52 protein-coding genes and 6 pseudogenes (2 of these 58 only partly in view) are annotated in these 56,077 nt (G+C 59.7%); 33 read left to right on the top strand and 25 right to left on the bottom strand.

Annotation, left to right across the window (positions count from 1 at the left end):
- On the bottom strand, positions 1–358 hold the start of the coding sequence (locus ACSQ87_RS22735; RefSeq protein ID WP_436274426.1) for a LysR substrate-binding domain-containing protein. It extends 551 nt beyond the left edge of the window; only the first 358 of its 909 coding nucleotides appear in the window; it begins with the start codon at positions 356–358; its stop codon lies off the left edge, out of view.
- A gap of 104 nt (positions 359–462) precedes the next feature.
- Here ACSQ87_RS22735 and ACSQ87_RS22730 point away from each other — a divergent pair, with 104 nt between their 5' ends.
- From ACSQ87_RS22730 to ACSQ87_RS22715, 4 genes are all read left to right on the top strand, one after another.
- Complete coding sequence (locus ACSQ87_RS22730; RefSeq protein WP_223432500.1) at positions 463–1,329, top strand: pirin family protein; 867 nt, start codon at positions 463–465, stop codon at positions 1,327–1,329.
- A 93-nt stretch (positions 1,330–1,422) separates the two neighbouring features.
- Positions 1,423–2,106: an isochorismatase family protein gene (locus ACSQ87_RS22725; protein WP_046048436.1), complete on the top strand. Its 684-nt coding sequence runs from the start codon at positions 1,423–1,425 to the stop codon at positions 2,104–2,106.
- Between the two features lie 56 nt (positions 2,107–2,162).
- On the top strand, positions 2,163–2,789 hold the full coding sequence (ycaC, locus tag ACSQ87_RS22720) for an isochorismate family cysteine hydrolase YcaC (protein WP_033061120.1): 627 nt from the start codon (positions 2,163–2,165) through the stop codon (positions 2,787–2,789).
- Between the two features lie 155 nt (positions 2,790–2,944).
- Positions 2,945–4,387 carry a mechanosensitive ion channel domain-containing protein gene (locus tag ACSQ87_RS22715; protein ID WP_436274425.1) on the top strand — a complete coding sequence of 481 codons (1,443 nt, stop codon included), beginning with the start codon at positions 2,945–2,947 and terminating at the stop codon, positions 4,385–4,387.
- On the opposite strand, the gene ACSQ87_RS22710 is transcribed toward ACSQ87_RS22715, so the two are convergent.
- Positions 4,335–4,760: a hypothetical protein gene (locus ACSQ87_RS22710; RefSeq protein ID WP_436274424.1), complete on the bottom strand. Its 426-nt coding sequence runs from the start codon at positions 4,758–4,760 to the stop codon at positions 4,335–4,337. The two genes, ACSQ87_RS22715 and ACSQ87_RS22710, sit on opposite strands and share 53 nt — an antisense overlap.
- A gap of 207 nt (positions 4,761–4,967) precedes the next feature.
- Here ACSQ87_RS22710 and ACSQ87_RS22705 point away from each other — a divergent pair, with 207 nt between their 5' ends.
- Positions 4,968–5,408, top strand: a complete 441-nt coding sequence (locus ACSQ87_RS22705) for a carboxymuconolactone decarboxylase family protein (RefSeq protein ID WP_223432503.1) — start codon at positions 4,968–4,970, stop codon at positions 5,406–5,408.
- On the opposite strand, the gene ACSQ87_RS22700 is transcribed toward ACSQ87_RS22705, so the two are convergent.
- From ACSQ87_RS22700 to ACSQ87_RS22690, 3 genes and pseudogenes are all read right to left on the bottom strand, one after another.
- Positions 5,409–7,001, bottom strand: a complete 1,593-nt coding sequence (locus tag ACSQ87_RS22700) for a DHA2 family efflux MFS transporter permease subunit (protein ID WP_436274423.1) — start codon at positions 6,999–7,001, stop codon at positions 5,409–5,411.
- On the bottom strand, positions 6,998–8,119 hold the full coding sequence (locus ACSQ87_RS22695) for an HlyD family secretion protein (protein WP_436274422.1): 1,122 nt from the start codon (positions 8,117–8,119) through the stop codon (positions 6,998–7,000). Before ACSQ87_RS22695 ends, ACSQ87_RS22700 begins: the two co-directional genes overlap by 4 nt.
- A 99-nt stretch (positions 8,120–8,218) precedes the next feature.
- Positions 8,219–8,409: pseudogene (locus tag ACSQ87_RS22690) on the bottom strand (AraC family transcriptional regulator); the annotation flags it as partial.
- Positions 8,410–9,227: 818 nt separating this feature from the next.
- On the opposite strand from ACSQ87_RS22690, the gene srmL reads away from it, so the two are divergent.
- The 6 genes from srmL to ACSQ87_RS22660 all read left to right on the top strand — a co-directional run bounded on the left by srmL (position 9,228) and on the right by ACSQ87_RS22660 (position 15,454).
- On the top strand, positions 9,228–10,265 hold the full coding sequence (srmL, locus tag ACSQ87_RS22685) for a PheS-related mystery ligase SrmL (protein WP_438826958.1): 1,038 nt from the start codon (positions 9,228–9,230) through the stop codon (positions 10,263–10,265).
- Between the two features lie 133 nt (positions 10,266–10,398).
- On the top strand, positions 10,399–11,088 hold the full coding sequence (gene queC, locus ACSQ87_RS22680; protein WP_436274421.1) for a 7-cyano-7-deazaguanine synthase QueC: 690 nt from the start codon (positions 10,399–10,401) through the stop codon (positions 11,086–11,088).
- A gap of 320 nt (positions 11,089–11,408) precedes the next feature.
- Positions 11,409–11,909 carry a sigma-70 family RNA polymerase sigma factor gene (locus tag ACSQ87_RS22675; protein WP_223432506.1) on the top strand — a complete coding sequence of 167 codons (501 nt, stop codon included), beginning with the start codon at positions 11,409–11,411 and terminating at the stop codon, positions 11,907–11,909.
- Positions 11,910–11,949: 40 nt separating this feature from the next.
- Positions 11,950–12,933, top strand: a complete 984-nt coding sequence (locus ACSQ87_RS22670) for a FecR family protein (protein ID WP_436274420.1) — start codon at positions 11,950–11,952, stop codon at positions 12,931–12,933.
- 97 nt (positions 12,934–13,030) lie between these two features.
- Positions 13,031–13,186 (top strand): hypothetical protein, encoded by a 156-nt coding sequence (locus ACSQ87_RS22665; protein WP_436274419.1) that lies wholly within the window; start codon positions 13,031–13,033, stop codon positions 13,184–13,186.
- 12 nt (positions 13,187–13,198) lie between these two features.
- Positions 13,199–15,454, top strand: coding sequence for a TonB-dependent siderophore receptor (locus tag ACSQ87_RS22660; protein WP_436274418.1), 2,256 nt, complete (start codon positions 13,199–13,201; stop codon positions 15,452–15,454).
- A 151-nt stretch (positions 15,455–15,605) separates the two neighbouring features.
- Here the strand turns inward: ACSQ87_RS22660 and ACSQ87_RS22655 are convergent, their stop codons facing one another.
- Positions 15,606–16,757, bottom strand: coding sequence for an MFS transporter (locus tag ACSQ87_RS22655; protein ID WP_223432509.1), 1,152 nt, complete (start codon positions 16,755–16,757; stop codon positions 15,606–15,608).
- Between the two features lie 170 nt (positions 16,758–16,927).
- Between ACSQ87_RS22655 and ACSQ87_RS22650 the strand changes: the two genes are divergently transcribed.
- Positions 16,928–17,920 (top strand): diaminopimelate epimerase, encoded by a 993-nt coding sequence (locus ACSQ87_RS22650; RefSeq protein WP_436274417.1) that lies wholly within the window; start codon positions 16,928–16,930, stop codon positions 17,918–17,920.
- Between the two features lie 112 nt (positions 17,921–18,032).
- On the opposite strand, the gene codA is transcribed toward ACSQ87_RS22650, so the two are convergent.
- From codA to ACSQ87_RS22625, 5 genes are all read right to left on the bottom strand, one after another.
- Positions 18,033–19,277, bottom strand: a complete 1,245-nt coding sequence (gene codA / locus ACSQ87_RS22645) for a cytosine deaminase (RefSeq protein WP_436274416.1) — start codon at positions 19,275–19,277, stop codon at positions 18,033–18,035.
- A 13-nt stretch (positions 19,278–19,290) separates the two neighbouring features.
- A complete protein-coding gene (gene codB, locus ACSQ87_RS22640; RefSeq protein WP_436274415.1) occupies positions 19,291–20,562 on the bottom strand; it encodes a cytosine permease in 1,272 nt (423 codons plus the stop codon).
- A gap of 265 nt (positions 20,563–20,827) precedes the next feature.
- Positions 20,828–21,658, bottom strand: coding sequence for an alpha/beta fold hydrolase (locus ACSQ87_RS22635; RefSeq protein WP_436274414.1), 831 nt, complete (start codon positions 21,656–21,658; stop codon positions 20,828–20,830).
- Between the two features lie 131 nt (positions 21,659–21,789).
- On the bottom strand, positions 21,790–22,146 hold the full coding sequence (queD, locus tag ACSQ87_RS22630; RefSeq protein WP_081744008.1) for a 6-carboxytetrahydropterin synthase QueD: 357 nt from the start codon (positions 22,144–22,146) through the stop codon (positions 21,790–21,792).
- Between the two features lie 94 nt (positions 22,147–22,240).
- Complete coding sequence (locus ACSQ87_RS22625; protein WP_436274413.1) at positions 22,241–23,320, bottom strand: patatin-like phospholipase family protein; 1,080 nt, start codon at positions 23,318–23,320, stop codon at positions 22,241–22,243.
- Positions 23,321–23,549: 229 nt separating this feature from the next.
- Between ACSQ87_RS22625 and ACSQ87_RS22620 the strand changes: the two genes are divergently transcribed.
- From ACSQ87_RS22620 to ACSQ87_RS22605, 4 genes are read left to right on the top strand one after another with little or no spacing between them, the layout of a single operon-like run.
- On the top strand, positions 23,550–23,858 hold the full coding sequence (locus ACSQ87_RS22620) for a PepSY domain-containing protein (protein ID WP_436274412.1): 309 nt from the start codon (positions 23,550–23,552) through the stop codon (positions 23,856–23,858).
- Positions 23,858–24,181: a PepSY domain-containing protein gene (locus tag ACSQ87_RS22615; protein WP_223433639.1), complete on the top strand. Its 324-nt coding sequence runs from the start codon at positions 23,858–23,860 to the stop codon at positions 24,179–24,181. Before ACSQ87_RS22620 ends, ACSQ87_RS22615 begins: the two co-directional genes overlap by 1 nt.
- Positions 24,182–24,184: 3 nt before the next feature.
- Complete coding sequence (locus ACSQ87_RS22610) at positions 24,185–24,853, top strand: response regulator transcription factor (RefSeq protein ID WP_149631781.1); 669 nt, start codon at positions 24,185–24,187, stop codon at positions 24,851–24,853.
- Positions 24,850–26,163 (top strand): sensor histidine kinase, encoded by a 1,314-nt coding sequence (locus tag ACSQ87_RS22605; protein WP_223433638.1) that lies wholly within the window; start codon positions 24,850–24,852, stop codon positions 26,161–26,163. Before ACSQ87_RS22610 ends, ACSQ87_RS22605 begins: the two co-directional genes overlap by 4 nt.
- Positions 26,164–26,337: 174 nt before the next feature.
- On the opposite strand, the pseudogene ACSQ87_RS22600 reads toward ACSQ87_RS22605, so the two are convergent.
- A pseudogene (locus tag ACSQ87_RS22600) lies at positions 26,338–26,850 on the bottom strand (methyl-accepting chemotaxis protein); the annotation flags it as partial.
- A gap of 345 nt (positions 26,851–27,195) precedes the next feature.
- A pseudogene (locus ACSQ87_RS22595) lies at positions 27,196–28,266 on the bottom strand (HAMP domain-containing protein); the annotation flags it as partial.
- Positions 28,267–28,858: 592 nt separating this feature from the next.
- On the opposite strand from ACSQ87_RS22595, the gene ACSQ87_RS22590 reads away from it, so the two are divergent.
- The 4 genes and pseudogenes from ACSQ87_RS22590 to ACSQ87_RS22575 all read left to right on the top strand — a co-directional run bounded on the left by ACSQ87_RS22590 (position 28,859) and on the right by ACSQ87_RS22575 (position 32,483).
- Positions 28,859–30,175, top strand: coding sequence for a Na+/H+ antiporter family protein (locus ACSQ87_RS22590; RefSeq protein ID WP_436275113.1), 1,317 nt, complete (start codon positions 28,859–28,861; stop codon positions 30,173–30,175).
- 94 nt (positions 30,176–30,269) lie between these two features.
- Positions 30,270–31,046, top strand: a pseudogene (locus tag ACSQ87_RS22585) (cache domain-containing protein); the annotation flags it as partial.
- Between the two features lie 84 nt (positions 31,047–31,130).
- Positions 31,131–31,952: a methyl-accepting chemotaxis protein gene (locus tag ACSQ87_RS22580; protein WP_371922184.1), complete on the top strand. Its 822-nt coding sequence runs from the start codon at positions 31,131–31,133 to the stop codon at positions 31,950–31,952.
- Between the two features lie 366 nt (positions 31,953–32,318).
- Positions 32,319–32,483 carry a metallothionein gene (locus ACSQ87_RS22575; RefSeq protein WP_046049906.1) on the top strand — a complete coding sequence of 55 codons (165 nt, stop codon included), beginning with the start codon at positions 32,319–32,321 and terminating at the stop codon, positions 32,481–32,483.
- 47 nt (positions 32,484–32,530) lie between these two features.
- On the opposite strand, the gene ACSQ87_RS22570 is transcribed toward ACSQ87_RS22575, so the two are convergent.
- Complete coding sequence (locus ACSQ87_RS22570; RefSeq protein ID WP_150656427.1) at positions 32,531–32,758, bottom strand: DUF6555 family protein; 228 nt, start codon at positions 32,756–32,758, stop codon at positions 32,531–32,533.
- Between the two features lie 145 nt (positions 32,759–32,903).
- Here ACSQ87_RS22570 and ACSQ87_RS22565 point away from each other — a divergent pair, with 145 nt between their 5' ends.
- From ACSQ87_RS22565 to ACSQ87_RS22555, 3 genes are all read left to right on the top strand, one after another.
- On the top strand, positions 32,904–33,683 hold the full coding sequence (locus ACSQ87_RS22565) for an AraC family transcriptional regulator (protein ID WP_134099418.1): 780 nt from the start codon (positions 32,904–32,906) through the stop codon (positions 33,681–33,683).
- A 95-nt stretch (positions 33,684–33,778) separates the two neighbouring features.
- Entirely contained in the window at positions 33,779–33,952 is a 174-nt protein-coding gene (locus ACSQ87_RS22560; RefSeq protein WP_436274411.1) for a DUF1427 family protein, read from the top strand.
- A 28-nt stretch (positions 33,953–33,980) separates the two neighbouring features.
- A complete protein-coding gene (locus ACSQ87_RS22555) occupies positions 33,981–34,937 on the top strand; it encodes a quinone oxidoreductase family protein (RefSeq protein ID WP_436274410.1) in 957 nt (318 codons plus the stop codon).
- A 77-nt stretch (positions 34,938–35,014) separates the two neighbouring features.
- Here the strand turns inward: ACSQ87_RS22555 and ACSQ87_RS22550 are convergent, their stop codons facing one another.
- Entirely contained in the window at positions 35,015–35,971 is a 957-nt protein-coding gene (locus ACSQ87_RS22550; protein WP_436274409.1) for a nucleoside-specific channel-forming protein Tsx, read from the bottom strand.
- A 242-nt stretch (positions 35,972–36,213) separates the two neighbouring features.
- On the opposite strand from ACSQ87_RS22550, the gene selD reads away from it, so the two are divergent.
- Together selD and mnmH are read left to right on the top strand one after the other, a co-directional pair.
- The gene (gene selD, locus ACSQ87_RS22545) at positions 36,214–37,248 is read left to right on the top strand and encodes a selenide, water dikinase SelD (RefSeq protein ID WP_436274408.1); all 1,035 of its coding nucleotides are present in this window, start codon (positions 36,214–36,216) and stop codon (positions 37,246–37,248) included.
- Entirely contained in the window at positions 37,248–38,351 is a 1,104-nt protein-coding gene (gene mnmH / locus ACSQ87_RS22540; RefSeq protein ID WP_436274407.1) for a tRNA 2-selenouridine(34) synthase MnmH, read from the top strand. The genes selD and mnmH overlap by 1 nt, the downstream gene beginning before the upstream one ends.
- Positions 38,352–38,488: 137 nt before the next feature.
- On the opposite strand, the gene ACSQ87_RS22535 is transcribed toward mnmH, so the two are convergent.
- Positions 38,489–39,163 (bottom strand): histidine phosphatase family protein, encoded by a 675-nt coding sequence (locus tag ACSQ87_RS22535; RefSeq protein WP_436274406.1) that lies wholly within the window; start codon positions 39,161–39,163, stop codon positions 38,489–38,491.
- A gap of 370 nt (positions 39,164–39,533) precedes the next feature.
- On the opposite strand from ACSQ87_RS22535, the gene ACSQ87_RS22530 reads away from it, so the two are divergent.
- On the top strand, positions 39,534–40,247 hold the full coding sequence (locus ACSQ87_RS22530; protein WP_436274405.1) for a glutathione binding-like protein: 714 nt from the start codon (positions 39,534–39,536) through the stop codon (positions 40,245–40,247).
- 18 nt (positions 40,248–40,265) lie between these two features.
- On the top strand, positions 40,266–41,108 hold the full coding sequence (locus ACSQ87_RS22525; protein WP_436274404.1) for a PhzF family phenazine biosynthesis protein: 843 nt from the start codon (positions 40,266–40,268) through the stop codon (positions 41,106–41,108).
- 16 nt (positions 41,109–41,124) lie between these two features.
- Here ACSQ87_RS22525 and ACSQ87_RS22520 read toward each other — a convergent pair whose 3' ends face one another.
- Positions 41,125–41,745, bottom strand: a complete 621-nt coding sequence (locus tag ACSQ87_RS22520; RefSeq protein WP_436274403.1) for a LysE family translocator — start codon at positions 41,743–41,745, stop codon at positions 41,125–41,127.
- A gap of 188 nt (positions 41,746–41,933) precedes the next feature.
- Here ACSQ87_RS22520 and hemB point away from each other — a divergent pair.
- A pseudogene (gene hemB / locus ACSQ87_RS22515) lies at positions 41,934–42,908 on the top strand (porphobilinogen synthase).
- Between the two features lie 62 nt (positions 42,909–42,970).
- On the opposite strand, the gene ACSQ87_RS22510 reads toward hemB, so the two are convergent.
- Complete coding sequence (locus tag ACSQ87_RS22510) at positions 42,971–44,506, bottom strand: FAD-dependent oxidoreductase (RefSeq protein ID WP_436274402.1); 1,536 nt, start codon at positions 44,504–44,506, stop codon at positions 42,971–42,973.
- A 183-nt stretch (positions 44,507–44,689) separates the two neighbouring features.
- On the opposite strand from ACSQ87_RS22510, the gene ACSQ87_RS22505 reads away from it, so the two are divergent.
- Positions 44,690–45,784, top strand: coding sequence for a DUF1615 domain-containing protein (locus ACSQ87_RS22505; protein WP_436274401.1), 1,095 nt, complete (start codon positions 44,690–44,692; stop codon positions 45,782–45,784).
- Between the two features lie 89 nt (positions 45,785–45,873).
- Here ACSQ87_RS22505 and ACSQ87_RS22500 read toward each other — a convergent pair.
- Positions 45,874–46,149, bottom strand: a pseudogene (locus ACSQ87_RS22500) (phage infection protein); the annotation flags it as partial.
- A gap of 153 nt (positions 46,150–46,302) precedes the next feature.
- Positions 46,303–47,097 carry a DUF4349 domain-containing protein gene (locus tag ACSQ87_RS22495; RefSeq protein WP_436274400.1) on the bottom strand — a complete coding sequence of 265 codons (795 nt, stop codon included), beginning with the start codon at positions 47,095–47,097 and terminating at the stop codon, positions 46,303–46,305.
- Positions 47,098–47,260: 163 nt separating this feature from the next.
- Between ACSQ87_RS22495 and ACSQ87_RS22490 the strand changes: the two genes are divergently transcribed.
- Positions 47,261–47,884, top strand: coding sequence for a glutathione S-transferase family protein (locus ACSQ87_RS22490; protein WP_436274399.1), 624 nt, complete (start codon positions 47,261–47,263; stop codon positions 47,882–47,884).
- Between the two features lie 33 nt (positions 47,885–47,917).
- On the opposite strand, the gene ACSQ87_RS22485 is transcribed toward ACSQ87_RS22490, so the two are convergent.
- Positions 47,918–48,358 (bottom strand): CBS domain-containing protein, encoded by a 441-nt coding sequence (locus ACSQ87_RS22485; protein ID WP_033057363.1) that lies wholly within the window; start codon positions 48,356–48,358, stop codon positions 47,918–47,920.
- 424 nt (positions 48,359–48,782) lie between these two features.
- On the opposite strand from ACSQ87_RS22485, the gene ACSQ87_RS22480 reads away from it, so the two are divergent.
- Positions 48,783–51,143 carry a DNA polymerase II gene (locus tag ACSQ87_RS22480; protein ID WP_436274398.1) on the top strand — a complete coding sequence of 787 codons (2,361 nt, stop codon included), beginning with the start codon at positions 48,783–48,785 and terminating at the stop codon, positions 51,141–51,143.
- Here ACSQ87_RS22480 and ACSQ87_RS22475 read toward each other — a convergent pair.
- The 3 genes from ACSQ87_RS22475 to ACSQ87_RS22465 form a co-directional block, all read right to left on the bottom strand.
- Positions 51,108–51,578: a DUF1810 domain-containing protein gene (locus tag ACSQ87_RS22475; RefSeq protein ID WP_223430669.1), complete on the bottom strand. Its 471-nt coding sequence runs from the start codon at positions 51,576–51,578 to the stop codon at positions 51,108–51,110. The two genes, ACSQ87_RS22480 and ACSQ87_RS22475, sit on opposite strands and share 36 nt — an antisense overlap.
- A gap of 30 nt (positions 51,579–51,608) precedes the next feature.
- Complete coding sequence (locus ACSQ87_RS22470) at positions 51,609–52,430, bottom strand: aldo/keto reductase (protein ID WP_223430668.1); 822 nt, start codon at positions 52,428–52,430, stop codon at positions 51,609–51,611.
- Positions 52,431–52,670: 240 nt separating this feature from the next.
- Positions 52,671–53,819, bottom strand: coding sequence for an aldose epimerase family protein (locus ACSQ87_RS22465; protein ID WP_436274397.1), 1,149 nt, complete (start codon positions 53,817–53,819; stop codon positions 52,671–52,673).
- A gap of 252 nt (positions 53,820–54,071) precedes the next feature.
- Between ACSQ87_RS22465 and ACSQ87_RS22460 the strand changes: the two genes are divergently transcribed.
- On the top strand, positions 54,072–54,821 hold the full coding sequence (locus ACSQ87_RS22460) for a hypothetical protein (protein ID WP_436274396.1): 750 nt from the start codon (positions 54,072–54,074) through the stop codon (positions 54,819–54,821).
- 102 nt (positions 54,822–54,923) lie between these two features.
- The gene (locus tag ACSQ87_RS22455; RefSeq protein ID WP_046047606.1) at positions 54,924–55,709 is read left to right on the top strand and encodes a sulfite exporter TauE/SafE family protein; all 786 of its coding nucleotides are present in this window, start codon (positions 54,924–54,926) and stop codon (positions 55,707–55,709) included.
- Between the two features lie 42 nt (positions 55,710–55,751).
- Here ACSQ87_RS22455 and ACSQ87_RS22450 read toward each other — a convergent pair whose 3' ends face one another.
- Positions 55,752–56,077: the 3' portion of a VOC family protein gene (locus ACSQ87_RS22450; protein WP_150656409.1), read on the bottom strand. Its footprint extends 43 nt past the window's final position; the window shows 326 of its 369 coding nt (coding positions 44–369); its start codon lies beyond the right edge, outside the window; the stop codon is at positions 55,752–55,754.

Below are 56,077 nucleotides of genomic sequence, written 5' to 3'. Positions count from 1 at the left end.
GGTACTTGAGCATGTAGCGGGTCAACATCGGCCCGACCCAGGAGTTGAGCAGTGCGGTCGGGCAACTGATGCGCACCAGGCCCTGGGGTTCGGAGCGGTTGCGTTCGATCAGTTCGGCAGCGCTTTCCGCTTCCACGCGCATCGCCAGGCAACGCTGGTAATAGGCCTGGCCGATTTCCGTCAGTGAACAATGCCGGCTGGTGCGGTGCAGCAGGCGTACGCCGAGGCGCTCTTCGAGCTCGGCGATGCGTCGGCTCAGTTTCGACTTGGGCATGTCCAGCGCCCGACCGGCCGGGGCGAAACCGTGGTGTTCCACCACTTGGGTGAAGTAGTAGAGGGTGTTGAGGTCTTCCACCATCGTTCTCCAGATAGAACGCTAAGGCTGATTTTTGCAGTCTAGTGCATCAAAGGGTTCAGTTTTAAGCTTTGTTCATCGCGTCACACACCAGATTCGGAGGCAGAATGAAAAACATCATCGGTATCTACACCAGCCCACGGGCCCATTGGGTCGGCGACGGTTTTCCGGTTCGCACGCTGTTTTCCTACGACAACCTGGGCAAGCACATCAGCCCGTTTTTGCTGCTCGATCACGCCGGTCCCGCTGAATTCACCCCGACCACCGAGCGTCGTGGCGTTGGTCAGCATCCACACCGCGGTTTCGAAACTGTGACTATCGTTTATAAGGGCGAACTGGAACACCGCGACTCCACCGGCAGCGGCGGCAAGATCGGCCCAGGCGACGTGCAATGGATGACCGCAGCCTCCGGGATTCTCCACGAAGAGTTCCACTCAGAAGGTTTCGCCAAAACCGGCGGCACCCTGGAAATGGTGCAGCTGTGGGTCAACCTGCCGGCCAAGGACAAGATGGCCGACGCCGGTTACCAGACGATTCTCGATGGCGACATCCCGAGCATCGCGCTCAAGGACCAGGCCGGCAGCCTGCGCTTGATCGCCGGTGAGTTCGACGGCCACACCGGCCCGGCACACACGTTTACCCCGATTGACGTCTGGGACCTGCGCCTCAACGGCGGCAAGTTGCTGACCCTGGACCTGCACGAAGGTCGTAACACGGCACTTGTAGTGTTGCGTGGCACGGTTCAGGTCAACGGGGTGGAACTGGTGCGCGAAGGGCAGTTGGCGTTGTTCGAACGCAATGGCCAGCAGCTCAGCCTGGAAGCCAATAACGATGCCGTCGTGTTGCTGCTCAGTGGCGAGCCGATCGACGAGCCGATCGTCGGTCACGGTCCGTTCGTGATGAACACCGAGCAAGAGATTCACCAGGCCTTCGCCGACTTCCAGTCCGGTCGGTTCGGCCAGATGCACGGTTAACCCGTACAGGTTCAACAACCCGCTCTACACAGGATGCGTAGGCCGGTTCCCGGGCCAGGGATGGCTGTTGCCTGAAAGAAAGAGGAGACGCACATGAGTACCGTCAACGCGGCCAACTTCAATGGCCAGAAACCGACCATCGATCCCAACGACAGCGCGATGCTGTTGATCGACCACCAGAGTGGATTGTTCCAGATCGTCAAGGACATGGACGTGCCGCAACTGCGCGCCAACGCCATTGCCCTGGCCAAAGCCGCGACCCTGCTGAAGATGCCGGTGATCACCACCGCCTCCGTACCGCAAGGGCCGAACGGGCCGTTGATTCCGGAGATTCACGAGGCAGCACCGCACGCTCAATACGTGGCACGCAAAGGTGAAATCAACGCCTGGGACAATGCTGAGTTTCACGCGGCAGTCAAAGCGACCGGCAAGAAAACCCTGGTGATCGCCGGCACCCTGACCAGCGTTTGCCTGGCGTTCCCGTCCATCGCGGCGGTGCATGAAGGCTACAAAGTGTTTGCGGTGGTCGACGCTTCCGGCAACCACTCGAAACTGGCCACTGATCTGACAATTGCCCGATTGACGCAAGCCGGGGTGGTGCCTATCGACATCATGGCTACGCTCTCTGAGCTGCAAGGCTCGTGGAACCGTCCGGACGCCGAGCAGTGGGCGGCCGTCTACGCCCAGGCCATGCCGCATTATCAATTGCTGATCGAGAGCTATCTCAAGGCTCAGCAAGTGGCGAACGAACACGAAGTGCTGGACTCCCAGCGCTAACCGGGTACCCCACGCCGACTTCCACTCGGCATCGATAAAAAGCGAGGATTACTCCCATGACTACCTCTTACAAACGTCTCGACAAGGATAACGCCGCCGTTCTGTTGGTCGATCACCAGGCGGGTCTGCTTTCTCTGGTGCGCGACATCGAGCCGGACCGTTTCAAGAACAACGTGCTGGCCCTGGCTGACCTGGCCAAGTACTTCAAGTTGCCGACCATCCTCACCACCAGTTTCGAAACCGGCCCCAACGGCCCGCTGGTGCCCGAGCTCAAGGCGCTGTTCCCGGACGCGCCGTACATTGCCCGTCCTGGCCAGATCAATGCCTGGGACAACGAAGACTTCGTCAAGGCGATCAAGGCCACCGGCAAGAAACAACTGATCATCGCCGGCGTGGTAACCGAAGTGTGCGTGGCGTTCCCGGCGCTGTCGGCGCTGGCTGAAGGCTTCGAGGTGTTCGTGGTGACTGACGCTTCCGGCACCTTCAACGAACTGACCCGTCAATCGGCCTGGGACCGCATGTCGGCCTCCGGCGCGCAGTTGATGACCTGGTTCGGCCTGGCCTGTGAGCTGCATCGCGACTGGCGCAACGACGTGGAAGGCTTGGGCACCTTGTTCTCCAACCACATCCCGGACTACCGCAACCTGTTTACCAGCTACAACGCGCTGACCAACAGCAAGTAACCCCGACGCACATCGCCCCTTGTAGGAGCTGCCGAAGGTTCGGGCCGCGTTCGGACGATCTTTTGATCTTTCTAGATCGCCAAAAGATCGCAGGCTTCGCCAGCTCCTACAATCTGTGAGATCTTCGCGCCACTGGTTCTTGCTGGAGTTGCTTGATGCTGTCACTGCTTACCGATCACCCGTTGATCTGCGCGATGATTTTGATCCTTATCGATCTGGGGCTGTGGCGCCTGTTCAGTGCCAATGGCAGTCAATGGAAACTGGTCGTGCGGCTGGTGATTTTCTCGTTGTTCAGTGTCCTGCTGTTCAACGAAGGTCTGAACCCCATGGAAACGGCGCCCTGGGCCGACAACGTCCCGCTGCACCTGGCGGCCACCGGCTTGCAGATCGGCTGGTGGCTGTTCGGTGCGCGCACGCTGACGGTGCTGATCGGCGCGGTGATGATGCAACGGGTCGGGCACACCGGGCGCTTGCTGCAGGATTTGCTCGGCGCGGTGATTTTCCTGATCGCGATCATCGCGGCGTTGGCTTATGTACTCGATCTGCCGGTCAAGGGGGTGCTGGCAACCTCCGGCGCATTGGCGATCATCGTCGGCCTGGCCTTGCAAAGCACCCTCAGCGACGTGTTCTCCGGGATCGTCCTCAACACCACCAAACCCTATCAACTGGATGACTGGATCTCCATCGACGGCACCGAAGGCCGGGTCATCGACATCGACTGGCGCGCGACGCGCCTGCAAACGGCCCAGGGCAGCATGGCGGTGATTCCCAACTCCCTGGCGGCCAAGGCCAAAATCATCAACTTCAGCCGGCCCAGTGACATTTTCGGCGTCTCCATCAGCCTGCAACTGAGCCCGCACGCTCGTCCGCAAACGGTGATCGACGCGCTGGAACGGGCGATGCAAGGGTGCCGCTATCTGTTGAACAAACCGGCGCCGTGTGTAGCGTTGAAAGGCTCCAGCGCCACTGGAGTGGAATACGAAATCAGTGGTTTTGTGGTCTCCATGGATCAGAAACGCATGGTCCGTAATCTGCTGTTCGACCTGGCGTTCCGGCACTTGCAGGCCAGCGGCGTCAGCCTGTTGTCGAACGTCGAACCCAATGCACCTGCCAACCTGTCGCGGCCACGGGCATTGCTGGATGCGTCGAATATCTTCTCGACCCTGCGTCAGGAAGAGAAAGAAACCTTCAGCCAGAACATGAAACTTCAAAACTTCCGCGCCGGTGAAATGATCCTGCCGGCGGGGGAGGTCAGCGATCATTTGTTCATCATCGAATCCGGCGTCGTGTCGGTGGAACTGAGCCGCGGCGGGGTCAAGTTCGAATCCGGGCGCATGGGCCCGGGTGAGGTAATCGGCGAGGGTGGGATTTTGTCCGATACGGCGCTACCGGCGGACTTCAGCGCCAAGACGTTCTGCAGCTTGTACCGGATAGAGAAGGAATACCTCAAACCGTGCCTGGATGCGCGGCATGACATCGGCGAAGCGATGAAGGCGTTGCTGGATTTCCGCTTGAACAAGGCTCAGACGTTGACCCAGGAAGCGCCTAGGGTTGTGCAGAAGAAGGGATTTTTGCAGTGGCTGCGCAACCGAGCGTAGGGGCTCGAAGGTCATGGGCGCGGGTGCAGTCGAGTGAGTCGGCAGCAGGCGCCTGGCCAACAAGCTGTGCGCCGACCAGGGTACGGTCATGACTGTTCCAGTACTCGAACGGCGCATGTTGCCAAATCATGCCGACGGGGCCGGCGATCAACAGCAAGGCTAGATAAGCCAGGGTTTGTCGACGGGTCAGCGGTTTTTTGTGCGCCGACTGCCGCGCTGCGATCCGGGCGCGGCCATGTCCATGAATCTGGGCGAGCAGAAAGGCTTCGCGCGCCTGTTCCGGCATTTGCCACAACAAGGATTCCAGGTAACAACGCGATTCGGAATTCGGCGAGATAGCCGGTGGCAAAGGCATTTCGGATGAGGACGACATGGGCAGGAGGTACTCGTTTCCGGCATCCCGGCCGCGTTATCAAGAATGAATCGCATTCTAGTGGTGTCGGTGCGGTGATGGCAATTACCCATATAGATTATTTTCAACCCCGCCCATTGGCATCCTCATCTTCCCGGTAATTGGCTATTTGCTGCAGGTCAGTGCGGGATTAACTTAGCTCCACACCCTTTGTGACTGGAGCCCACCATGCAACCGCGTATTGATTTCTACACCGCTTCCCCAGATGCACTCAAAGCCATGATCGCGCTGGAAACCGCTGTTTCTAAGTTGCCGCTGGAAAAGACCTTGATCGAACTGGTCAAGCTGCGTACCTCGCAAATCAACGGCTGCGCCTTCTGCCTGGATATGCACAGCGCCGATGCCCGCAAGGGCGGTGAAGACGAGCGCCGTCTGTACACACTGTCGGCCTGGCGTGAAACGCCGTTCTTCACTCCGCGTGAACGTGCAGCGCTGGCGTGGACCGAGTCGCTGACGCTGCTGAGCCAGACTCACGCACCGGATGAAGACTACGAACTGGCGGCGTCCGAGTTCAGCCCGAAGGAACTGGTCGACCTGACCGTGGCGATTACCACCATCAACGCGTGGAACCGTCTGGCGGTTGGCTTTCGCAAAATGCCTCAAGCCTGATCAATGAGTGTCTGCTGAGGGAGCGGCCGGTGGTTGCACCTTACGCATCAAGGGCACCATCGCCGTGGCGATGATGAAGCAGACCATGATCATCAGGAACGCGTCGCCGTAGGTTTGTGTCTGCGCTTCGCGGTAGGTCAGCAGCCACAGCTGATGCAGGCTGGCGGTGACGCCCGCGTCACCGCTTTGGCCGAGGGTGGCGAAGTTGTTGCCGACCTGGGACAGCCACTGATTCAGTGCTTCATTGGTGCTGTTGAGGTTTTCCGCCAACCGGGTGAAGTGCAGGTTGGTGCGGTCATTCAGAATGGTCGCGCACGCGGCGATACCGATGGCGCCACCCAGGTTTCGCATCAGGTTGAATAACCCCGAAGCATGTTTGAGCCGCGCCGGTGCCAGACCACCCAAGGTCAACGTCACCGCTGGCGGCACCGCCAGTTGCTGGGCAATCCCGCGCAGCGCTTGCGGCAACATCAATTCCTTAGCCCCCCAGTCATGGGTGATCGGGCTGAAATCCCACATCGACAACGCGAACAACCCGAGGCCGATCATCATGATCCAGCGCAAATCAATGCGGTTGGCCAGAAAGGCGTACAGCGGAATCGCCATGATCTGGAACACCCCGGTGGAGAAAACCGCCAGACCAATGTCCAGCGCACCGTAGCCACGCACCCGGCCGAGAAACAGCGGCGTCAGGTAAATGGTGGCGAACAGGCCAATCCCGGTGACGAACGAAAAGAAGCAGCCAAGGGCAAAGTTGCGGTCTTTCAAGGCGCGTAAATCGACGATCGGGTTGGCGACGTGCAGGGTTCTGCCGATGAACGCCAGGCCGGCGAGGCCGCTGATCCATGCCGTGGTCAGAATCGTGCTGTCGCTGAACCAGTTCCAGCGCGGGCCTTCTTCGAGGGTGTATTCCAGGCAACCGAGAAACAGCGCCATGAACACCATGCTCACGTAGTCGGCGCCTTTGAGCAGCGACAATTCCGGCTGATCGATTTTCACCAGCATCGGCACCGCCACCGCGACAAATATCCCCGGCACCAGATTGATGTAGAACAGCCAGTGCCACGAGGAAACATCGGTAATCCACCCGCCGATTACCGGCCCCAGGGTCGGGGCCAATGAGGCCACCGCGCCGATGGTTGCCGCCGCGATCACCCGTTGCTTGCCGGTGAAGAAAAAGAACGCGGTGGTGAACACCAGCGGGATCATCGAACCACCGAGAAACCCTTGCAGGGCACGGAAGGCGATCATGCTCTGAATGTTCCAGGCTGCACCGCAGAGCAGGCTGGCCAGGGTGAAGCCCACCGCTGAAGCGCAGAACAGCCAGCGTGTCGAGAACACTCGGGACAGCCAGCCAGACAGCGGAATCACGATGATTTCGGCGATCAGGTAACTGGTTTGCACCCATGCCGTTTCGTCAGTACCGGCCGAGAGTCCGCCGCCGATGTCACGCAACGACGCTGAGACGATCTGGATGTCCAGCAGCGCAATGAACATGCCGATGCACATTGTGGCGAAGGCGAACACCTTGGTCGCCGTTGCCATGTCGGCGGCATTGAACGGTTGCGCGGGGGCGGCGAGTGCGCGGCTCATGGCACGCTGGCCACGGCCGGGGTTGCAGGTTCCTTGCGAGTGTCCACTTCAGCGGTGACCGACAGGCCCGGACGCAGATGGCCGAGCACGCCATCGGCCGGATCAAGCACGATGCGCACCGGCACCCGCTGAACGATTTTGGTGAAGTTGCCGGTGGCGTTTTCCGGTGGCAGCACGCTGAACTGTGAACCACTGGCCGGCGCGAGGCTGTCCAGATGACCGTGAAATTCCTGCCCCGAGAGCACGTCGGCATGAATGATCACCCGTAGCCCCGGCGTCATTCGTGATAGCTGATCTTCCTTGAAGTTGGCATCGACCCACAGCCCACTGGCGGGTACCACCGACAGCAGTTGCGAACCGGCCTGAGCATAAGCGCCGACCCGCGCCCGGCGATTGCCGATCACACCGTCCACCGGGGCCTTCAGTTCGGTGTAACCCACATTCAACTGCGCCAGATCACGTTCGGCACGAGCCTGCATTAGCGCTGCGCGGGCTTGCTGTTTCTGGGTTGCGATCACATTCAGCTGACGTTGCGCGGCGAGCAATTCAGCCTGGGCCCGGGCGCTGAGGGCTTGGGCTGTCTTGAAAGTGGCGTTGGCGCGTTGAGCGCTTTCCACCGAGACGGCGTTGCTGCCGACCAGTTTTTTGTAGCGAGCATCGTCATCCCGTGAGCGGGCGGTTTCGGCGCCGGCAGCATCAATCCCGGCGCGTGCCTGGCCGATCACCGCGTGTTGCAATTGTTCGGTGGCATCGAGGTTGGCGAGCAGCGCTTCTTCGGCAGCCACTGCGCCTTCGGCCTTGGCCAGGTTGGCGCGGTAATCGCGGGAGTCGAGACGAATCAACACATCGCCGGACTTCACCTTCTGGTTGTCGGTCACCAGCACTTCTTCGATGTAACCCGCCACCTTCGGCCCGATCACCGTCACATCGCCGCCGATGTAGGCGTCGTCGGTCTCTTCGATGAAACGGCCGGCGGTCCACCAGTGAGTCGCGTACAGCCCGGCGAACACCAGGGCAGCGATGACCGCAGCCAGCAAGATCAACCGTTTGAGCAGGGGAGGCTTGGGTGTGTTCACCGGGACAGCAAGGTCGGTTTCAAGGCTGGGCATGCTGGTCATGGAGATTACCTGTGGGGAACGGGTCTTTATTACGTGTGTAATATGACGTAGGTAATATTTGGTGGCAATTGATTTTTGTTGCCGGTCGTCAGGTGGTAATTTCAACCAAGGGTCCGGAGTGCTGCCGGTTATGTCCTTGAAGAAGGCGATGAACGCGCTGTCACTGGCAAACGCAGGTCGAAGGCGCTCTAGCCAATGTTCCGCCCGGTCGCGAGCAGTTCGATGGGGCACATCAGTCGCCATTGCTGATAACTTATGCCGGTTTCACGCTGGAAAATTCGCCCGATGGTTCCGTGGCGTCAACGGCCAGCCCATATGAGCATTTCGCCAATCTCTATTTGAAGCTGAATGTCAGTTCAAAGTCGGAGCTGTTTGTCCTGTTTATCGAGTGGATTCGCTAGCACTGACATCAAAAGATAGCAGCCGCGACAGCTCCTACTGGGGGATGCAGTTCCATGTAGAAACTGTCGCAGGCGTCTTTGCGACAGGTGCTGTGGAACAGGTGTATTAACCAATCGCGGTCCGATTGCTCTGTGCCATCAGTAAGTAGTTACTAACGGAACTGCTAGTGTATTGGGCTTACGCTCACGGCTGGGCTAAGGAAGTCTATGTGATAGCCGGAAGATCCATCACCAATAGCTAAATGAACCCCACTGATACCTTCATTTATTTGTGAGTTGATTTTGTTATTTTTCTTTTTTATCTGATCTTCCGTTTTGATTTTGTTGGCATGTACTCCCGGAAATGTTTTGGAGTGGACTAATTAATACATGATTTTTTGATGTGTTAATGATTTGTGTGGGGTTTTTTAGAATTAATTTGACTGTTGGTCCTCGTAAAACTCTATAGATTATTTGTATAGGACGTATCTGTAATCTTGTTCTGAAAATTTAATATTTCCATTTTTTTGGTTGTGGCTGATGACCTGATGTCGTTAGGTTTATTTATGGATTTTGTTTTTTGAAAGTAAATGTTCAACTGTTAATAGAGGGTTATATAGTGCATGCATCAAAGAAATACCTGACAGATACGTCTGTCCATCAAGCCCTGCTACTGGTTGATCTTACCGAGGCAAGCGCTCCCGATCACGCCGTCCGACTATTGCTAAATGAAGTTCTTCAGGGGCTTGCTGAAAAAAGCTGGCCCCAAGCGCAACTTCAGACCGGACCGCGAATTGTGTCCGCTGAAGAAAATTACGGTTTGCTGGGTTATGACCCAGCAGAAGTCACTCTTGGGAGTGAACACACCCGTTGGGTCGATGAGTTCCCTTTTGCGTACACAAACCACCAGTCAAATTCCGGCGGCACTTCAGCGTGCGGCTCATGTGCGGCAACCGGGGGAGACGATATTGCTGGCCGCGCCAGGTATCACTTTTCGTCGAGATAGTCGGGATCGTTGGCATTGCGCAGAACCACATCAAATGGATATCTGGGTGCTGGGTGATCCGGAACTGTCGACGCATGACCACTTGTTGCGTCTGGTCAGCGATATCCTCACAGCAGCCGTTCCTGACAAGCGTTGGGTCTACAGCGATAGTCCGCATCACTACACGGAGGGCGGAATCGAAGTGAATGTGGTGAATGACGGCTCTCCGGTCGAAGTGCTGGAGTGCGGTCGTATTGCTACGTCTTTGTTAGAGCGCTTGAAGATTGATCCGCAGCGTCATGGAGGGCTGGCGCTCGGGATGGGGTTGGATCGACTGACCATGCTGCGCAAGGGAATTCCGGATATTCGCTTGTTACGCGATCAGAACGTACGAGTACAGGCGCAGATGCATGATTTGAATCCCTGGAGCGCTGTATCACGTTTGCCTTCGATTGCTCGTGATATTTCGTTGGCGGTAACGCCAGGGTTAAGTGAGGAAGTGTTGACCGAGAGGATGTTACAAGCTGCTGGCGACAACTCTGACTGGATCGAGGAGATGCAGGTCAAGGGACGTTGGGGATTTTCGGATTTACCTGCGCAGGCAATTGAACGCCTCGGACTGCTGCCGGGCCAGGAAAACGTGCTTCTGCGCGTTGTACTGCGTGATTGTTCGCGATCAATCACTACCCAAGAGGCGAACGCCTTGTATGCGAACATTCAGTCGGCGTTGCATGAAGGTGCGCCGGGGGCGGGTTACAGAATGGATCTTCCAAAGGCTTGAAACCGCAGCATAGAAATCACACAAACGGAAATCGGAGACGATCATTTCGGAAACCTCCCACACCCAGAGTTTGAGCTTCCCGGTAGGGTCAACGGCCCCGGCGCACTGCCGAGCCCCCAAGGAAGAACGAACCATGACCAGAAAGGCCGTTATCGTTTTCAGCGGCGGACAAGACTCAACCACCTGCTTGATCCATGCATTGCCGATGTACGATGAAATTCATTGCATCACGTTTGATTATGGCCAGCGCCATCGTGCGGAAATCGAAGTGGCGCAACAGCTTTCGAAACAGCTTGGCGTGAAGGTACACAAAGTATTAGACACTTCATTGTTGAGCGAACTGGCCATTAGCAGTTTGACGCGCGACCACATTCCAATTGCAAGGAGTACGGGGGACGGCGTGCCTGATACGTTCGTGCCTGGCAGGAATATTCTGTTTTTAACGTTGGCTTCTATTTATGCCTATCAAGTGAGTGCTGAGGCTGTCATCACAGGTGTGTGTGAAACAGATTTTTCTGGCTACCCGGATTGTCGAGATGAATTTGTAAAGGCTTTGAACAAAGCTATCCACTTGGGCATGGACTATAAGATACGAATTGAAACGCCGCTTATGCAGCTGAACAAAGCTGAGACTTGGGCCTTGGCCGATTACCATAAGCAGCTGGATTTGATTCGTTACCATACATTGACTTGCTATAACGGCGTAACGGGAAGCGGATGCGCCAACTGTGATGCATGTGCTCTCCGTGCAAAAGGATTGAGTGAGTTTCTCGAAAGCAGAGCGAAGGTTTTGAATAGTTTGAAAATCAAACTAAAACTATAAAAGTAATTTGCTGCGGGTAGGGGTGGCCATTAACGGCAGCCCCTATTTTTATGTCGTTCGGGTTGCGCTCACGATGGCTGTGATTTGATGGATGTCGTCGGACTACGATGGCAGGGGCAGGTTTCAGTGCAGGAAAACAGGTAGTGCCGATCAATTAAGCCGTAACACGATCCGTAGCAGCAGGCTTCGCCAGCTGCTACGGTCCGTGTCGTTCCTTAACTGATCGGCTCCGACGGTCGGCTCCTACGGGTTCTTAATCCCATTGCTTCCGGTTAATAGGAAGCATTACTATTCACGCCCCGTCTTCACAGCACACCGCAATGACCCCCAAGCTGCCCCGCAGACACGGCTTTTTCGAGCATTACGAAGAGTTGGTCGGGACCTGGACCCGTCGCCTGAGAAATCGTCAGCAGGCCGAGGACCTGGCCCACGACACCTTCGTCAGGGTGCTTGAGTCCGATTCGGCGATGGTTGCACAACCTCGGGCGTATTTGCACCAGACCGCGCGCAACATTGCGGTGGATGGTTATCGGCGGGAGGATCGGCGGGGCGCCATGGAGTCGGAGGCGGTTGATCACAGTGCGTCGTCGTCCGGCGACCCGGAGCATTTCATGCAGGCGATCCAGTTGGCTGACTCCATCGAACGGGCGCTCACCGAGTTGCCGGTCAACTGCCGCAAGGTGTTCGTCTGGCAGAAGATCGAAGGCCTGACCCAGGCCGAAATCGCCGAACGCCTGGGACTGTCCAAGAACATGGTGGAAAAGTATATGATCCGCACGCTGCGGCATCTGCGCGACCGCCTTGACGGATTGCAGCCATGATCGGCGGTGCCTTCTCATCCCCAGCCAAACAGGAACTTCCATGATGGATACTCGTGATTGTGCGTGCGGGCAAACAACGGTTCGCGACGAGGCGGCGCGATGGTTTGTGCGTTTGCAGGAACCTACGGTGAATGCCGAAGAGTCAGGGCATTTCGACGCCTGGCTGGACGAACACCCTCAGCATCGCGATGAATTCCAGTTGCTCCAGGGCTTGTGGTCGGCGGCGGATTTGCTGCCGGCGGCGCGTCTGCAAGCCTTGTGTGAAACCCCGGCAGCGCGCAGCAAACGTCGCCCGCTGGTGCGTTATGCAGTGGCCGCCAGCGTGTTGGCCGTCGCACTCGGGTTGGGGCTGTTCAGCGGTTTGAATCACCCGGCAATCTACAGCGCCGAATTCTCCACTGCCCTGGGCGAGCGACGTCATGTGGCGTTGCCGGACGGTTCGCTGATCGACCTGAACAGCCGCAGCCGCGTTCAGGTGCGCTATGAAAACGACCGCCGCAGCATCGAACTGACGCAGGGCGAAGCGATGTTCAGCGTCGAGCATGACACCCGTCGACCCTTCGTGGTCGAGGCGGGCAGCGGTAAGGTCACGGTCACCGGCACCCGTTTTGATGTGCGCCGCGACACCGCCCAAACCCGGGTCGTGGTGGAGCAGGGCACCGTCAAGGTTCAGGGCCGCACAGCAGCGGACAGCGATTTCATCAGCCTCACGGCCGGCCTCGGTACGCACATCGATGCCGAGGGCAAAGTGGCCGCTGCCTACGCGGTCAACCCTGCCGAGCTGACCGCCTGGCGCAGCGGCAAACTGGTGTTCAACAACGCCAGACTCAGCGACGTCGCCGAGGAAGTGTCGCGCTATCGGGCGAAACCGCTCACCGTTGGCAACGACAAAGTGGGCAATCTGCGCCTGACCAGCGTGTTCAAATCCGACAACACCGATGCACTGCTCAAGGCCTTGCCGAGCATTCTTCCGGTGGCTGTGCGCACCCTCGATGACGGTAGTCAGGAAATAATTTCAAAATAAATTCAGGTTTTTTTCGAGTTGATCGTCTTCCTGTCCAACTGCAACTGGTTTGCATTAACAAGCGCACACTCTTGCGATCCACAGGACTACGTTCGACGTGAAAAAATCCACCGCTAAAAACAACAAATCACCTTGGTTGCGCCTCGCTCTCGCCCTGGCTGTCACCGCGGCGCTGCCCCAGGCTTTTGCCGCCGACGCGATTCACATTCCGGCGCAACCCCTGGGGCAGGCCTTGAGTGAACTGGGCCAGTAAACCTCGCTGCAGGTGTTCTTCAGCCCTGAGCTGGTCGCTGGAAAACAGGCCCCGGCGGTGGACGGCAACCTTTCGCCAGAAGACGCGCTGCGCCAGCTGCTGCAGGGCAGCGGCCTGCAATACCAGATCGACGAAGGTTCGGTCACGTTGATGCCGGCACCGACTTCGGCTGCAAACGGCCCTTTGGAATTGGGCGTGACCGACATCAAAGTGGTTGGCAACTGGCTCGGTGACGCCGATGCCGCCGTGGTGCAGAACCACCCCGGCGCGCGTACGGTGATTCGCCGTGAGGCTATGGTCGAGCAGGGCGCAATGAACGTCGGCGACGTGTTGAAGCGCGTGCCCGGTGTGCAAGTGCAGGACGCCAACGGCACCGGCGGCAGCGACATTTCCCTGAACGTCGGCGTGCGCGGCCTGACTTCGCGCCTGTCGCCACGCTCCACCGTGCTGATCGACGGCGTGCCGGCAGCGTTCGCCCCGTACGGCCAGCCGCAGTTGTCCATGGCACCGATTTCCTCCGGCAATCTCGACAGCATCGACGTGGTTCGCGGCGCCGGCTCCGTGCGTTACGGGCCACAGAACGTCGGTGGCGTGATCAACTTCGTCACTCGCGCGATTCCGGAGAAGGCCACCGGTGAAATAGGCAGCACCCTGGAAACCTCCCAGCACGGTGGCTGGAAGCACATCGATACGGCGTTTCTCGGCGGTACCGCGGACAACGGCATCGGCATGGCGCTGTTGTACTCGGGCGTGAACGGCAACGGTTACCGTGAACGCAACAACGGCAACGACATCGACGACGTGATCCTCAAGACCCACTGGGCACCCACCGATGTGGACGATTTCAGCCTCAACTTTCACTACTACGACGCCAGCGCCGACATGCCCGGCGGCCTGACCCAGGCGCAGTACGATGCCGATCCGTTTCAGTCCGACCGCAACAACGACAACTTCAGTGGCCGCCGCAAGGACGTCTCGTTCAAGTGGGCACGGCAGATCGACGACCGCACCCAGGCCGAAGTGCTGACTTACTATTCCGATAGCTTCCGTGGCAGCAACATCGCCGCTCGCGATCAGAAGACCCTCGGCTCGTTCCCGCGTACTTACTACACCTTCGGGATTGAACCGCGTGTGTCCCGTGTGTTTGATGTCGGCCCGACCACCCAGGAAGTCAGTGTCGGTTATCGCTACCTCAAGGAAGGCATGCACGAAGAGGCGAGCCGCCTGGCGCTGGTCAACAACGAGCCGGTCGTGACCAAGAGCTCCGACGGCCATGTCTATCAGGACCGCACCGGTGGCACTGAAGCCAACTCGGTGTACGTCGATAACAAAATCGACGTCGGTAACTGGACCATCACCCCCGGCATCCGCTTTGAACACATCAGCACCGATTGGCACGACCGCCCGGTGCTCGACACCGCCGGCAAACCAATGCTGGAAAAGAACCGCAGCATCGAAAGCAACGAGCCGCTGCCGGCCCTGAGCGTGATGTATCACGTGTCGGAAGAGTGGAAGCTGTTCGCCAACTACGAAACTTCGTTTGGCAGCCTGCAGTATTTCCAGCTCGGCCAGGGTGGCACGGGTGACGAACCGGCCAATGGCCTGGAACCGGAAAAGGCCAAGACCTACGAGGTCGGCACGCGCTACAACAATGATGTGTGGGGTGGGGAAGTGACGCTGTTCTACATCGACTTCGATAAAGAGCTGCAATACATCAGCAACGATGCGGGCTGGACCAACCTCGGCGCGACCACGCACCAAGGCATCGAGGCGTCGGTGCACTACGACATGGCGGCGCTGGACCCACGGCTCGATGGCCTGACCGCCAACGCCGGTTTCACCTACACGCGTGCCGTTTATGAAGGCGAGATCCCGGGCTTCAAGGGCCGTGACCTGCCGTTCTACTCACGTCAGGTGGCGACTGCCGGTTTGCGTTACGACATCAACCGCTGGACCTACAACCTCGATGCCTTTGCCCAGTCCAAGCAGCGTTCGCCGGGTGTTGCCGTGAACGCTGATGGCAGCTTCACCAACAACTACATCATCGAAGGCACCGCCGACGGCCAGTACGGCGACATCCCGGGTTACGTCACCTGGAACGTGCGCGGCGGTTATGACTTCGGCGCGACGCTTTCGAACCTGAAAGTCGGTGCCGGGGTGAAGAACATTTTCGACAAGCAGTACTTCACCCGCTCAAGCGACAACAATTCGGGGATGTACGTTGGCGCACCGCGCACGTTCTTTGTGCAGGCCAGCGTCGGGTTCTGATAGATCTGTGGCGAGGGGGCTTGTCGGAACGCCGCATCGCCCCGTTCGGCTGCGCAGCAGTCGCAAAATTTGCGTTGTTGCCGAAATTTATAGGGCCGCTACGCAGCCCAACGGGGCGATGCGGCGTTCCGACAAGCCCCCTCGCCACAATTTAGACTTTCAACACCTTCCCGCCAATAGCCACCGCCACCAGTAACACCGCCATCAACCCGAAGGCAAAACTCAAACTGCTGCCATGGGCGATAAACCCGATCAACGCAGGCCCCGCAAGAATCCCGGCATAACCCAAAGTGGTAATGGCCGGCACGGCGACGCTTTCGGGCATCACCGTCTGCTTGCCCACCGCGGTGTACAGCACCGGCACAATGTTCGAACAACCCGCCCCCAACAATGCATAACCCACCAGCGCCGCCTCCCAACTCGGGGCGAATGTCGCCACAAACAGGCCCGCCGCGGCCGTCAACCCGCCGAACACAATCACCTGGGTAGCACCGAGACGACGCACGATCGAATCACCGGTCAAACGTCCGACGGTCATGGTCAACGCAAACGCCGCGTAACCCAGTCCCGCATAAGCGGTGTCGATCCCGCGTTCCTGCGCCAGGAACACCGCGCTCCAGTCGAGCGCCGCGCCTTCGGCGAGGAACACGATGAAACACATCCCGCCGATGAACAGCACGATGCCATGGGGAACAGCAAACGCTGGCCCCGAACTTTCGCTGCCGTAAGGCAAGAGGTGCGGCGCGGCCTTGGCCAGGGCGATCAGCAGCATCACGATCACCACCAGCGTTGCTCCCAGTGGTGAAACCCCGAAGCCGAGCAGGGCGCTGACGCCCGCCGCACCGACAATCCCGCCCAGGCTGAACAGCCCATGGAAACCCGACATCATGGTCTTGCCGCTGGCCCGTTCGACGATCACCGCTTGCAGGTTCACCGTCGAATCCACCGTGCCAAGGCCCGCGCCGAACATGAACAACGCGGCAATCAACGCCGGAATCGAAGTCACTGTCGCCAACAGCGGCAGGGCCGCACAGATCAGCAACACCCCGGCGCTCACCACCCGGCGACAGCCGAAACGCGTGGCCAGAAGCCCGGCCATCGGCATCGCCAGAATCGACCCCACCCCCAGACACAACAGCAGCAAACCGAGCGTCCCTTCATCCAGCCCGGCCCGAGCCTTGGCGTAGGGCACCAGCGGCGCCCACGCGGCGATGCCGAAACCGGCAATAAAAAAGGCGATGCGCGTGGACATCTGTTCCAGGCGTCCGGGAACAAATGCGGTTTGAGTATTGAGGTTGGTCATATCAATCCTTGGCAAAAAACGTCGCGTACCCAAGGGACAGTGATCGACCTGCGAGGGTTCGATCAGCGTCCGCCCAGGTTCGCGGTGAGGCAGGGTGACATCCTTGCACAGCCTGACGGTGTTTCGCGATATGTTGAGCCCGACCAATGATTTCCTTAAGGGAGGGCGCCATGGCGCGGAGGTACGATGCACGAGGCAATATCTACATGGTTGTGGCGCCCGAGTACTTGCGCAGCAATGGTATCGACATACCCGATCAGGCCAGCGATGCTGCGCAAACCCGCAAGGTCTGGGCGTTGGCGGCCATCGAAGCTTGCTGTGGCTGGGCCCCCGGCACACAACCACCGGGCAGCAAGGCCCATCGTAGCGATGGTTTGCTGGTGGGACCGTTCCAGTCGTCGCATCCTTTTGATTTGTTGATCGTGAACACCGACGGCACCCTGGCCGAGCGTAGCGGCAACGGCCTGACGATTTTTTCCCAGGCGCTCAGCGACCTTGGGCTCTGGCCGAGGGACGAGGCGTGTCTGCTCAGGGTTCATCATGACAAGGCCGATATGCCTTCACCGGGAGAAACATCGGTGAAACTGGCGCAGGTCGAAGGTGTGCATGGTTTTTGGCTGGACTTGGGCAAGCCTGCCTTCGGGCCGGGGGCCGTCAGTGCCGAAGGGGTTGAAGGCGTGGCATTCAATGGTCGCGAACTCAGCCACGTACAGCCATTGGCATTGCTGGATGCCGGGTGGGCGCGCAGTCAATTCGTGCGGGTTGGCAATCCGCATTGCGTAACGCTTGTGGATAACTCGGGTGCCTTGCCGAGTAATGAGCAGATGCGCCAAGCGGGATTGTCCGAAGGGCTGACGCGTATTGCCTATGCCATGCCGACCGGGGAAGGCCGGCCGTGCCCGGCGGGGATCAATCTGCAATGGGCGATGCTTGAATCCGAGGGGCGAGTGGTTGCGCGGGTGTTTGAGCGAGGAGAAGGACCGACGGCGTCGTCGGGCACCAGCGCCAGTGCGGTGGCTTGCGCGGCGTGGCGGGTGGGTTGGGTCAGTGCCGGGGAGGTCAAAGTGGTCATGCCCGGCGGTACGGCGCCGATTTTGCTGGAGGAATTAGAGGGGGAATTGAGTCAGGTCAGGCTATTCGGTACGGCTCGATTGATGGATTGAATTCAAAATTGCCTTCGCGAGCAAGCCCGCTCCCACAGGGGATTTGCGGACGACACAGATCCAATGTGGGAGCGGGCTTGCTCGCGAAGAGGCCCGCATAATCAGCGAGAATTTAGGGCTGAACCGCCCATTCGACCACCGGCATCTGCCGCTTCATCAACACCTTGCCATCGCGCACCGAATACAGCGGCAGGCCTTGGCTGCGGATCACCTCGTAATCGCTGTCCGCCGACAGAATCAGCAAATTCGCCGGCCGCCCGCGTTCCAGTCCATAACGATCACCCAGGTTCATGGCCTTGGCGCTGTTGTCGGTGACCAGGTCCAGTGCGCTTTGCAGGTTGCGGTAACCGAGCATGTGGCAGATGTGCAGGCCGGCTTCGAGCACCCGCAAGATATTGCCGTTGCCTAGCGGGTACCACGGGTCGACGATCGAGTCCTGACCGAAACACACATTCATTCCCGCTTCCAGCAGCTCATTCACACGGGTCACGCCACGGCGTTTCGGAAAGTTGTCGAAGCGCCCTTGCAGGTGAATGCTTTCGGTGGGGCAGGAGACAAAACTGATCCCCGAATGCCCGAGCAGGCGAAACAGTTTGGCGCAGTAAGCGTTGTCGTAAGAGCCCATGGCCGTGGTGTGGCTGGCGGTCACTCGCGAGCCCATGTCGCGGCTGCGGGCTTCTTCGGCCAGCACCTCCAGAAAGCGTGAGTGCGGGTCGTCGGTTTCATCGCAATGCACGTCCACCAGGCAACCGGTGCGCTCGGCCAGGTCCATCAGGAACTTCACTGAACTCACGCCTTGATCGCGGGTGTACTCGAAATGCGGAATGCCGCCGACCACATCGGCCCCCATGCGGATCGCTTCTTCCATCAGCTCGCGACCGTTGCGGTACGACTCGATGCCTTCCTGCGGGAACGCAACGATCTGCATGTCGATCAGGTGTCGGCTTTCTTCGCGCACTTCGAGCATCGCCTTGAGCGCGGTGAGCTGCGGGTCGGTGACGTCGACGTGGGTGCGCACGTGCTGGATGCCGTGGGCGGCGAGGGTCTGGATGGTTTTCTTGGCGCGGGTTTTGGTGTCCTCTTCGGTGATGGTCACCTTGCGCTCACCCCAGCATTCAATGCCTTCGAACAGGGTGCCGCTCATGTTCCAGCGCGGTTCGCCGGCGGTGAGCGTGGCGTCGAGATGAATGTGCGGTTCGACGAAGGGCGGCACCACCAGGTTGCCGCCGGCGTCCAGATCATCGGGGCCCAGGGTCGGCGCTTCGGTCTGTCGGGCGATGTTGCTGATCAGGCCGTTTTCCAGGTGCAACTCATGCAGGCCATCTTGGTTGCGCAGGCGGGCGTTGATGATGTGCATCAGGCGAATCCTTTTATAGATCTTGTAATGGTGCGTTGGCAGTACGGGCACCCAGCACGCCGGTCAGTAACACATACGTTAGCGCGGCAGCGGCAATCCCTACCAGTGGCGCGACCCACGGTGAACTGAACGCAGCGACAGTGCCGACTGCGTAGGCGGCCAAACCGGACCAGTTGAACGCCGGCAACCGGGCATCGGCCAGACGTGGGTATTGACCACGATAGCGGTAGAAGAAGTCCGCCATGATCACGCCGCCAATCGGCGGAATTACAGTGCCCAGCAGAATCAGGTAGGGCACCAGCATGTCGTACATGCCCAGCAGCGCCAGCAACGTGCCGATCACCGCGCCAGCCAGGGTCACGGTCTTGCGACGGCCGGTGCGCAGCAGGTTGCAACCGGCGACGGCGAAGTTGTAGATGGTGTTGTCCTGGGTGCTCCAGATATTGAGCAGCAACATCGCCATCGCCGCCATGGCGAAGCCTTGCAACAGCAACACTTCGACCACGTCCGGTTGCTGGTAAACGATGGCACCGTAAGCACCGATCAACACCATCAGGCCGTTGCCGATGAAGAAACCGATCAGGCTCGCCAGCACCGCGACGCGCGCTGAGCGGGAGAAACGCGTCCAGTTGGTCGCCTGGGTTGCGCCACTGACAAAGGTGCCAAACACCAGGGTAATGGCGGTCGACCAATCCAGTGTCCCCGTCGGGACTACCGCGAGCAAACCGTCGAGCCCGCCGACCTTCACCGTGGCCACCCACATCGACAGCATCAGCAGCAACATCATCGCCGGTACGGCGATGTACGAAAGAATCTCCAGGCCGCGATAGCCGACATACGCGGTCGCGCAAAACACCAGGCCGAACAGCACCATCAGCCCGAGAACGGTGCCCTCGCTCAATTCGAAATACTTGCCCAACACCACGGCGGCAGTGGCCGTGCCCCAGGCGTACCAGCCGATCTGGGTAAAGCCGAGGATCAGGTCGCTGAGCTTGCTGCCCACTTCACCGAAGCAGAACCGACCCATTAATACCGAGTTGAGTCCGCTCTTGAAGGCGATGTAGCCAAGGCCCGCGGCGTAGATCCCGAGCAGCAGATTGCCGACGACAATCACCGCCATCATCTCGCCGAAACTGAACGCCACACCCAGCTTGCCGCCGGCAAACATGGTCGCGGTAAAAAAGGTGAAACCCAGCAACACCATGGCCGTGGAGGCCAGGCCTTTGCGGGCATGCATCGGGACTTCGCTGAGGGGGTAATCGTTGCCGGGATCGTTCTGCGTCATGGGGCGTTCCTTGCTGAATGAGTGACGCGGGGGCATGTTGCAGTGGTCGTGCCAATGGCAGGAGACGTAGTTATTTATAGCCGAGCCGACGGGTTTGGCGCGGGGAGGGCGCGAAAGAGGTGCACCTGAAGGAATAGGTGTCCCCTGTGGGAGCGGGCTTGCTCGCGAAGACGGTGTGTCAGTCAATACAAGTGTCTACTGACCCACCGCCTTCGCGAGCAAGTCGGATCGCCGCACCGCCGCTCCCACAGTGGATACGGTTTCTTCAGGGGGATTTGTGTTGCGGCAGAAACCGCAGGAGCGCCGCGACAATCGCTTCCGGCGCATCTTCCTGAACCAGATGCCCGGCATTCGGAATCGCCTGAAAACGCGACCCCGGAATCATCTGATGCAATGCCTGCCCGCGCTCAATGGGAATCCACTGATCGTCTTCCCCCCACAGAATCTGCACCGGACAACGAATCGTCGGGTACAGCCCTTCGGCCTCACGGGTATAACGCTCGTCCATCTGCGCAATCTGCCGATAGAACGCCGCTTGCCCCGGATCGCCGAGCCATGGCTGCACGTAAGGCGCGAGTTCGTCGTCCGGGATTTCGCGCTTGATCGCCCCGCGAATATAGGTCGGCACGATCGCTTGCTGAATGTAATCGGGCAGGCCACTGAATGCCGCCTCATGCTGACGCACATGCTGCACAAACGGCGAACCCCAGGTCGTCAGCGCCACGGGATCAATCAGCGTCAGGCTGCGGTAGTCCTTGCCGTTCAGCAGGTGAGCACGCAGAGCGGTGGCGCCGCCGAAGTCGTGAGCAACCACGTCTGGTCGCTCCAGACCCCAGTGATCCAGCAAGTGAGCCAACAGGTCGTTCTGCACACCCAGTGACACATCGCCGTCGACTTTCTCCGATAGCCCATAACCCAACAGATCAAAGTAATGCACCCGATGGGTGGTGATGAAGTGCGGCGCAATCCGGTGCCACACGTAAGAAGAGAAGGGCGTGCCATGCACGAACACCAGTGGTGGACCGTCGCCCCGTACGGCGTAGCGAACGGAGCGCCCGTTGAAGCGATAGGTCTGAGGCAGCGGCCAGTCAGTCATTGGGGGTGTCCTCTTGGCGTGGGGGAGCCAAAAAGCATAGGCATAAAAAAACAGCCATTGAAGGCTGTTTTTATATTCACTGACGAAACGCATTACCCCACAAAGGGATTTTCATCGGTCTTTAGATCGGCTTACTCGCCGTGATAGATGCAACCGCTGGTGCACGTCTCGTGGATGCGGATCGCGCTGAGTTCCGGCAGCAGAGGCTTCAATTCATTCCAGATGAATTTGGCCAGGACTTCACTGGTCGGGTTTTCCAGACCGGGAATGTCGTTCAGGTAGTTATGGTCCAGGCGCTCATAGAGCGGCTTGAAGATCGCCTTGATTTCCGAGAAATCACGGATCCAGCCCGTGTGCGGATCGAGGTCGCCGCTCAGGTGGATCGCCACTTTGAACGAGTGACCGTGCAGGCGGCCGCACTTGTGGCCTTCCGGTACGTGGGGCAGGCGGTGGGCGGATTCGAAGGTGAACTCTTTGAAAATTTCCACAGTGGTTTCAGCTCTGTCAGGTGGCGATCGCCGCAGCGATGTGGGCAGGCGGCGAGTTTAACAGTTTGCGTTTGGCGTTGCGGGAAAACACTGACTAAAGGGTCAGCAAGCGCTCCCCGAGGCGACCGCTGGCAGCCAGTTCGAGGAACTCATCGCCCATGCGACGGCTTTCATCCATCGTCGTGCGCCAGTATTTCTGCCGGCTCGGGGCATCGCCCATGAAGCGTTTGAAGTCGTTGCGGTCCGGGAGTTTGCCGTAGGGCAGGCGCGCCAGGTAATCCTTCGATGGCGCCAGCAACAGGACATCCTGCAACCGCGCAGGACACGCGCGGCGCCATGGCAGGGTTTTGTCGAACCAGCCGGGAATCACCCGGTCGGTGAAATGCGGATAGAGCACGATGTCGTTGCCGCTGTAGGGCAGGTCGAGGTGATAGTCCAGCAGACCGCCATCGCGAAACGTCCCGGCACCGGCACCCGGCAGGTCACGCACGCCTTCCATCACCATCGGGATCGAGCCCGATGCGAGCAAGGCCTGGCGCAGGTTGCCGGCATTCAGCGCAACGAAGCGCGAGGGGAAATCGTTGAGTGCATTGACCGGCGGTGCCAGACGCGGATCGTGAATGATCAGCCGCTCGAAATGCCGCGACAGCCGCGCCCGCCCGCGCAGGTTGTCGGCGATCACCGATGACAGGCCCAGCCCCAGTCGGCCGCGACGATCGTCCGCCAGCAGGCCGTGGCTTTTGACCACCATGATGTTCAGTCGGTAATGAGCGTTGTCCAGAATCGAGGCATCGCGGCCGTCGAGCAGGTCATCGAGCATGCGCCGGGAGCTTTGGCTGACCTGCGCCATGGTTACGCCCTTGGCGAAGTTCTGCTCGGTATAGAGGTGACCGAGGCGGCGGATACCTTCGGCGGCATCCGGCAGGCAAGCGCTGGCGAAGCGCCAGGACCCAACTGACGCACCGATCAACGAGCGCTCCCGCGGCGTCGCCGGCAGCCATTCACCGAACAACGCCAGGTCCATACCTTGAATCCCCAACGCCTTGGGACCACCGGCGGCACCCGGCAGCGTACCGACATCGGCGGCGCTCAAACCGTTTTCACGGATGTGCGCCAAGGCGCGAGGGCCGGCCTTGAGCGTCAGGGAGGGGAACTTGATGTGGATTGCGGTCATACCGGTCTCGAATGCAGGCAAGCGGGGGATTATGTGGGAGCGGGCTTGCTCGCGAAAGCGTTGTATCAGTCGGTATTAATGCTGGCTGACACACCGCCTTCGCGAGCAAGCCCGCTCCCACAGGTGATGTCGTGTCGCCATCTACAATGATGGCAATTCAGTTTCAATTAAGTTCGCCCCGTTAAGGTGCACTCCGTAGGCAACACATAAAAAAATACGGAGACATCCCATGAAAACCTTCACTGCCCTGTTCACCGCGTCCATCATCGGCATGACCGCCAGCCTCGCCCACGCTCGCGACCTCGGTCCAGACGAAGCCCTGAGACTGCGCGACGCTGGTACCATCGTGTCTTTCGAGAAGCTCAACGCCACCGCTCTGGCCAAACACCCTGGTTCTACCGTCACCGAAACCGAGCTGGAAGAAGAGTACGGCAAGTACATCTATCAGGTGGAATTGAGCGATCCTCAGGGCATTGAGTGGGACCTGGAATTGGACGCTGTCAGCGGGCAGATTCTCAAGGATCATCAGGATACGTAATGAAGGTGTTTTCTTTTTCACAGCGGTGCACGAGAGGTCGAATGGCTCTGGCGCTCCTGGCTTTTTGCTCGGTGGTCATGGCCCGTGACCTGGATCAGGACGAAGCCCTGCGCCTGCGTCAACAGGGCGTGATCCTGCCGCTGGAGCAGCTGTTGCAGCAGGCGCTGGACCGCTACCCCGGCGCCAAATTGCTGGAAGCCGAGCTTGAAGAGAAACACGACGTCTACGTTTATGAAGTCGAGTTGCTGACCGCCGAAGGCGTGGTTCGCGAACTTGACCTCGACGCCACCACCGGCCAGTTACTGAAAGACAAGGAAGATTGATCGATGCGTTTGCTTCTGGTGGAAGACCATGTGCCGCTGGCCGACGAACTGATGGCCGGCCTCAACCGTCAGGGTTACGCCGTGGACTGGCTGGCCGACGGTCGCGACGCGGTGTATCAGGGCAGCAGCGAGCCTTATGACCTGATCATCCTCGACCTCGGCCTGCCGGGTTTGCCAGGGCTCGAAGTGTTGACGCAATGGCGGGCCGGTGGTCTGTCCACACCAGTGCTGATCCTCACCGCCCGTGATTCCTGGGCCGAACGGATCGAAGGCCTCAAGGCCGGTGCCGACGATTACCTGACCAAACCCTTCCACCCCGAAGAGCTGCACTTGCGCGTCCAGGCGCTGTTGCGCCGTTCCCATGGGCATGCCAACCAGCCGACGCTCAAGGCTGCCGGACTGCATCTGGACGAAGGCCGTCAATGCGTGACCCGCGACGGCGCCGACATCCAGCTCACCGCCGCTGAATTCCGCCTGCTGCGTTATTTCATGCTGCACCCCGAGCAGATTCTGTCCAAAAGCCACCTCGCCGAACACCTCTACGACGGTGAAACCGAGCGCGACTCCAACGTGCTCGAAGTCCACGTCAACCACCTGCGGCGCAAACTCGGGCGCAGCGTCATCGAAACCCGTCGCGGCCAGGGTTACCTGTTCGGCGGGCAAGCCCAGTGAGGTCGATCCAGCGCCGCTTGAGTCTGGGGCTGATCAGCGTGATGGTGATCGTCGGCCTGGTGCTGGCGCAGACCAGCCTGTGGCTGTTCGAAATGGGTTTGCAGCGCTACCTCGAAGCCGGGCTGCGCGACGACAGCGAAAACCTGCTGGTGGCGCTGGTGCGTGGGCCGCAGGGTTTGCAGCTGGATGAGCGACACCTGTCGCCGGCCTATCAGCGACCGTTTTCCGGGCATTACTTCCGCATCGATTTTGCCGACAGCCATTGGCGCTCCCGTTCGCTATGGGATCAGGAACTGCCGCGCCTCGACCATGCCGGCCTGCACAGCAATCTGCAATTGGGGCCGGAAGGCCAGCAATTGCTGGTGCTGCGTTCGGACTATCGGCGCCTGGGCCAATCGATTTCCATCAGCGTGGCCCAGGATTACACGCCGGTGCGCGAGAGTTTCCAGCGCATGCGTCAAGTCGGATTGGGCCTTGGGCTGACGGGATTGCTGCTGATTCTGCTGCTGCAACGGATCACCGTGCGCCGCGCTTTGCGCCCGCTGGAAAAGGCGCGGGAGCAGATCGCCCAGTTGCAGCAGGGCCAGCGCTCGCAACTCGATGATCAGGTGCCGGTAGAGCTTGAACCGTTGGTGGCGCAGATCAACCATTTGCTGGCGCACACCGAAGACAGCCTCAAGCGTTCGCGCAATGCGCTGGGCAACCTCGGCCACGCCTTGAAAACCCCGATGGCGGTGTTGTTGAGCCTGGCCTCAAGCGAGAAGCTCGATGCGCATCCAGAACTGCGCAAGGTCATTAAGGCGCAGCTGGAACAGGTCCAGCAACGACTCAATCGCGAACTCAATCGTGCACGGTTATCCGGCGATGCGTTGCCGGGGGCGTTGTTTGATTGCGATGCTGAATTGCCTGGGTTGCTGGCGACGTTGAACATGATTCATGGTGAGCATCTTGATCTCAGCTACCGTGCACCGGCCGGTTTGCAACTGCCTTGGGATCGCGAGGACTTGCTCGAACTGCTCGGTAACCTGCTGGACAACGCCTGCAAGTGGGCGGATGCCGAAGTTCGGTTGAGCGTGGTCGAGACGGCCGAAGGGTTTGAGTTAAGCGTGGAAGACGATGGGCCGGGGATTCCGGAAAACCAGCGCGATCAGGTGTTCAGCCGGGGGACCAGGCTTGATGAACAGACGGATGGGCATGGGTTGGGATTGGGGATTGTGCGGGACATCGTCGATACGTGGGGCGGGGTGTTGCGGTTGGAGGAGAGTGAGTGGGGTGGGTTGAAGGTGGTTGTTGAGCTACCTCGGCGTTGAGGCTGAAAGCCACCCCTCACCCCAACCCTCTCCCCACGGGGGAGAGGGGGAAAGGGAGCAGATCTTCAAGCTTTTCAAAATTTAAGTTCGACTCGATATTTCAGGTCGATGTAGCTCCAAGAACAACTCGGTCAGTCCCCTCTACCTTTGGGAGAGGGTTAGGGTGAGGGCTTCTCAGACCCGAAACTGATCCATCAAACTCTGCTGCTGATTCGCCAGGCTATTGAGTGACTGACTCACCCGCGCCGACTCATTCGCCTGCCCCGACAGCGACTCCGTCACATCCCGAATCGTCGCCACGTTGTTGTTGATCTCCTCGGCCACGGCGCTTTGCTCTTCCGCGGCACTGGCGATCTGCAAGTTCATGTCGCTGATCACCGTCACCGCTTCACCAATCTGGCGCAGCGCCGTCACCGCCTGACCCACCTGTTCGACGCTGCCCTGAGCCTGACGATGGCTGTTGTTCATCGAGCCGACCACGTCCTGAGTGCCACTCTGCAACTGCTCGATCACCAGACGGGTTTCTTCGACGGACTCCTGGGTCCGGCGTGCCAGGTTGCGCACTTCATCGGCCACCACGGCAAAACCACGTCCGGCTTCACCGGCACGAGCGGCCTCGATGGCGGCGTTGAGCGCCAGCAGGTTGGTCTGTTCGGCGATGGCCCGAATCACTTCCAGCACCGAGCCGATCTTCTCGCTATTGGCCGCCAGGCCTTCGACTTGAACCATTGCCGCGCTCATGTCGGCGGCGAGGTTGTCGATGCTGGCGGTGGTGCGGTCGATCACGGTCAAACCGCGGCGGGTGGCCTGATCTGCATCTCGCGCTGCCTGTGCCGCTTGCGCTGCACTGCGAGCGACGTCTTGAGCGGTGGCGCTCATTTCGTGGGAAGCGGTAGCGACCTGATCCACCTGACGGTATTGCTGCTCCATGCCGGCGCTGGTCTGGGTGGCGATGGCGGACGACTGATCCGCCGTGCTGCGCGCGTCCTGCACCGAGCGTTTGACCTCGGCGATGATCGGTTGCAGCTTGTCGAGGAAGCGGTTGAACCAGCCGGCCAGTTGGCCGAGTTCGTCCTGCTTGTCGTAGGCCAGGCGGCGGGTCAGATCGCCTTCGCCGCTGGCAATGTCTTCGAGCATGTGCGCCACACCCAGGATCGGCCGGGTCACGCTGCGGGCCATCAGCCACACCAGTAACAGGCCAATCAACGCGGCCAGCACACCCAGGCCGAGTTCGACCAGGGTGCCGGCGGTGTTGCTTTCATCGAGTTGTTTTTTCAGTGCTTCGGCGGGGCCGACCAGGACTTTTTCTGGCACATCGAGCAACACGCCCCAGGACTTGCCATCGGGAATCGGCTGGAACGGCGACAGCACTTTGAGCTGTTGATTGTTGTGCAGGCTTGCGGTCTTGCTGCTGGCGGCGAGCATGCGGATCAGCTCGGCACCGTTGGCCTTGTCCACGGTGTCCAGGCGCTGGCTGAGCTTGCTGGCGTCCGGGCTGTAACCGGCCAGCAAACCGACCGGGCTGATGATGCTGACGTTGGTCTGGCCGTCATAGAGTTTCTTGCTCGCACCTTGGCTGACGGCTTGCAGGCTGTTGAGGTTGATGTCCACCGACAGCGAAGCGATGACCTTGCCGTTGACCATCAGCGGGAAAACGATGCTGGTCATCAGCACGTTCTGGCCGTCGATCACATAGAAGTAGGGTTCGATCACGCAGGGCTTGAGGGTCGTGCGCGGGCAGGTGAACCAGGCGTTGGCCGGTTCGCCGCTAGGGCCGGTGCTGGTGTCGGCCATGTCGCTTTCCGGTAGCGCCATCGACGTTACCTTACCCGGAGTCGGTTGCGACCAATAAAGGGCGAAACGGCCCTTGTCGTTGCTGCCCAACTCGGCCTGGCCGGCGAACAGGTCGTCCTTGCCGTCCAGCGCGTTGGCTTCGAACACCAGCGACAGGCCGAGCAGTTCCGGGTTGGCTTGCAGGGCTGACTTGACCTGACGCGTCAGGTCTTCACGCAAGTCAAAGGCATCGAGGAAGCGCTTCTCGGCCTGGTCGCGCAGGAACAGCACCTGACGCGAAAAGCCGTGGCCATATTGATAGGCGTCCATGAACTGCTGGCGAATCCCCAGCGCCTGGTTTTCACCCTGGGATTCGATTCGGGCCTGGGCCGCTTCGGTGAGCATCTCCATGCTGGATGCTTTCACCATCTCGGAGCTGTGCTCCATGCGATACAGCGAAAGACCCACCAGCAGGGTCACGATGCCGGCCAGGCATAGCCCGGCCAACAGGGTGATTTTCCATTGAATGGAAAGTTGTCTGAGCGACATGGAGACGTCCTTTATTCGATAAATATCTGAGACTTTGCACTGTAACGGCCGCTAATCTGCTTTCTTTATCCTCTCAATTAAATAAGCCATCACACGAAACCTGTAGCAGCTGGCGAAGCCTGCGTTCGGCTGCGCAGCAGTCGTCAAACCTGCGCATACGGTACTTCTGGCACAACCCGTCGCCTGAATTCACGACTGCTTCGCAGCCGAACGCAGGCTGCGCCAGCTGCTACAAGGGATCGTGTTCGCTTTGACAAGGGATTGATGCTGCGGCACAGTGCGCGCCCTCTAATAAAACCCTCTCATTCAATCCGCTGGCGGCTCTTTGCAGACTGCCGGCCGGACTCTTTCCGTTTGCCTTGAGGTACCGATGATTAATGCTGTAATTGCCGCGGTCGGCATCATGCTGATCCTCAGCTTGTCCCGCGTGCACGTAGTGATCGCGCTGATCGTGGGCGCCCTGGTGGGTGGTTTGACCGGTGGCCTGGGCATCGAGGCAACATTAAAAGCCTTCAACAGCGGCCTCGGTGGTGGCGCGACGGTCGCGTTGTCCTACGCATTGCTTGGCGCTTTCGCCGTGGCCATTGCCAAGTCCGGCCTGGCGCATGCCCTGGCAGACAAAGCCTTGCTGATGGTCGACCGCCAGCACGCCAGCGGTGGCCGTCAGGTCAAATGGCTGTTGATCGGTTTGCTGTGGGTGGTGGCCATCGCTTCGCAGAACATTCTGCCGATACATATCGCCTTTATTCCGCTGTTGGTGCCGCCACTGTTATATGTGCTGACCAAGCTGCAACTGGACCGCCGACTGATCGCCTGCGTCATGACCTTCGGCCTGATTACGCCGTACATGTTCCTGCCCGTGGGCTTCGGCAATATCTTCCTTAATGAAATCCTGTTGGCCAACGTCGCCCGTAGCGGTGTGGACATCAGCGGCATCAACGTCACCCATGCCATGGGGATTCCGGCGTTGGGCATGGTCGTCGGGCTCGCGGCAGCGTTTATCAGCTACCGCAAGAAGCGCGTCTACGATCTGGAAAAGATCGAGCAGGTCGAACAGGTCGCGGTGCAGTACAACCCGCTGAGCCTGATGGTCGCCGGTCTGGCCATCGCGGTGGCGTTCATCATTCAGCTGTTGCTGGATTCGATGATCATCGGTGCGTTGGCAGGCTTTCTGATTTTTTCGGTGTCGGGGATCGTGAAGTGGCGTGAAACCGACGATCTGTTCACCGAAGGCATGAAAATGATGGCGATGATCGGCTTCATCATGATCGCGGCCTCAGGTTTCGCCGAAGTGATGAAAGCCACCGGTGAGGTGCAGACACTGGTCGAAGCCTCGGCCTCGTGGATCGGCCACAGCAAAGGCATTGGCGCGTTGTTGATGTTGCTGGTCGGACTCTTGGTGACCATGGGCATCGGTTCGTCGTTTTCCACGGTGCCGATCCTGGCCGCGATTTTTGTGCCGCTGTGCGTTCAGTTGGGTTTCAGCCCGATCGCGATCGTGTGCATCGTCGGGACTGCCGGTGCGCTGGGCGATGCCGGTTCACCGGCGTCGGACTCGACCCTCGGTCCGACCTCGGGCCTGAACATCGACGGCCAGCATCACCACATCTGGGACACCGTGGTCCCGACCTTCCTGCACTACAACCTGCCGCTGCTGGCGTTCGGCTGGGTGGCGGCGATGGTCCTGTAACCACACTCTCCCTTGTGGGAGCGCATTCAACTTTTGATCCTGCGTGCCGTTAAAGCCTTTAACCACGCCAATAAAATCAAAAGAGTGAACCGTCATGCGCATGAGCCTGAAGGCTAAAGTCCTGTCCCTTGCCGTCCTCCCGGTGTTGCTCTTTGCGCTGGTCATCAGCCTGACCACGTTGTTCATTCTGCAGGAGCAGGCCCGCAAGGAAGTCGAGGAAACGCGCCAACGCCTGCTCAGCGATGCCAAGGCGACGCTGCAAAGCTACGTCGCCGTGGCCATGACCACGATCAAACCACTCTATGATGCGGCCGTCCCCGGTGATGACGCGGCGCGGGCCCAAGTGGTCAAGTTGCTGTCGAGCATCACCTACGGCAAGGACGGCTACTTCTTCGGCTACGACTCCAACACCGTGCGCCTGTTCAAGGCCAGCAGCGCTGAAGGCGTGGGCCAGAGCTTCAGGGACAACCGCGATCCGAATGGCGTCTACGTCAACCGCGACCTGGTGAAAGTCGCCAAGGACGGCACCCACTACCTGCAATACAGCTCGCCGCTGCCGGGCAACACCCAAGTGCTGGTGCCCAAACTCGGCTACACCGAATACCTGCCGAAGTGGGACATGGCCGTTGGTACGTCGGTGAACCTCGACGGCATCGAAGCCCAAGTGGCGCTGGTCGAAATCAAGGTCCAGGAGCGCATGCAAGGCGTGGTGCTGAGCATCGTCGGGATTGCCGTGGTGGTGCTGTTGGTGATCGCCGCCGCCGGGATGCTGCTGGCCAACACCATCTTGCGTCCGCTGAACCTGATGAAAGCCAACCTCGATGACATCGCGGCGGGTGAGGGCGACCTGACGCGTCGCCTGACCATCACCAGCCAGGACGAACTCGGCGAACTGGCCGGCTCGTTCAACCGCTTCGTCGACAAGATCCACGGCCTGGTGCGCCAGATCACTGAAATGACCTCGCAACTGACCGGGCTGGTGAATCAGGTCTCCGATCAGGCCCAGCGCTCGGATCAGGCCATGGAGCGTCAGCGTCACGAGACCGATCAGGTCGCCACGGCGATCAACCAAATGTCCGCCGCCGCTCAGGAAGTGGCGAAAAGTGCGCAAAACGCCGCGGTGGCTGCCCAGCAGACCGACGAAGAAGGCCAGGCTGCCAAGCGTGTGGTGGCCGGCAGCATCGTGAAGATTCATGCGTTGGTGGACGACATTCGCAGCAGCGGCGTGTCTCTCGACAGCTTGCAAAAAGACGTGTCGTCGATTGTCAGCGTGCTTGGGGTGATCCGTTCGATTGCCGAGCAAACCAACCTGCTGGCGCTCAACGCCGCCATTGAAGCCGCCCGTGCCGGTGAGGCCGGGCGTGGTTTTGCCGTGGTGGCCGACGAGGTTCGAGCGCTGGCCAGTCGTACGCAAATCAGCACCCAGGAAATCCAGGGCATGATCGATCGCTTGCAGGCCGGCACTCAGTCGGCGGTGGAAGCGATGCGCCGTTCCAGCGAGGCCGGCGACGGCACGTCGGCTCAGGCCAATGAAGCGGGAGCATCGCTGGACACCATGGCCCAGCTGATCGGCACGATCAATTCGATGAACGCGCAGATCGCCAGCGCCGCCGAAGAGCAGACCGCCGTGGCCGAAGAGATCAACCGCAGCGTGCATCAGATCGCCGTGGCCGTGGACAGCGTTGCCGACGAAACCCAACTCGGCGCCCAGACCTCCCGCAGCCTCGCCGACCTCGGCCAGCGCCTGGGCAAATTGGTCGGACAGTTCCGCATCTGACTGACGGTGCCTTTGTGGCGAGGGAGCTTGCGTGGCGAGGGGGCTTGCCCCCCGTTCGAGTGCGCAGCGCTCGCAAGACTTTGGGGCCGCTGCGCACCCCAACGGGGGCAAGCCCCCTCGCCACAGAAGCATGTTCGACTCAGTTATTTGAGTCTGTCCCAGTATCGCAGCAACTAACGCTGACCCCCGTGTGAGCTGCCGCAGGCTGCGATCTTTTGATCTTTTGATCTTTTGATCTTTTGATCTTTGGCGATGCCGACCCTCCAAGGATCAAGATCAAAAGATCGCAGTCTGCGGCAGCTCCTACACTGGTATTACGGTGCGCATTCGTAGCACCGGACGACCACAACCAATGGAGTCAGACTCATGATCGACAGTGAAAGTATCTGCGACTGCCCCAAATGCTCCTGCAAACTGGGCGAACATCCGATCGCGCGCCATGGCAAGCACTATTGCTGTGAAGCCTGCGCCAAGCACCACGAACATGGCGAAGAATGTGCCAGCAAGGGCTGCAAGTGCGCCCAACGCTGACCACTCATCCAAAAAAAGGTGGAGCCTGATCGGGCTCCACTTTCATTTCAATTTGCCGGCCGCCACTTGACGTTTTCTACGCCGAACTTCTCCGCCATCGGCTTGCTGGTTTTTTGCACCCTCTCTCGGCCGAAACGAGGGATTCGTCCGACCCCCGCGTCGCAACTTGCCCAATGCCAGGCCTCCGCGTTATCCATCTTGTCCAGGCGGATGATGAAAGACTTGGGCGCGCCATGAAGGGTGTATTCAATGACGAAAAGTTTTGCGTTGTTCATAAAGCCCATATTCCTCCCTGTGGTAATACAAGGATCGTCGGGGTTACGGAAAATTCAGTCGAATTGTCAGACGGGTTTCGCCCGTAGCGACAAGCCCCGTGGCTCGTTACCATGCAATCTCTGAAACCCCCAATGATTGCTGCCCATGGCCCTTGCCGCCCCTCCAGACCTGAGTGACACCGATGTGCCCGTGCAACCGCTGGCGCGCACCTATCCACGCGGCTTGTACATCGAGCCGCATGAGCATGTCTGGGGGCAGTTGCTGTATGCGATGAGCGGGGTGATGTGGGTCGAGACGCCCCATGAAGCGCTGGTGGTGCCGCCGCAACGAGCGGTGTGGCTGCCGCCGGGTGTGCCCCACGGGATTCGGGTGGTCTCGGATTTACAGATGCGCAACATCTACTTGCGGCCCTCATTGGCGGCGACGCTGGATGACACGGTTCAGGTGATCGAAGTCGGCGGATTGCTGCGCGAGCTGATCGTCGGGCTGGTGGAGCAGGGCGACGATGGCGCACCCGAGTATTACGAAGCGTTGGTCGGTCTGGCGCTGCTGGAGCTTAGGCGAGCCCGGCGCTCGCTGCTGAAAATCCCCTTGCCGGATGATTCCGACCGGCGCCTGATGAACCTGTGTCAGGCGGTCATGGCCGCGCCATCGCTGGACATTGCCTTCGAACAACACGCCGAAAACGCCGGTGCCAGCGTGCGCACCCTGGCGCGGCTGTTCAAGGACGGTTTGGGCATGGGCTTCGCCGAATGGCGGCGCCAGGTGCAATTGGCGACGGCGGTGGCGGAGTTGATCCAGGGCGTGCCGGTCAGTGCGATTGCCCGGGAGCTGGGTTATTCCCCGAGCAGCTTCAGCGACATGTTCCGTCGGGAACTGGGTGTCGCGCCTTCGCAATTTTCGGCGAGCCAGCGTCAGGATTAAAAGCGCTTTGGCCGATATTCAGAAGCACTTGGCCGATGCTCTTCGCTGTCACTCCTTAGACTCTGGGCCTACCTTAATTGTCCACGGAGTCCGCCATGAGCTTCCTCATCTCATTGGTCATCGGTCTGGGCGTCGGTTTGCTCTACGGCGCTCTGGATTTTCGTTCCCCCGCACCACCGGCCATCGCGCTGGTAGGGCTGCTCGGCATGTTGGTCGGTGAGAAGTTGTGGCCAATGGGCCGACAATTGGTCACTGGCTGGATCTCCTGAACCGTTTATTCATTCGAGGGAAATGCTCATGAAAGCACTGCAATTCGACAAGACCGGTGACCTCTCGGCCCTGCGCTACGTTGAGGTGCCTACCCCCGTCCCCGGCGCCGATGAAGTGCTGGTCCAGATCAAGGCGGCCGGCCTCAACCCCAGCGATGTGAAGAACGTGCTGGGGCGCTTTCCTTACACCACACTGCCGCGGATTCCCGGTCGTGATTTCGCCGGTGTGGTCGTTGAAGGTCCGCAGGCGCTGATCGGTCAGGAAGTCTGGGGCACCGGCCGTGAACTGGGCTTTTTCGCCGACGGTTCGCATGCACAGTTCGTCAAACTGCCGGCCAACGGCGTGGCGCAAAAGCCGACCCATCTGAGTTTTGCCCAGGCGGCCAGCCTCGGCGTGCCGTACACCACGGCGTGGGATGCGTTGGAGCGCAGTGGGGTGACGGCCAGCACTCGCGTGTTGGTGATCGGCGGCGGGGCGGTTGGCACTGCGGCGCTGGCGCTGGCCAAGGTGCGTGGCGCTCAAGTACTGGCAGCGGCGCGGCGGCCGGAACAGATCAAGGATTTGCAGGCCCAGGGGTATCAGACGCTGCAACTGGATAAACCCGAGGACCTCGGCGCACAGGTGAATGCCGTGTATGCCGGCGGTGCCGATGTGATCTTCGACACCACCGGTTTCTGGCTGCCGGCCTCGGTCCCGGCGCTGGCCGCGTTCGGTCGCATCGCGATCATCGCCGCACCGGTGGACGGCCTGGTGCAATTGCCGGCCCTGGCGCTGTATCGCAAGGGCGGTTCGGTGGTGGGGATCAACTCGTTGCTGTACGGCGTCCAGGCGTGTGCGGCGATGCTTGAGCAGTTCGGCACGTTCTTCGATCAGGGCTTGTTGCCATTGCCCGAGGGCTTGTTTGAATCGCCGTTGGCAGAAGGTCTGGAGCGGTATACCGAGGTGAGTGAAGGCAGTGGTGACAAGGTGATTTTGTTGCCGTGATTTGAAGGGCAAAAGATCGTCCGAACGCGGCCCGATCTTTTGATTTTGCCGGTTGAGGGCAAAGGCCTTGGCCAGACTTAAAACTGATACCCAACGCCGGCGTAGTAACCCCAGCCGTCGGAACGGGCGCGGAAGTTACCGTCGCCGAAATTCAATTCGCTGCCATCCTCCCAATTGCCGCCGTTGTGGAAATACCGGCCGACCAGGGTGAAACGCAAGTGGGTGAACGAGTACAGCAACACGTTGGTGGCGACGGTGGCGTTGGCGGTGCGAGCCGGGTTGTCCTTGTGCAAATCCGAGCCGAAGTCGAAGTTGGTGAACCCGATGTAAGTCAGCGACGCGCCGTTGCTGAAGCTGCTGATCGGCACGATGTATTTGAGTTGGGCGCGATAGCCGTCCCATGAATATTCGTTGCTGGCGCCGTAGTTTTCCCACTGATAGCGCCCATAGAAGTTGGCCGACAGGTTGACCCGCGAATGGGTGTCGATGTCGGTGCCCAAACCGCTGTACAGCGTATTCGCGCGGTTGGCGCTGTTACTGCCATGGTCGTAGATCCAGTCGAAGGCGACGTACCATTCCTTGAACGGCCCGATGGCCAGGGTGCGGCCGGCGAGGTAATCGATGGAGATCCGCGGTTCGTGCTCCATGAACACCGGCGAGCCGTGGTCCCACACGCCTTTGTCATGGCTGTTGCCGATGTCGAAGATCTTCGGGATGTCGATGTAGCCATACAACTCGAACGGCCCCTTGCGGCCGAAGTACTCGTATTCCAGATAGATATCGTCGGCCGGTTGCGGGCCGAAACTTATGTCTTTGCTGCCGATGACCGTCAGGTCCTGGTTGAACCAGTCCGAGAGGTACACGCCTTTTTTCGGTGGGCTCGCTTCGGGGCTGAGGCTTTCGCCCTGGGCGGATTCTTCGGCGGGGGCGGGTTGCGCCAAAACGGTGTTGCTGAGTAGTCCTGTAACGCTGGCCAGCAGCAAGGAAACAGCAAAAGTGCGCGAGCAAGTTACGCGGCTGGACGTGCGGTGCATTAAAAGTCCCTTTTCGTGCGGATCGAAGGCCCGGTTCTGCGGGCTTGCGCTGTTATGTAGCGAAAACGCTTGTATCAGCGACTCGCAAACGTTTGCACAAGGCATACCAATTTTGCTCAAGGCACGGAAAAGGCTAGGGATTTGAGGGTTTAACTGTCCTTTCGGTCAACGATTTTCGGGGCCTCAGGAGAGACGACGTTGATGTAGACTCTTCGGCAATGACTTCACAAGGTATGTCCCCCATGAGCGAACCGATTCGTCTGACCCAGTACAGCCACGGCGCAGGATGCGGCTGCAAAATCTCCCCGCAGGTGCTGGAGGTGATTCTGGCCGGCAGCGGGGCGCAGAACCTTGACCCGAAACTCTGGGTCGGCAACGCCTCGCGCGATGACGCGGCGGTGTACGCCATCGATGAAGAGCGCGGCGTGGTGTCGACCGCCGACTTCTTTATGCCAATCGTTGACGACCCGTTCGATTTCGGTCGCATCGCCGCCACCAATGCCATCAGCGACATCTACGCCATGGGCGGCGATCCGTTGATGGCGATTGCGATCCTCGGCTGGCCGGTCAACGTACTGGCGCCTGAGATTGCCCGGGAAGTGATTCGCGGCGGGCGTTCGGTCTGCGATGAAGCAGGGATTCCGTTGGCCGGTGGGCACTCCATCGACGCGCCGGAACCGATCTTCGGCCTCGCCGTGACGGGTCTGGTGGAAAAGCGCCACATGAAGCGCAACGACACCGCCACCGCCGGATGCCTGCTCTATATCACCAAACCGCTGGGCATCGGCATCCTCACCACCGCTGAAAAGAAGGGCAAATTGCGCCATGCCGACATCGGCCTGGCCCGCGACTGGATGTGCACCCTGAACAAACCCGGCAGCCGTTTCGGCAAACTCGAGTGCGTCACCGCGATGACCGACGTCACCGGTTTTGGTCTGCTGGGGCATTTGGTGGAAATGGCTGACGGCAGCAACGTGACCGCTCGCATTGAGTACGACCGCGTGCCGCGTCTGCCGGGTGTCGAGTATTACCTCGACCAAGGCTGCGTGCCGGGCGGGACGCTGCGCAACTTCGACAGCTACGCCAGCAAGCTTGGGCGTCTTCAGGAAATGCACAAACGCGTACTCTGCGATCCGCAGACCAGCGGTGGCCTGCTGGTTGCGGTCACACCTGAAGGTAACGAACACTTCCTCAAGGTGGCCGCCGAACTGGGCCTGACCCTTGAGCCGATCGGTGAACTGATCGAGCGACAGACGAACGCGGTTGAGGTGTTTTGATGTCCATCGAATTCACCGATTACCGCGACATTTTCCTCAACGACCGACCGATGATGGATGCCCGCGCGCCGATCGAATTTCTCAAAGGCTCATTCCCCGGCGTGATCAACTTGCCGCTGATGAATGACCATGAGCGGCAACGGGTCGGCACTTGTTACAAGCAACACGGCCAGCAAGCGGCCATTACGCTGGGGCACCAGTTGGTGTCCGGCGAGATCAAAGCCGAGCGTATCCAGGCCTGGGCCGATTTTGCGCGGGCTCATCCTGACGGGTATTTGTATTGTTTTCGCGGCGGTTTGCGCTCGCAGATCGTCCAGCAATGGCTCAAGGACGAGGCGGGCATCGACTATCCGCGAGTGGGTGGCGGTTACAAGGCGATGCGCACCTTCTTGCTCGACACGCTCGATCAGGCGGTTGCCCAGTGTGATTTCGTCTTGCTGGGCGGCATGACCGGCACCGGTAAAACCGAAGTGCTCACACAGTTACGCAACGGCCTGGACCTTGAAGGTCACGCCCATCATCGCGGCTCCAGTTTCGGTAAACGCGCGACCGGCCAGCCTTCCAATATCGATTTTGAAAACCGCTTGGCGGTGGACCTGCTGAAGAAGCGCGCCCACGGCATCGAGCAGTTTGTACTGGAAGACGAGAGCCGCGCGATCGGCAGTTGTGCGCTGCCGTTGCCGCTGTTTCAGGGCATGCAACAATTCCCGATGGTCTGGCTGGAAGACAGCCTGGAAGGACGAGTCGAACGGATCCTGCTCGATTACGTGGTGGACTTGTGTGCCGAGTTCATCGGCGTGCATGGCGATGAAGGCTTCGCGCTGTTTTCCGAGCGTTTGCTGGAGAGCCTGAACAATGTGCAGAAACGTCTGGGCGGTGAACGCCATCGGCGGATGTTGATGTTGATGGAAGAGGCGCTGACGGAGCAGGCGAGCAGCGGGGCAGTGGACTTGCACCGGGGCTGGATCGAAGGGTTGCTTCGCGAGTATTACGACCCGATGTATGCATTTCAGCGGGAGAAGAAAGGGGGGCGCATTGAGTTTGCGGGGGAGCGGGCTGCGGTGCTTGAGTACCTGCGAGAGCGCGTTTCCCAGCGAGGATGATGTCGTATTTACCGGCCCCTTCGCGAGCAAGCCCGCTCCCACATTTGATCTTTTTCATACACAAATAGTGTGCTCACTAAAAATCTAATGTGGGAGCGGGCTTGCTCGCGAAGGGGCCCGATCAGGCACTGCACCACTCAAGTTGGACAGGTCTCCCGCCCATTATCCAGACCTTGCTTGTAGGCGTGGCTCTGCACACTGGCCTTGCCGTTGTGCCAGGTCAGGGTGAGCACGAACAGCGAGTCGTAATCGCTGGATTCCCAGTCATCGACGATGGTCTGTTTCTTGCCGATGGCTTCTCCCGCAACCTTGTTGATCAGCTCGGGCAAGTAGCCGTGGGACCAGGCGGTGTAGATGACCGAGTTGTGGTACTTGTCTTGAAGCAATTCATCCGCGAGGTCGCTGGTGTCGTTGGCCGAGAAGTTGATGTTCACCGGCAAACCGAGCTTGATCGCGCTGGGGCTGATGGTCATCAGGGGACGGATGTAACTGTAGGAATTGTCCAGTTCGCCTTCCTCGACATTGCGCGTCGGGTTGGCGGCAAACACGTAGTTGGCCTTGCCGAATTTTTCCGGTAGCAAGGTGGCCAGGTCGATGGCGCGGTTCAGGCCCTGGCAGTTGAGCTGGCCGAGGCCTCCCTCTGGTTTTTCCGCGTGACGCAGGAACACCAGCGTCTGGGTGCCGTTTGCCGGTTGGGTGCGGCTTTCGCGGGATTCCAGCACCAGAAACAGCGCGCCGGCTGCCAGCAGGGCGGGCAGTAACAGATAAGCGCGATGTTTGAAGCGGTTGGCGAATTTCAGAGGGTTCATCATGGAATTAAGGGGTCTTCAGCGCATTCGGTTAAGGCTGACAAACCTTTACACCGCGAAATTCCTGCGTCGCGTGTTTTCCATGTCATTGAGCCGGTCCGTTTCAAAGGGGCAGTACTCAGAGTCCTCTGATACCCATTTGGTTCGATTCCGGCAAGTGCGCAGCAATGTACCGGTAACCTTGAACGGGTTGGAGCTTAGGTTATCGACAGGATGTTGCGGATTTGTGGACACGTTACACGTGTAGGAGCTGCCGAAGGCTGCGATCTTTTGATCTTGCTCATCAGTAATATTGATAAAGGCAAAAGATCGCAGCCTTCGGCAGCTCCTACATTATGATCGTCACTCTCGATTTTCTCGTGGATCCTTCCCCATGACTGATCTGTCCTCGTTCCCGATTACCCAAAAATGGCCGGCTCAATATCCCGAGTGGATCCAGCTGTACTCCTTGCCGACACCCAACGGCGTCAAGGTGTCGATCATGCTCGAAGAGATCGGACTGCCCTACGAGCCGCATCGTGTGGGCTTCGACACCGATGATCAGATGTCCCCGGAATTTCTTTCGCTGAACCCCAACAACAAGATCCCGGCCATCCTCGACCCCCACGGTCCGGGGGATCAACCCCTGGCGTTGTTCGAGTCCGGGGCGATTCTGATTTACCTGGCCGACAAGAGTGGGCAACTGCTGGCCCAGGAATCGGCGGCGCGATACGAGACCATTCAATGGCTGATGTTTCAGATGGGCGGCATCGGGCCGATGTTCGGCCAGGTCGGTTTTTTCAACAGATTTGCCGGCAAGGACTACGAGGACAAACGTCCCCGCGACCGCTACGTCGATGAAAGCAAACGCCTGCTTAATGTGCTCAATAACCGCCTGGAAGGGCGCGACTGGATCATGGGCGAGCGCTACACCATCGCGGACATCGCGACCTTCCCCTGGGTGCGCAACCTGATTGGCTTCTATGAGGCGGGCGAGCTGGTGGGCATAAAGGACTTCACCAACGTTACGCGGGTGCTGGAACGCTTTCTGGCGCGGCCGGCGGTGATGCGCGGGCTGGAAATTCCCAAGTCAAACGCTTCGATTTGATCAAGACCAAGGCAGGCCATGCACTCATTCGATTTCAAGCAAGTAGATGTCTTCAGCCGTGTTGCGCTCAAGGGCAATCCTTTGGCGGTGGTGCTCGGCGCCGATGAGCTCAGTGATGAGCGCATGGCGGCGTTCGCCAGCTGGACCAACCTCAGCGAAACCACATTCATACTCGAACCGCGCGATCCTCGCGCCGATTATCGCGTGCGGATCTTCACCACCCTGAACGAATTGCCGTTCGCCGGCCATCCGACGCTGGGCACCTGCCATGCGTGGCTGGAGGCCGGTGGCGTGCCCAAGGGCGAAGAGATCATTCAGGAGTGCGGCGTGGGGCTGGTGCGGGTTCGTCGGCAAGGGGCGGAGCTGGCCTTTCTCGCACCGCCATTGCTCAAAACCGGGCCGGTGGAGGCGGATGTGGTGGAACGGGTACGGCGGGGGCTCGGGCTGGAATCGGGGGCGATTGTGCGCACTCAGTGGGTCGACAACGGTGCGGGATGGCTGGCCGTGATGGTCGAGGATCGCCAGCAGGTGCTGGACCTGCAACCGGATCATTCGCAAATGCTCGGCCTGGCCGTCGGTGTCATCGCGCCATGGCATCTCGAGCGCGATGGCGATGGCGCACAGTTCGAAGTGCGGGCATTCATCTCCGGCGACGGCATGCCGGAAGACCCCGCCACCGGCAGCCTGAACGCCGGGATTGCCCAATGGCTGCTCAGCGAAGGACTGGCGCCGGCGTCCTATGTGGTCAGCCAGGGCCTGACCATGGGCCGCGCCGGACGCATTCAGGTCGAGCAAGTGGGCGACGAGATCTGGATCGGCGGCGCGGTGGTGACCTGCATCAGCGGAACCTTGAGTCTATAGCGCTGAGTGTCGCGGCCTAACGGTTACTCGCCACCAGTTTGATCCCGAACCCGACAAGCGCCATACCGGCGGCGCGGGACGCGATTTTTCGCGCCATGGGGATGGCTTTCAAACGACGGGCCGCGGCATTGCCCAGCAGAACCAGCAAACCCTGATACAGCGCGCTGATGAACGAAACATGCAGCATCATCGCGACCAGGGTCAGACTGGAGGCATCTGGGCGAATGAACAGCGGAAAAAACGCCACAAAAAACAGGATGACCTTGGGGTTGGTCAGGCTCACCGCCAGGGCCGTGCGAAAGTAGAGCCGGGCCGACCGTTTCGGCTCCAGCCCCGCCGAGTCCCGGGCCGCTGGCGCGCGCAGCAATTGCAGGCCGATCCAGCACAAGTACGCGGCGCCGAACCACTGCAGCATCTGGAACAGCAAGGGATTGGCTTGCATCACGGCCGCCAGACCGATGGCCGCCGCAATCATGTATGTCGCATCCCCCAGCAGCGTGCCGCCCACGGCGCCGAACCCGGCGCCCAGGCCATTGCGGGCGGTGGCGTTGAGGATGGCGAAGGTGCCCGGCCCTGGCATTAACTGGAAGATCAGAATCGCGGCAATGAAGCTGCCGTAATTTTGGATATCAAACATGCTGCTTCACTCCCTGTGTTGGTTTTGCTCAATCCTGAACGTTGTCTTTAGCTGGCGCAATGAGGGTGGATTATTGCCGGGCCCGTAACAAAGTCTTCCACAATCGATGTTTGTGCCCCTGACCGTTGAGGGCATAAGCTTCGCCCCCTACGACTTTCGTCTCGTCCTCCGTTTTTCAGGAACCCCTCATGTCCAGTCAGTTCCCCGAAGCACGTCCACGCCGTCTGCGCCGCAATGCGAGCCTGCGCAGCCTGTTCCAGGAAACCGAGTTTAGCTTGAACGATCTGGTGTTGCCGATTTTCGTCGAGGAAGACATCGACGACTTCGTACCGATCAAAAGCATGCCCGGCGTGATGCGTATTCCAGAGTCGAAACTGGCGGGTGAGATCGAGCGTTATGCCCGGGCCGGGATCAAGTCGGTGATGACGTTCGGCGTGTCGCACCATTTGGACGGCAACGGCAGCGACACCTGGAGCGACAACGGTCTGGTGTCGCGCATGTCGCGCATCGCCAAGGATGCGGTGCCGGACATGATCGTGATGTCCGACACTTGCTTCTGTGAGTACACCGACCACGGCCATTGTGGCGTGCTGCACAACCATGAGGTCGACAACGACCAGACCCTGATCAATCTCGGCAAACAAGCGGTGGCCGCGGCCCGTGCCGGTGCCGATGTGATCGCCCCGTCGGCCGCCATGGACGGGTAGGTTCAGGCCATTCGCCGGGCGCTCGATGAAGCGGGTTTCAACCAGACCGCGATCATGGCCTATTCGACCAAGTTTGCCTCGGCGCTCTACGGTCCGTTCCGTGAAGCGGGCGGCAGCGCACTCAAGGGCGACCGCAAAAGCTATCAGATGAACCCGATGAACCGCCGCGAAGCCGTGCGCGAATCACTGATGGACGAGCAGGAAGGCGCCGACGCGCTGATGGTCAAACCGGCCGGCGCGTACCTGGACATCATCCGCGACATTCGTGAAGCCTCGCGTTTGCCGCTGTCGGCGTATCAGGTGAGCGGCGAGTACGCGATGATCAAATTCGCCGCGCAGGCTGGGGCGATAGATGAGGCTCGCGTAGTGCGTGAGAGCCTTGGCGCGATCAAACGGGCCGGGGCGGATTTGATCTTCACTTACTTCGCGATGGACCTGGCCCTGGCCGGGATCTAAGTATCACTGCAGATTAAATGTGGGAGCGAGCAAGCCCGCTCCCACATTTGGACTGTGTTGAATCAGTTCGCGCCGAAAAACGGCCTGATCCCGTGATCCCGGAAGTACCGCTCGATCACCTTGGGATCGGCAGAGTTGTCGGCAATCGCCACATACGTATCCGGCCGCAACAGGTAAAACCCGTTACGCCCAAGGCCTGCCGCTTCAAACGCCGCCCGCCAGTCAAAAACATGCAACGGCAAATGATGTTCGTGGCACCAGGCGATCATTTCTTCGCTGGTGTCGCCGTACACATGCACCTGCCAGGTTGCGCATTTCAGCGATTCGAAATTGTCCCCCTCACCGTCGTGAGCCCAGGGCAGGCGGTCGCCACCGTGAACATGACCGGCAACGCCCGTGCTCAACGGCATCCCACGATAATTCAGGGTGATCTGCGACACCGTGCGAAACAGGAATTCACGGGACGCCTCAAACGATGCCATTTTCGGAATCACGAACGGCGCCAGACGCGTGCGCAGCACATCGGCCATGCGCCCTTCGGCCGTGACGAAAGTGAACACCCGATCGGTGGTGGCGACCAGTTTGCGGGCAAACGCGATGCGCTCGGTTTCGTAGGTGTCGAGGAGTTTGGCCTCAGCGCCGCCGCTCAACACCGCCGCGAGTTTCCAGGCGAGGTTGATGGCGTCTCCAATGCCGGTGTTCATGCCCTGACCACCGGCGGGGCTGTGGACGTGGGCGGCGTCACCCAATAGAAACGCGCGCCCGGTGCTAAAGTGATCCGCCACCCGATGATGCACGCGGTAGGTCGAGAACCAGTTCAGTTGCTCGATCTTTACTTTCATATGCTCGATGGCCCGGCTGCTGACGTCTTCAAATTGCAGGGTTTCGGCCTGCTCGGCGCGCTCGTCGCGTACGGTCCCGATCAGGCGGGCGCGGCCTTCACCGGCCAAGGGAAACACCGCGAGAAAATCCGCTTCATCAAGATCCACATGCAGTTCGCCGTTGAACGTCGGCCCGCTGGCTTGCACGTCGGCGACGTAGAAAATCTGCTGGTAGGTGCCGCCGGGAAATCCGGTGTCCAGGGTCTTGCGCACGATCGACCGGGCACCGTCGCAACCTGCCAGATAGCAAGCCTGGCAGGTTTCCTCCTGACCATCGGCCAAGCGCAAATAGGCGGTGATGCCGTCACCGGTTTCCATGAAACTCTCAAGTTCAGTGTTGCGCTCGACCTTGATGCCAAAGGCTTCGAGGCGGTCTATCAGCAGCCGTTCGTGTTCGTCCTGAGGAAAGATTTCGAGGAACGCATAAGGCGTCAGGCCTTCGCCGATGCGGCTCAGCGGCAAGCGCGCCACGGGTTCGCCCTTGACCCAGAAGTTCGCCGCGGCCACACGATGGCCGTTCTGCACCACCGCATTGCTGAGGTCGAGCTGGCGATACAGCTCCAGCGTCCGCGCCTGGACGGCCAGCGCCCGCGAAGTGGTTCCGGGTGCCGACGTCTTGTCGATGATGCGTACTTGCACGCCAAGTTTGCTCAGCCACAGCGCCAACACCAGCCCGGTCGGGCCGGCGCCGATGATCAGAACGTCGCTACGGTTCATGAGACTGTCCTCCTCGGTGTGTGGCTCAAGTATGGTTCAGCCGCGACGAACGGGCAGGTTGTCTGCCAAACGGAAAAAGGCCCCGCGCCGCTACGGGGAACAGTGGGGGGCGGCGAGAGTCATAGCCTGCGCCATGCCATTGATCGTATGGTTAACCCGGCTCAACGGATTTGATGGAGCAACATGCAAGCCAATCGATTGATGATGAGCGTCGCCGCGCTGCTGGTGCTGGCCGGTTGCGGCACTCAGCGCACGCAAGAGCTCCCTGCGCGCAAGCCTGCCGAGGTCAAGGCCGAGATCGTGCGCCTGCTGCCGGCCCAAACCACCGATCGCCAAGGCTGGGCTACCGATATTTACGCAGCATTTGCTGCCCAGAACATTTATCCATCCACCCAAAACCTGTGTTCGGTACTGGCGGTCACCGAGCAGGAATCGACCTTTCAGGTGGACCCGCCGGTACCGGGCCTGGGCAAAATCGCCCGCGAGGAGATCGACCGCCGTGCCGACAAAGCCCACATTCCCGGCCTGCTGGTGAGCGGTGCGCTGCAGGTGAATTCATCCAATGGCAAAAGCTACAGCGACCGACTCAATGCGGCGCGCAGCGAAAAAGAGCTCAGCGCGATCTTCGATGACTTCATCGGCATGGTGCCCATGGGCCGGACGCTGTTCGGTGGCTTCAACCCGGTGCACACCGGTGGGCCGATGCAGGTCAGCATCGATTTCGCCGAGCAACAGGCGAAGGCATATCCGTACCCGGTGGACGGCTCGATCCGTCATGAAGTGTTCAGTCGTCGCGGCGGCCTGTATTTCGGTATTGCCCACTTGCTCGGTTATCCGGTGAGCTACAAACAACCGCTGTATCGCTTTGCCGATTTCAATGCCGGTTGGTACGCCAGTCGCAATGCCGCGTTTCAGAACGCGGTGAGTCGCGCGTCGGGCATACCGCTGGCGCTGGATGGTGACCTGGTCCGCTACGACTCGATCATGCCTGGCACCACGGAATTGGCGGTGCGTACACTCGGCAAGCAACTGGGCATGCGCAATCCGACCATTCGGGACCAATTGGAGGAGGGCAAAAACTTCGAATTCGAGGACACCCAGCTCTATGCACGGGTTTTCGCCCTGGCCGAAAAGGCGGAAGGTCGGCCATTACCGCGTGCGGTGTTGCCGGGGATTGCGCTGCAAAGCCCGAAAATCACCCGAAAACTCACCACGGCGTGGTTTGCCAAGCGGGTCGATGAGCGTTATCAGCGTTGCATGGCGCGGGCTGGCAAGTGACCGAGCGCAAAAAACAGGCGTAAAAAAACCCGGCTGATGAGGCCGGGTTTTTCATTGAATGCTGCGAAAAAACCATTCATTTATACAGCGCGGCTTTCGATCAGGCGGTCCGAACCACCTTCAGCAACGCGGTTCTCGATCAAACGATCGGAGCCACCTTCAGCGACGCGGTTTTCGATCAAACGATCGGAACCACCTTCGGCAACGCGGTTTTCGATCAGACGATCCGAACCACCTTCAGCCACTCGACTTTCAATCAGACGATCCGAGCCGCCTTCAGCGACAACCGGGTGAGTAGAGGTAGCGGCGAAAGCGTTAACTGCAAAAACCGAGAAAACGATGCTGAGGATAGTTTGGCGTTTCATGATGGTGTGCTCCGGGGTGTAGTTGTTGGGTCTGGAGCTGATGTTACGCCGCGGATTTTTTATGAGAACTTCATTGCCGTGATGGTGAACATCGACGGCAATGATAGGAAGGACGACGCACCCCACGCGAGCACGATGGTTCAGTTCAACGACTCACGTGCGACGACGGACAAACTTGCGCCACAACCAGACCCACAGCATGAACAGCGGGAAGGCCAGAATCAGGAAGGGCAGGGCGTAGCTGACTTTTTCCAGCGCATCGGCGGCGCCATCGGCCAGGTTGTCCAGCAAATTGCTGAACGCTTGGCTCAGGTGCGACGAGCGACTGCTGGCGCCGGTCGGCAGGAACGACAACGTGACCCGATTGGTGTCCAGTCGGCGCTGGTGCCCGGCGGCGATCTGGGCCAGGGCTTGCAGGTCGTTTTCGATCCCGGCCTGTTCCTTGCTCAAGGTGATCAGATCCGTAACGCTGATGTCTTTGCGGGTCGCCAACTCATCCAGACGTTGCTGCTGAGCCTTGAGTCGCTCTTGACGCCGACGAGTGTCGTCCACGGCATCGGCCAGGTCTTCGGCACTGGTGATCCGTTGACCCAGTTCCCCACCCTCGGCCGCCATCGTGACCAGCGGTTCGACGCCAGCGGGGGCAATGCGCAAAGTGATCTCGGCGCGGCCGGCGCCTTGCTCGATACGCAGAACGTTACAGGCCCCGAAGCGTGCGGTTTCGCAGGCCTCACGCGTGGCCTGCAAGCGCGGCCCGATTTGCGCCTGGGGCAGCAACAGTTGCAGTTCGTGCTCATAGGCGAGCATGGCGCCACCGCGCCCTTGTTCACCGGCTAGACTGGCCGATGACGAGTGTTCGCTCGGCGAGCAGCCACTCAAGGCCAGGCCAGCCAGAAGCAACCCATAGAGACGAAGAAGCGGGGCGAGACCGCCATCCTGTTGGCGCATGTTCTTTCCTTGAAGTGTGCAGTAGGTCTTGAACCGCGACGGGTAGTCATGAGTGCGGCCCGGGAGGCGTATCTTACCTGTATCGCCCGGCCCAATGGCAGGGAGCGTGCCTCGTGCCCACTCGTCTGCTGACTCTATTTTCGTTTCGCCAGGAGCGCGCGATATGTACCAGCTATACGGACACCAGAACTCCGGCGCTGCCGCGATAGAAGCGGCACTGGAGCTTTGCGAAATTCCTTACCGCTTTATCGACGTTGAATCCTCTCCCGAGGCGACCCACGCGCTGGAGAAGCTCAATCCGCTCAAACAGATCCCGACCCTGCAATTGCCCGATGGCAGCGTTCTCACCGAGAGCGCGGCGATTCTGATTCACCTGGGGCTCACGTTCCCCCAATCAAACCTGTTGCCGAAAAACCCCGCCGCGCGGGATCAGGCCATTCGCGGCCTGGTGTACATCGTCAGCAATTGCTATTCGGCCATCGGCATCATCGACTACCCCGAGCGCTGGTTGGCCGAGGCGGATGAATCGTCCCGGCAAAACCTCATGATCGGCACCCGCGCGCGACTGCACAGGAATTGGGAGGTGTTTGCCGATCAGTTTTCGGGCGATTTGTATCTGGGTGATGAGACGCCGGGTGCCCTGGATGTGCTGGCGGCGGTGGTTTCCAGATGGGCGGGTAGCCGGGAACATTTACGCAGCGCAAGGCCTGGGTTTTTCGCGTGGCTTACGCGCATCGACCGGCACCCGACATTGGCACCGGTCTTCGCGCGGCATTGGCCGGGCTGAAAAGATCGCAGCCTGCGATCTTTTGATCTGCGCTTACTCGCCGCGGATGTACTGCTCTAACTGGCGAATCAGCTCAGCCTGTTCGGCGATGGCCTCCTTGACCAGGTCGCCGATCGACAGCAAGCCGATCAATGTGCCGTTTTCCACCACCGGCAAGTGGCGCAGGCGTTTGTCGGACATGATGCCCATGCAGGTTTCGACGGTTTGATGGGTGTCCACGGTGATCACCGGCGACACCATGATGTCTTCGACCGGTGTACCAACGGAAGAGCGGCCCTTGAGCACGAGTTTGCGCGCATAGTCACGCTCGCTGATGATGCCGACGACCTCGCCATTCTTCACGACCGGCAAGGCACCGACGTTTTTCGCGGCCATGACCATCAGCGCTTCCAGCACCATTTGATGCGGTGCAATGGTGTGGACTTCATGGTTCTGTTCAGCCTTTAACTTCAGCAGTTGGGCGACGGTTTTCATGGCAGTTTCTCAGGTGTTGTCGTTGTCCTTGAAGAATCGTAGACACGGGCGCTGAGGGCAAGGCAGAAAGCGGCAGATAACGCGCAAAAAACGCCATTCAGCGGTTTTTCTTTCGAATATCTCCGTAGCAGGTCGATAAACACCTGCAATCTGGCAGCGACTTCAAGAGCCACCCCTCACCCCAGCCCTCTCCCCAAGGGGGAGAGGGGAAAGGGAGCCGATCTTCATGGTTTTCGAACCTGAGTTCGACTTGATATCTCAGGTCGATGTAGCTCTAAGAACACCTCGGTCAGTCCCCTCTACCCCTTGGGGAGAGGGTTAGGGTGAGGGGGCGATCCAAAGGCTGCCAAATCCATAAGCCACCACGCTCTCCATCCCGATCCCGCGTAGAATCTCCCTCTGAATCAGATTCGAGGTTGCAGTGGTGGATTTACAGCGGGGCTTCGTCCTGACCCGGCATTGGCGCGATACCCCGGCCGGTACGGAAGTCGAGTTCTGGCTGGCGACCGACACCGGTCCCCAGCGGATCCGTCTGCCTCATCAACCGTCGGTGGCGTTCATCCCCGCAGCCCAGCGTGAGCCGGCCGAAGTGCTGCTGCGCAGCGAAAAGAACGTCGAGCTGCGGCCGTTGGCGTTGCTGGATTTCGAGCACCGCCCGGTACTCGGTCTGTATTGCCAGCAGCACGGTCAGTTGATGCGCCTGGAAACCGCGCTGCGCAAGGCCGGCGTCGATATGTTCGAAGCCGACGTGCGCCCGCCGGAACGTTACATGATGGAGCGTTTCATCACCGCGCCGGTCCGGTTCAATGGCACGCCGAACGCCGAGGGCCTGCTGCTCGATGCGCAGATGAAACCCGACCCCGACTATCGCCCGAACCTCAGGCTGGTCTCACTGGACATCGAAACCACCGCTCAGGGCGAGCTGTACTCCATCGCCCTGGAAGGCTGCGGCGAGCGCCAGGTCTACATGCTCGGCCCGCCCAATGGCGACGACAGCGAGGTGGATTTCCAGCTTGAATACTGCGATTCCCGAACCCTGCTGCTGAAAAGACTCAACGAGTGGTTCGCCCGCCATGACCCCGACGCGATCATCGGCTGGAACGTCGTGCAATTCGACCTGCGTGTGCTCCACGAACACGCCCGGCGCCTGGCGGTGCCGCTGAAACTGGGGCGTGGCGGCGAGGAAATGCAGTGGCGCGAACACGGTAGCCGCAACCATTACTTCGCCTCGGCCGCCGGCCGGCTGATCATTGACGGCATCGAATCCCTGCGTTCGGCGACCTGGAGTTTCCCTTCGTTCAGCCTGGAAAACGTCGCGCAAACCCTGCTTGGCGAGGGCAAGTCGATCGACAATCCGTACCAGCGCATGGACGAAATCAACCGCATGTTCGCCGAGGACAAACCGGCCCTGGCCAAGTACAACCTCAAGGACTGCGAGCTGGTGACGCGGATTTTCGCCAAGACCGAGCTGCTGACCTTCCTGCTGGAACGGGCCAGCGTCACCGGGTTGCCGGCAGACCGCAGCGGCGGCTCGGTGGCGGCGTTCACGCACCTTTACATGCCGCTGATGCATCGCCAGGGGTTCGTTGCGCCGAACCTTGGGAACAAGCCTGCGCAAGCCAGCCCCGGCGGTTTTGTCATGGACTCGCAACCGGGCCTGTACGAATCGGTGCTGGTGCTCGATTACAAAAGCCTCTATCCATCGATCATCCGGACCTTCCTCATCGACCCGGTGGGCTTGATCGAGGGGCTTGAACATCCCGATGACAGCGAGTCGGTGCCAGGTTTTCGCGGTGCGCGTTTTTCCAGAATCCGGCATTGCCTTCCCGCCATCATCGCCCGGGTCGCCGAAGGTCGCGAAACCGCCAAGCGCGAACACAACGCGCCGTTGTCCCAGGCCCTGAAGATCATCATGAACGCCTTTTATGGCGTGCTCGGTTCCAGCGGTTGCCGCTTCTTCGACACACGCCTGGCATCGTCCATCACGCTTCGCGGTCACGAGATCATGCTGCGTACGCGACAGCTGATCGAAGCCCAGGGCCATACGGTGATTTACGGCGACACCGACTCGACCTTCGTCTGGCTGCGCCGTGCCCACGGTCAACAGGAAGCAGCGCAGATCGGCCGCGCGCTGGTGGATCACGTCAACCAGTGGTGGTGCGAGCATGTGCAGCAGGAATATGGTCTGGAAAGTGCGCTGGAGTTGCAGTTCGAGACCCACTACAAGCGCTTTCTGATGCCGACCATTCGCGGCGCCGAGGAGGGCAGCAAGAAGCGTTATGCTGGGCTTGTGACCCGTGCCGATGGCACCGACGAAATGGTCTACAAAGGCCTGGAAACCGTGCGCACCGACTGGTCGCCGCTGGCCCGGCAATTCCAGCAGGAACTGTACCTGCGCATCTTCTATCGCAAGCCTTATCAGGATTATGTGCGCGACTATGTGCGCAAGACCTTGGCGGGGGAGTTCGACGATCGCCTGATCTACCGCAAGCGCCTGCGCCGCACTCTCGATGACTATCAGCGCAACGTGCCGCCCCACGTGCGGGCCGCGCGGATTGCCGATGAATACAACGACCAGCAGGGCCGTCCGCGGCAATACCAGAACGGTGGCTGGATCAGTTACGTGATCACCGTCGCCGGGCCCGAGCCGCTGGAAATCCGCAGCGCGCCCATCGACTACGACCACTACGTCACCCGCCAACTGCAACCGGTGGCGGACGCCATTCTGCCCTTCGTGGACGACGACTTTTCAACCTTGATTGGTGGGCAGTTGGGCCTGTTTTGAGTCCAGCAGCAACAACGTCCAGTCATCCAGGATGCCGTGGAAATACTGGTCCAGCGCTTGATGAAAATCGCTGTTAGCGCCGGCAACCTGGGCGAACAGCGTCATGGAAGAGTGAAACTTGAGATTGTCGGGGTGACCGAAGATGGCCGTAATTGAGCTGTTTTCGATGTTCAGCACCAATTGCGTGCAGGTGCGCAACCGTGAACCCAGCAGCGGATGATTGAGGTACGCCGCGGCTTCCTCTTTGGAGCGAATGGCAAAGTGGCGGGACATCTCGCTGCCGCCCAATCCTGAGAATTGCGGAAAGATGAACCACATCCAATGACTGCGCTTGTGACCGGCGTTCAGCTCGGCCTGGACCCGTTTGTACACCGGGTCCTGTGCCTGGATAAAGCGTTGCAGATTAAAGGAATCGAGCTGATCGGTGCTTCTCATGAAGAAGCCCTCTGTCAGAACCGCGATGGCTCAGACCATGGCCAATCGCTGTTTGCGTTGTGGCGCGCGAAACGCCTGGTCCAGCGCCTCCAGATCCCCAGCCTCCAGTTGCAATTGCGCGGCTTGCGCGTTGAGTTGAACGTGCTCGGGTCGGACCGCTTTGGGGATGGCGATCACGCCTTCCTTACGCAGCATCCATGCCAGCGCTACCTGGGCCGGCGTCACACGGTGACGGGCGGCTATTTGTGTGAGCATTGTATGGTTCAGCATAGGCCCACCCTGACTGATCGGACAGTAGGCCATGACCGGCATTCGATGCTGGCGGCTCCAGGGCAGCAGATCAAACTCGATGCCGCGTTCTTCCAGGTTGTAGAGCACCTGATTGGTGGCACAGGCCGGTGAGGCCAGTTCCTTCAGGTCGTCGACGTCGAAATTGGAGACGCCCCAGCGACCGATCTTGCCTTCTTCGCGCAGGCGTTCGAAGGCTTCGACCGTTTCTTCGAGGGGATACTGGCCGCGCCAGTGCAGCAGGTAGAGATCGATGTAATCGGTATCCAGCCGCCGCAGACTGCGTTCGCACGCCTGGGGGATGCCTTTGCGGCTGGCGTTGTGTGGGTATACCTTGCTGACCAGGAACACTTCGTCACGCCTGCTGGCGATGGCTTCACCGACCACTTCCTCAGCGCCGCCCTCGCCGTACATTTCAGCGGTGTCGATGAGGGTCATGCCCAATTCGATACCCAGGCGCAAAGCCGCCACTTCCTGGGTGTGCCGGGAACGATCTTCGCCCATGCGCCAGGTGCCTTGGCCGATGACCGGTACGTTGACGCCGGCCAGTTCGAGGGTCCGCATTCAAATCTCCTTATTTTGAATCAATGAGTACTCTTCGGTTGGCAACAGAATACCCCGGTGGTTCCATCGACCTGTAGCAGCTGTCGAGCCTGCGAGGCTGCGTCCGGCTGCGAAGCAGTCGCCGAATCAAACAATGAGGTGTTTCAGGAGCATCGCGTGCGCAGGAACTGCGAGGACTTCGTCCTCGGACGCAGCCTCGCGGGCTCGGCAGCTGCTACATGATCGTGTGATGTCGGATAGTCAGTTGGCAGAAAACTTCATCACAGTGCTCTGGGCATAGGTCTTGCCCGGGTCCAGTCGCGTGGACGGAAAGTTCGGCTGATTCGGTGAATCCGGATAGTGCTGAGTCTCCAGCGTGAACGCGCCCCAGTGTGGATAGACCTTGCCAGCCTTGCCCTTGACCGAACCGTCGAGGAAGTTGCTGGTGTAGAACTGCACACCGGGCTCGGTGGTGTAGAGCTGCAATCGACGACCGGATTGCGGATCGCTGACCTCGGCGGCGAGTTGACCCACATCACCCATGGCGTTCAGCACCCAGTTGAAATCGAAGCCGCCCTGTTTCGGTTCGGCAAATTTCAACTGTGGGTGATCGGCTTTGATGTTCTTGCCAATGGCGGTCGGTTGGGTGAAGTCCATCGGTGTGCCGGCCACCGGGGCCAGTTCGCCGGTCGGGATCAGCTTGCCGGTGACCGGCGTGTAATGGCTGGCGTGCAGGGTGGCGAGCTGTTTCAGCACATCACCGTTACCCGCGCCGGCCAGGTTGAAATAGCTGTGATTGGTCAGGTTCAACACCGTGGCTTTATCGGTGGAAGCCTTGTAGTCGATGCGTAGCTCGTTGTGCTCGTTGAGGCTGTAGGTGACCTCGGTTTTCAGGTTGCCGGGGAAGCCCATTTCACCGTCCGCCGACAGGTACGTCAGGGTCACGCCGACCGAATCCTTGCCGTTGCTCGGTTGGGCTTTCCAGACGTCTTTGTCAAACCCCTGAGGGCCGCCGTGCAGCGAATTGGAACCGTCGTTGAGCGGTACCTGATAGCGCTTGCCGTCCAGTTCGAAAGCACCGTTGGCCAGGCGATTGCCGAAGCGCCCGATGGTCGCACCGAAGTACGCCGTGCCGCTCTGATAGCCCTGCACGTTATCGAAACCGAGCACTACATCGTCGAACTTGCCGTTTTTGTCCGGCACTTTCAGCGACTGCAAAATGCCGCCGTAGGTAATGACCGTGGCGGTCAGGCCATGGCTGTTGCGCAAGATGTATTGCTCGACGGGCGTGCCGTCATTGGTTTTGCCGAAGGCCTTGTGTTCGCTGGACAGGCCGGCGGCCTGGGCGGAGAGGGTGGCGATCATCAGGGACAGTCCAAGGCCGCAGAGTGGGTGTCGGGATTGAAGCATGGTTGACCTTCCTTTTTGTTGTTTTTGACGAAGTAGTCATACTAATAATCGAGTTTTAATCCGATCAAGGAAGGATTTATAGCTTATGTATGAGCTGTTGCAATTATAAAGTATGACTAATGTGGTGATCTTCTTAACGGTTGCCAACGCTTACGGACCGTCGGCACTGCACTTTTCAAGGATTCACGGCTCTATCCTTGGCCAGCCTGCGGCGAATCCCCACCGCCGGCCCATGCCCAAGTTCAATAACCCATGGCTCGAGTTTTACCCCACACCACCACACCCATCCGCCGCCGTTGCCTGCTGTTGGCCTGCTTGTCGATGCTCGCAACTTCCGGGTGCAGTCAGCAGCAGGGCAGCGACATCGTCAGCCAGTTTCGTGAAGGCAAACCCCAGGAATTCCTCCAGACCAGCGTCGACCGCATGGCGACCCTGGCGATGCGTGACAACCTCGACAGCCTCTACCTGCTGATGAGCAAGCTCTACCTGCGCAACCCGGACGAGCTGAAAAAATCCGGCTTCCTCGACGCCCGCACCGCTGGCAAGCAAGTGCGCATAGCCATCGAACAGCAACAACCGCTGCCGACCCTGGGTGGCAAAAAAGACCTGGCAGCGTTGCGTTATGCCATGAGCCCGGAGTTTCTTGGCGACCGGGTCGGTGCATTCATCTATGCCATCGGCAGCATGCTCGTCACCGCCCATGGCAATCGACTCGAGTTCTACATGACGGATGTGATCAACCCGACGTTTGTCAGTAACGCGGCCCGCAACATCGAAATAGCCACCTGGATCCTCAGTCAGCGGCAAAACAAGAACGGCGAGCCGTTGCTGTTTTCCAACGAAATTTCGGAGGAGGGCAGCAACCTGAGTTTTGCCGTGGAGTTCGGCAAGATCGTCGCGCGGCTGGATTTGCTGACGCAGATGCTGGACGAGCGCTACCGCCGGATCGGCTTGAATTACGCCCAGAGTTTGCTGTTTTTGAATTTCTTGCCGGTGCAGTAAGCAAAGAAGTGCATAAAGATAGATCGCATCGATATATGTGGTTATAAGAAAAATCGCTATGCTGCGAGCCAGATTTTTCATGCGTTTTTTGTGGGCGTGTTAATGGAATTCGGTAATTTCGGTTTAGTCGTGGCAGGTCTGGTAGTCGGCTTTATTGTCGGGATGACCGGGGTTGGTGGCGGTTCGTTGATGACTCCCATTCTGTTGTGGTTCGGCGTCAATCCGGCCACCGCAGTGGGGACGGATTTGCTGTACGCGGCGATTACCAAGTCCAGTGGTGTGCTGGTTCATCGAAAGAACAAGAACATCGACTGGGCCATTACCGGTTGGCTGACCCTCGGCAGTGTGCCGGCAGTGGCGTTGACGCTATGGTTCCTTAGCACCTTGCAAACGTCGCCCGAGGCGATGAACGCGGTCATCAAACAGGCCTTGGGCTTTGTCCTGTTTGCCACGGCGCTGGCGATTTTCTTCAAGAAACGCCTGCTCGATTTCGCCCACAAACGCGCGGGCGGTCATTACAACCCCAGCGGCAACCGCTTGAATGCACTGACCGTGATCACCGGCCTGGTCCTCGGCACCATGGTCGCGCTGACCTCCATCGGCGCTGGCGCCCTGGGCACCGTCGCGTTGTTCATTCTCTATCCGCTGCTGCCGACCCGCCGCCTGGTGGGCACAGAGATCGCACACGCCGTACCGCTGACCCTGGTGGCCGGCCTCGGCCATGCGAGCATGGGCAACATGGATTGGCACGTGCTGGGTTATTTGCTGATCGGTTCGCTGCCGGGGATTTACCTGGGCAGCCACCTGACGGGCCGTATCTCCGATGAAGTGCTGCGGCCTTGCCTGGCCACGATGCTGGTGCTGATCGGGTACAAACTGGCCTTTTAATCGGGTGGAGGTTGCAGAAACAAACCAGCTTGGCAGGCCCGCTTAGGGCCGGGTCAGAATCTCCAGCAGATGCCCGTCCGGGTCATCGAAATAAACCCGCCGGCCACCGCCGTAATCGTTGATCTCGTTCGGTCGTTGTTTGCCGGGATCGGCCCACCAGGGTTGCTTTCGCGCTTGCAGGCGGGCGAAGGCCGCATCGAAATCCTCGTCACCGATCAAAAACGCGTAGTGCTGGGAGGCAATCGGCGGGTCATTGTCGTAGAAGTCCAGCGACACACCGTTGTCGAACTTGACGATCAGCATCGGGCCAAAGGGTTCGGGGCAGGGCAGACCGAGGATGTCTGCCAGATAGTTGGCTGATGTCTGCT

It is taken from the genome of Pseudomonas sp. LjRoot277 (assembly GCF_964253845.1).
In the GTDB taxonomy this organism is placed as follows: Bacteria; Pseudomonadota; Gammaproteobacteria; order Pseudomonadales; family Pseudomonadaceae; genus Aquipseudomonas.
Note: the sequence above shows the minus strand (reverse complement) of the source record. Positions and strands in the feature narration are given on the sequence as shown.

Bases quoted from the DNA above. Each gene is read 5' to 3' on its own strand.
- ACSQ87_RS22730 (WP_223432500.1), top strand. From the start codon at position 463: ATGAAAAACATCATCGGTATCTACACCAGCCCACGGGCCCATTGGGTC.
- ACSQ87_RS22725 (WP_046048436.1), top strand. From the start codon at position 1,423: ATGAGTACCGTCAACGCGGCCAACTTCAATGGCCAGAAACCGACCATC.
- ycaC (WP_033061120.1), top strand. From the start codon at position 2,163: ATGACTACCTCTTACAAACGTCTCGACAAGGATAACGCCGCCGTTCTG.
- ACSQ87_RS22715 (WP_436274425.1), top strand. From the start codon at position 2,945: ATGCTGTCACTGCTTACCGATCACCCGTTGATCTGCGCGATGATTTTG.
- ACSQ87_RS22710 (WP_436274424.1), bottom strand. From the start codon at position 4,760: ATGTCGTCCTCATCCGAAATGCCTTTGCCACCGGCTATCTCGCCGAAT.
- ACSQ87_RS22705 (WP_223432503.1), top strand. From the start codon at position 4,968: ATGCAACCGCGTATTGATTTCTACACCGCTTCCCCAGATGCACTCAAA.
- ACSQ87_RS22700 (WP_436274423.1), bottom strand. From the start codon at position 7,001: ATGAGCCGCGCACTCGCCGCCCCCGCGCAACCGTTCAATGCCGCCGAC.
- ACSQ87_RS22695 (WP_436274422.1), bottom strand. From the start codon at position 8,119: ATGACCAGCATGCCCAGCCTTGAAACCGACCTTGCTGTCCCGGTGAAC.
- srmL (WP_438826958.1), top strand. From the start codon at position 9,228: ATGAAGTTCTTCAGGGGCTTGCTGAAAAAAGCTGGCCCCAAGCGCAAC.
- queC (WP_436274421.1), top strand. From the start codon at position 10,399: ATGACCAGAAAGGCCGTTATCGTTTTCAGCGGCGGACAAGACTCAACC.
- ACSQ87_RS22675 (WP_223432506.1), top strand. From the start codon at position 11,409: ATGACCCCCAAGCTGCCCCGCAGACACGGCTTTTTCGAGCATTACGAA.
- ACSQ87_RS22670 (WP_436274420.1), top strand. From the start codon at position 11,950: ATGATGGATACTCGTGATTGTGCGTGCGGGCAAACAACGGTTCGCGAC.
- ACSQ87_RS22655 (WP_223432509.1), bottom strand. From the start codon at position 16,757: ATGACCAACCTCAATACTCAAACCGCATTTGTTCCCGGACGCCTGGAA.
- ACSQ87_RS22650 (WP_436274417.1), top strand. From the start codon at position 16,928: ATGGCGCGGAGGTACGATGCACGAGGCAATATCTACATGGTTGTGGCG.
- codA (WP_436274416.1), bottom strand. From the start codon at position 19,277: ATGCACATCATCAACGCCCGCCTGCGCAACCAAGATGGCCTGCATGAG.
- codB (WP_436274415.1), bottom strand. From the start codon at position 20,562: ATGACGCAGAACGATCCCGGCAACGATTACCCCCTCAGCGAAGTCCCG.
- ACSQ87_RS22635 (WP_436274414.1), bottom strand. From the start codon at position 21,658: ATGACTGACTGGCCGCTGCCTCAGACCTATCGCTTCAACGGGCGCTCC.
- ACSQ87_RS22625 (WP_436274413.1), bottom strand. From the start codon at position 23,320: ATGACCGCAATCCACATCAAGTTCCCCTCCCTGACGCTCAAGGCCGGC.
- ACSQ87_RS22620 (WP_436274412.1), top strand. From the start codon at position 23,550: ATGAAAACCTTCACTGCCCTGTTCACCGCGTCCATCATCGGCATGACC.
- ACSQ87_RS22615 (WP_223433639.1), top strand. From the start codon at position 23,858: ATGAAGGTGTTTTCTTTTTCACAGCGGTGCACGAGAGGTCGAATGGCT.
- ACSQ87_RS22610 (WP_149631781.1), top strand. From the start codon at position 24,185: ATGCGTTTGCTTCTGGTGGAAGACCATGTGCCGCTGGCCGACGAACTG.
- ACSQ87_RS22580 (WP_371922184.1), top strand. From the start codon at position 31,131: ATGACCTCGCAACTGACCGGGCTGGTGAATCAGGTCTCCGATCAGGCC.
- ACSQ87_RS22575 (WP_046049906.1), top strand. From the start codon at position 32,319: ATGATCGACAGTGAAAGTATCTGCGACTGCCCCAAATGCTCCTGCAAA.
- ACSQ87_RS22570 (WP_150656427.1), bottom strand. From the start codon at position 32,758: ATGAACAACGCAAAACTTTTCGTCATTGAATACACCCTTCATGGCGCG.
- ACSQ87_RS22565 (WP_134099418.1), top strand. From the start codon at position 32,904: ATGGCCCTTGCCGCCCCTCCAGACCTGAGTGACACCGATGTGCCCGTG.
- ACSQ87_RS22560 (WP_436274411.1), top strand. From the start codon at position 33,779: ATGAGCTTCCTCATCTCATTGGTCATCGGTCTGGGCGTCGGTTTGCTC.
- ACSQ87_RS22555 (WP_436274410.1), top strand. From the start codon at position 33,981: ATGAAAGCACTGCAATTCGACAAGACCGGTGACCTCTCGGCCCTGCGC.
- ACSQ87_RS22550 (WP_436274409.1), bottom strand. From the start codon at position 35,971: ATGCACCGCACGTCCAGCCGCGTAACTTGCTCGCGCACTTTTGCTGTT.
- selD (WP_436274408.1), top strand. From the start codon at position 36,214: ATGAGCGAACCGATTCGTCTGACCCAGTACAGCCACGGCGCAGGATGC.
- mnmH (WP_436274407.1), top strand. From the start codon at position 37,248: ATGTCCATCGAATTCACCGATTACCGCGACATTTTCCTCAACGACCGA.
- ACSQ87_RS22535 (WP_436274406.1), bottom strand. From the start codon at position 39,163: ATGATGAACCCTCTGAAATTCGCCAACCGCTTCAAACATCGCGCTTAT.
- ACSQ87_RS22530 (WP_436274405.1), top strand. From the start codon at position 39,534: ATGACTGATCTGTCCTCGTTCCCGATTACCCAAAAATGGCCGGCTCAA.
- ACSQ87_RS22525 (WP_436274404.1), top strand. From the start codon at position 40,266: ATGCACTCATTCGATTTCAAGCAAGTAGATGTCTTCAGCCGTGTTGCG.
- ACSQ87_RS22520 (WP_436274403.1), bottom strand. From the start codon at position 41,745: ATGTTTGATATCCAAAATTACGGCAGCTTCATTGCCGCGATTCTGATC.
- ACSQ87_RS22510 (WP_436274402.1), bottom strand. From the start codon at position 44,506: ATGAACCGTAGCGACGTTCTGATCATCGGCGCCGGCCCGACCGGGCTG.
- ACSQ87_RS22505 (WP_436274401.1), top strand. From the start codon at position 44,690: ATGCAAGCCAATCGATTGATGATGAGCGTCGCCGCGCTGCTGGTGCTG.
- ACSQ87_RS22495 (WP_436274400.1), bottom strand. From the start codon at position 47,097: ATGCGCCAACAGGATGGCGGTCTCGCCCCGCTTCTTCGTCTCTATGGG.
- ACSQ87_RS22490 (WP_436274399.1), top strand. From the start codon at position 47,261: ATGTACCAGCTATACGGACACCAGAACTCCGGCGCTGCCGCGATAGAA.
- ACSQ87_RS22485 (WP_033057363.1), bottom strand. From the start codon at position 48,358: ATGAAAACCGTCGCCCAACTGCTGAAGTTAAAGGCTGAACAGAACCAT.
- ACSQ87_RS22475 (WP_223430669.1), bottom strand. From the start codon at position 51,578: ATGAGAAGCACCGATCAGCTCGATTCCTTTAATCTGCAACGCTTTATC.
- ACSQ87_RS22470 (WP_223430668.1), bottom strand. From the start codon at position 52,430: ATGCGGACCCTCGAACTGGCCGGCGTCAACGTACCGGTCATCGGCCAA.
- ACSQ87_RS22465 (WP_436274397.1), bottom strand. From the start codon at position 53,819: ATGCTTCAATCCCGACACCCACTCTGCGGCCTTGGACTGTCCCTGATG.
- ACSQ87_RS22460 (WP_436274396.1), top strand. From the start codon at position 54,072: ATGGCTCGAGTTTTACCCCACACCACCACACCCATCCGCCGCCGTTGC.
- ACSQ87_RS22455 (WP_046047606.1), top strand. From the start codon at position 54,924: ATGGAATTCGGTAATTTCGGTTTAGTCGTGGCAGGTCTGGTAGTCGGC.